We start from the raw sequence: 55,409 nt of genomic DNA, 5'->3' as shown, positions 1-55,409 counted from the left end.
CCCCGGCAAGAAACACGAGCGACCGATCATCCTCGACCCCTGGCAAGGGGCCATCGTCGATGCACACCCCTGGGAGTTCGTCCGGGGTCTCATCCACTCGGACGGTTGCCGCATCACCAACTGGACCGAGAAGACCGTCAGCGGTGAGCGCAAGCGCTACGAATACCCGCGCTACTTCTTCGCCAACAAGTCGGACGACATCCGGAAGCTCTTCACCGACACCCTCGACAAAGTCGAGGTCGAGTGGACGACTCTCGCTCGCGGTAGCGACCCGTTCAACATCTCCATCGCCCGCAAAGCCTCCGTCGCCCTACTCGACACCCACGTAGGCCCCAAGCACTGACCCAGCCACTCCCCTACTTGGGGCTGTCGTCCTCTCCGATGTGGTGGACGCGGACCAGGTTCGTCGCGCCCGAGATCCCGGGAGGTGAACCCGCGGTGATCACCACCACGTCACCCTTCTGGCAGCGGCCGTACCGCAGGAGCAGCTCGTCCACCTGGTCGACCATCGCGTCCGTGGAGTCCGCGTGCGGGCCGAGGAACGTCTCGACGCCCCAGGTCAGGTTCAGCTGGGAGCGGGTCGCAGGTTCGGGGGTGAAGGCGAGGAGGGGGATCGGGGAGCGGTAGCGGGAGAGGCGGCGGACGGTGTCGCCGCTCTGGGTGAAGGCGACGAGGAACTTCGCGTCGAGGAAGTCGCCGATCTCGGCGGCCGCGCGGGCGACGGCGCCGCCCTGGGTGCGGGGCTTGTTGCTTTCCGTCAGTTCGGGCAGGCCCTTGGCGAGGATGTCCTCTTCGGCCGCTTCGACGATCTTGGCCATGGTGCGGACGGTCTGGATGGCGTATTTGCCGACGCTTGTCTCGCCGGAGAGCATCACCGCGTCGGTGCCGTCGATGACCGCGTTGGCGACGTCGGAGGCTTCCGCGCGGGTGGGGCGGGAGTTCTCGATCATGGAGTCGAGCATCTGGGTGGCGACGATGACGGGTTTGGCGTTGCGCTTGGCCAGCTTGATCGCGCGCTTCTGGACGATCGGGACCTGTTCGAGGGGCATCTCGACGCCGAGGTCGCCGCGGGCCACCATGATGCCGTCGAAGGCGGCGACGATGTCGTCGATGTTCTCGACGGCCTGGGGCTTCTCGATCTTGGCGATGACGGGGAGGCGGCGGCCTTCGTCGTCCATGATGCGGTGGACGTCGAGGATGTCGCGGCCGCTGCGGACGAAGGAGAGGGCGAGGACGTCGAAGCCGGTGCGGAGCGCCCAGCGGAGGTCTTCTTCGTCCTTTTTGGAGAGGGCGGGGACGGAGACGGCGACGCCGGGGAGGTTGAGGCCCTTGTGGTCGGAGATCACGCCGCCTTCGATGACGCGGGTGTGGACGCGGGGGCCGTCGATCTCCGTTACTTCGAGGCAGACCTTGCCGTCGTCGACGAGGATGCGTTCGCCGGTGGTGACGTCGGTGGCGAGGCCGGCGTGGGTCGTGCCGCATTGCCGGCGGTCGCCCGGTACGCCTTCTTCGACGGTGATGGTGAAGGTGTCGCCGCGTTCAAGGAGTACGGGGCCTTCCGCGAAGTCGCCGAGGCGGATCTTCGGGCCTTGAAGGTCGGCGAGGAGGCCGACGCTGCGGCCGGTTTCGTCGGAGGCCTTGCGGACGCGCTGGTAGCGCTCCTCGTGCTCGGCGTGGCTGCCGTGGCTGAGGTTGAAGCGGGCTACGTCCATTCCGGCGTCGACCAGGGCTTTGATCTGGTCGTACGTGTCGGTTGCGGGGCCCAGGGTGCAGACGATTTTCGCTCGGCGCATGTTTCGAGCTTATGTCTTACCGGTGGGTAGGGAATTTGGAAGGCATGGCGGCTCAACAACCTTTGGGTGAAGGGTTGTTGTCAACTAATAAATTGTGCGGGCCGCCGCTCTGATGAGCACTTTTCCCTTTTCCTCGAATGGGTCAATTCAGAGGTGCGGTGGATTCATCGTGAACTGTGCGCTGACCTCGGCCCGGACCTGCATGCGCTGGGGTTCGAGGTCGAGGGGTTCGGGTGCCGCGGTCTCGGTGTCTGCGGCGGCCATGGAGAAGCGGACGGCGCGGCGGTCGAAGGCGGAGCGGGGGCGTCCGCTCGCTGTGCCGGTGTCGGTGAGTTCGAGGAGGGCGGCGACGGTGGTGCCGAGTGCTTCCGCGTATTCGTTGGCGCGTTGGACGGCTTCGTGTACGGCTTGCTGTCGGGCTTGGCGGTGGACGGGTGAGGTGGGGCGGAGTTCCCAGGAGGGGCCGTCGATCCTGGTGAGGTCGAGGTCGGCGAGGCGGGTGGTGAGTTCGCCGAGGGCGGTGAAGTCGTTGAGTTCGGTGGTGAGGTGAATGGTGCCGTGGTAGGTGCGGACGCGTTCGCCCCGGCCGCGGTGGGTGAGTTCGGGGGTGAGGGATACGGCGCCGGTGGAGAGGTTCTCGATGGCGTCGCCGTAGGACTTGACGAGGTCGAGGGCGGTGGTGTTGCGGCGGGTGAGGTCGTCGAGGGTGGTGCGGCGGTCGCGGCCTCGGGCGGTGATGGTGATGCCGATGCGGGCGATTTCGGGGTCGACTTCGAGTGTGGCCTCGCCGCGGACTGTGAGGAGGGGGGCCTCGGGTGTGCCGTATGGGGGATTCTGCGGGGAGGTCATACGTCCTACCTTGTCATGGCTTTCCCTGGTGCCCGGGGGGAGTTGACCGTGCTGGTCACCAGATCGCAACCTCCTGGACCTGTTGCCGTCGGTCATGCCCGGGTCAGAATCTACGCGCGTCGTTGACCTTTCCCCGAGGAGCATGAGACATGCCGTTGAATCGCCGGAAGTTCCTGAAGAAGTCCGCTGTGACCGGGGCGGGGGTGGCGATGGCGGGTGCTGCCGTGGCTCCGGCGCACGCCGCCGAGGCGAAGAAGCCGGGGAAGCCGGTCAAGCAGCCGAAGCGGTATGCGCTGACCGTGCTGGGGACGACGGACCTGCATGGTCACGTCTTCAACTGGGATTACTTCAAGGACGCGGAGTACAAGGACGCGGCCGGTAATGCGCAGGGGCTGGCGCGTATCTCGACGCTGGTGAACCAGATCCGTGCGGAGAAGGGGCGCGAGAACACGCTGCTGCTGGACGCGGGTGACACGATCCAGGGCACTCCGCTGACGTACTACTACGCGAAGGTGGACCCGATCACCGCCAAGGGTGGTCCGGTGCATCCGATGGCGCAGGCGATGAACGCGATCGGGTATGACGCGGCGGCGCTGGGCAATCACGAGTTCAACTACGGCATCGAGACGCTGCGGAAGTTCGAGTCGCAGTTGCGGTTCCCGCTGCTCGGGGCGAACGCGGTGGACGCGAAGACGCTGAAGCCGGCGTTCCAGCCGTACGTGATCAAGACGTTCTGTGTGAAGGGTGCGCCGCCGGTGAAGGTGGCCGTCCTGGGGCTGACGAACCCGGGTATCGCGATCTGGGACAAGGCGTATGTGCAGGGCAAGCTGGCGTTCCCGGGGCTGGAGGAGCAGGCGGCGAAGTGGGTGCCGAAGCTGAAGTCGCTGGGTGCGGACGTGGTGATCGTGTCGGCGCACTCGGGTTCGTCGGGTACGTCGTCGTACGGTGACCAGCTGCCGTATGTGGAGAACTCGGCGGCGTTGGTGGCGCAGCAGGTGCCGGACATCGACGCGGTTCTGGTGGGTCACGCGCATGTGGAGATCCCGGAGCTGAAGGTCGTCAACGCGAAGAGCGGGAAGACGGTGGTGTTGTCGGAGCCGTTGGCGTATGCGGAGCGGTTGTCGGTGTTCGATGTGGAGCTGGTGTTCGAGAAGGGGAAGTGGGTCGTCGAGTCCGTTTCCTCGAAGGTGTTGAACTCGAACGCGGTCGCGGACGATCCGAAGATCACGAAGTTGCTGGGTGACGAGCACGCGAAGGTCGTGGCGTATGTCAACCAGGTGGTCGGTTCGGCGACGGAGACGTTGACGACGGTGGAGGCGCGGTACAAGGACGCTCCGATCATCGACCTGATCACGAAGGTGCAGGAGGACGTCGTCAAGGCGGCGTTGGCCGGTACGTCGTATGCCTCGCTGCCGGTGATCGCGCAGGCGTCGCCGTTCTCGCGGACGTCGGAGATCCCGGCCGGTGCGGTGACGATCCGGGACCTGTCGAGCCTGTACGTGTACGACAACACGCTGGTGGCGAAGTTGATGACGGGTGCGCAGGTGCGGGCGTACCTGGAGTACTCGGCGCAGTACTTCGTGCAGACGGCGGCGGGTGCGGTGGTCGACACGGAGAAGCTGACGAACGCGGCGGGGCGTCCGGACTACAACTACGACTATGTGTCGGGTCTGGTGTACGAGATCGACATCGCGCAGGCGGCGGGTTCGCGGATCAAGAACCTGACGTTCAATGGGGCGGCGTTGGATGATGCGCAGCAGTTCGTGCTGGCGGTGAACAACTATCGGGCCAATGGTGGTGGCGCGTTCCCGCATGTGGCGTCGGCGCAGGAGTTGTGGGCGGAGTCGACGGAGATCCGTACGCGGATCTCGGAGTGGGTGACGGCGAAGGGTGTGCTGGATCCGAAGGACTTCGCGTCGGTGGACTGGAAGCTGACGCGTGACGGTACGCCGGTGTTCTAGGGGTTCTTGAGAGCTCTGTGGTTCTTGAGAGCTCTGTGGTTCTTGAGAGCTCTGTGGTTCCTGGGGCGGTGTGTGGTGCGGTGGCCTGGTCGGTCACCGTGTGCGCACCGCCCTTTTCGTGTGCTCGTGGTGTTCAGCGTCGGTCGACGAGGGGGGTGAGGGTGGGGGCTTGTCGGGCTTGGGGGACTCGGGGTTGTGGTGGTTCGAGTCCGAAGGTGGTGAAGGCGGTGCGGGTGGGGAGGGGATGGGTCTCTTTGCCGGTGAGGGTGTTGAGGATGGTGGCGCTGCGCCAGGCGGCGAGGCCGAGGTCGGGGGCGCCTACGCCGTGGGTGTGGCGTTCGGCGTTCTGGACGTAGACGTTGCAGCCGGTGGCGGTGACGGAGGGGTCGAGGACGAGGCGGAAGTGTTCGTCGACGCGGGGGCGTTCGCTGTTGTCGCGGCGGATATAGGGGTCGAGGCCGGCGAGGATGCGGTCGAGGGAGCGTTCGCGGTGGCCGGTGGCGAGGACGACGGCGTCGGTGGTGAGGCGGGTGCGGGTGTTCTGCTGGATGTGTTCGAGGTGGAGTTCGATTTTGGTGGTGGCGATGCGTCCTGCGGTGCGGACGCGGACGCCGGGGGTGAGGACGGTGTCGGGCCAGCCGCCGCCCAGGGTGCGGTCGTAGAGCTCGTCGTGGATGGCGGCGAGGGTGGTGGCGTCGATGCCTTTGTGGAGTTGCCATTGGGTGGCGGTGAGGCGGTCTCGGGTGCTTTCGGGGAGGGCGTGGAAGTAGCGGGTGTAGTCGGGGGTGAAGTGTTCGAGGCCGAGTTTGGAGTACTCCATGGGGGCGAAGGCGTGGGTGCGGCCGATCCAGTGGAGTTGTTCGTGGCCGACGGGGCGGTGGCGGAGGAGGTCGAGGAAGACTTCGGCGCCGGACTGTCCTGATCCGACGACGGTGATGTGGCCGGCGGCGAGGAGGGTGTCGCGGTGGGTGAGGTAGTCGGCGGCGTGGACGACGGGTACGGCGGGGGCGTCGGCGAGGGGGCGGAGGGCGTCGGGGATGTAGGGCTCGGTGCCGATGCCGAGGACGATGTTGCGGGTGTGGGTGCGGCCGAGGGCTTCGGCTTCGCCGTTGGTGTCGAGTTGGGTGTGGTCGACTTCGAAGACGTCGCGTTCGGGGTTCCAGCGGACGGCGTCGACCTGGTGGCGGAAGTGGAGTCCGGGGAGTTGGTCGGCGACCCAGCGGCAGTAGGTGTCGTATTCGGCGCGTGGGGTGTGGAGGCGCTCGGCGAAGTAGAAGGGGTAGAGGCGTTGGTGGGTTTTGAGGTAGTTGAGGAAGGTCCAGGGGCTGGTGGGGTCGGCGAGGGTGACGAGGTCGGCGAGGAAGGGGACTTGGACGCGGGCGCCGTCGATGAGGAGGCCGGGGTGCCAGTCGAAGCGGGGGCGTTGTTCGTAGAAGACGGCGTCGAGTTCGGCGAGGGGGTGGGCGAGGGCGGCGAGGGAGAGGTTGCAGGGGCCGATGCCGATGCCGACGAGGTCGCGGGGGGTGTCGGTGCCGGGTTGTGGGGGTGTGTTCATCGGGGGGTGTGTCCTTCCACCAGGTCGAGGAGGGCGGCCAGGTCGTGGGGGCGGGTGTGGGGGTTGAGGAGGGTGGCTTTGAGCCAGAGCCGGCCGTGGAGGCGGGCACGGCCGAGGACGGCGCGGCCTTGGGTGAGGAGGTGGCGGCGGGTGGTGGCGACGGCGGTGTCGGTGGCTCCTGTGGGGCGGAAGAGGACGGTGCTGATGGTGGGTGGGGCGTGGAGTTCGAAGCCGGGGTGTGCGGTGATGAGGTCGGCGAACTCGTGGGCGTGGGAGCAGACTTGGTCGACGAGGGCGCCGAGGCCGGTGCGGCCGAGGGTTTTGAGGGTGACGGCGATCTTGAGGGCGTCGGGGCGTCGGGTGGTGCGCAGGGAGCGGCCGAGGAGGTCGGGGAGGCCGGCTTGGGTGTCGTCGTCGGCGTTGAGGTAGTCGGCGTGGTGGTGGAGGGCGGTGAGGTCGTGTGCGTCGCGGGCGGCGAGGAGGCCGGCGGCTACGGGTTGCCAGCCGAGTTTGTGCAGGTCGAGGGTGATGGTGTGGGCGTTGTCGAGGCCGGTGAGTGCGGGGCGGTGGCGGTCGCTGAAGAGGAGGCCGCCTCCGTAGGCGGCGTCGATGTGGAGGCGGGCGCCGTGGGTGGTGGTGAGGGCGGCGATGGCGGGGAGGGGGTCGATGAGTCCGGCGTCGGTGGTGCCGGCGGTGGCGGCGACGATGAGGGGGCCGGGGAGGGTGGTGAGGGTGTGGGTGAGGGTGGTGGGGTCGAGGGTGCCGGTGGGGGTGGGGATGATCACGGGTTCGGGGAGGCCGAGGAGCCAGGCGGCGCGGGGCAGGGAGTGGTGGGCGTTGGCGCCGCAGACGAGTCGGAGGGTGGGGCCGTGGGTCTCGCGGGCGAGGAGGAGGGCGAGTTGGTTGGCTTCGGTGCCGCCGGTGGTGACGATGGCGTCGGCCATGCCGGCCTGGGCGGCGAGGGTCCGGGTGACGAGTGCCTCCAGTTCGGAGGCGGCCGGTGCCTGGTCCCAGGAGTCGAGGGAGGGGTTGAGGGTGGAGACGGCGAGGTCGGCGGCGGTGGCGACGGCGAGGGGTGGGCAGTGCAGGTGGGCGGCGCAGAGGGGGTCGGCGGGGTCGGCGGCGCCTTCGGCGAGGGCGTGGACGAGGGTGGCGAGGGCGTGGGGGTCGCCGTGTTCGGGGAGTATGTCGCCGACGGCGTGCCGTACTCGGGTGGCGACGGCTTGGGGTCCGCCCGCGGGCAGTGGTCCTCCGCGGGCCCGGGTGCCGGTGGTGAGGGCGTCGAGGACGGTGGTGAGCAACGGCCGTAGGGCGTCGGGGCCTTCGGGTCCTGAGGCGAGGGGCGGCATGCTCACGGGGGCTCCTCCGGGGCGCGGGGCGGATGGCCGCAGCGGGGAGTGTCAGCTTGTCGGGGATTGCGCGGGCGCGCCCGGAACATCCGGTGAGGGAACCCTTACGGGGGACGCGTGTGTTCCGTCCCGGTGCGGGAGATGGCACCGGGGCTGGTGTGGGCGCTGCCGGGGGCTGTGCCCCCGGGCCCCCGCTTCGGCCCTGGACGGGCCTCGTCCTCAAGCGCCGGACGGGCTGGATTTTGCCGACCGGCGCTGAGTGGCCCCGGCGGCCCGAGGCTCCCGGGCCGCCGGGGCTCTCGGGCCGGGGGCTCTCGGGCCGGGGGGCTTCCCGGGCCTCCGGGCCGACGGACCTCCGGGCCTGCGGAGCTCCGGGCCTGCGGAGCTCCCGGGCCGGCTGGGCTTCCCGGGCCGACGGGCCTGCGCCTCCGGACTCCCCGGCTCCCGGGCCGGCGGACTCCCGGACTCCCGGACTCCCGGGCTCCCGGCCGGGGCCCTACGCTCCCCTCACTCGCAGGGCGCGGGCCAGGTCGTCGAGTTGGTCGACGAGTTTGCGGCGTAGGGCCGGGATGGGGTCGGCGTCGGCGAGGCAGGCTTCGCCGAGGCGGAGGGTGTCGGGGGCGACGGCGTGGGCGGGGAAGGCCCAGCGGCCGGCGGCTTCGGCGATGGCGGGGCCCCGGCGGGCGGCGAGGGTGACGGCGTCCTGGTAGAAGCGTGGGACGTAGTCGGCGACGAGGTCGGTCTGTTCGGGCTGCCAGAAGCCCTGGGCGGTGGCGGTGAAGAGGTAGTTGGAGAGGGTGTCGTCGTCGAACATGGCGGCCCAGGCGGTGCGTTTGGCGTCCGCGTCGGGGAGGGCGGCGCGGCAGCGGGCGGCGCCTTCCTGGCCGGTGGCGGAGGGGTCGCGGTCGAGTTCGGCGGCGATGGCCCGCTCGTCGGTGGCGCCGAGGACGGCGAGGCGGGCGAGGACGCGCCAGCGCAGGTCGGGGTCGAGTTCGGGGCCGCCGGGGACGGTGCCGTCGGCGAGCCAGGCGGCGATGGTGTCGGGGTGGGCGGCGCCGTCGATGAAGTGGCGTACGGCGATGAGGCGCAGGCCGGGGTGGTCGCCGTCCTCGGTGCGGCGGATGAGGTCGCGGCAGAGGGCGGAGAGGGTGGCGACGGCGGCGGGGCGTTGTTCGGGGGTGACGTAGCGGTCGGCGACCTGTGCGGAGGCGAAGGAGAGGACGCCCTGGACGAGGGCGAGGTCGGTCTCCTTGGGGAGGTGGGCGCGGGCTGCGTCGAGGTAGGCGGTGGGGGCGAGGTCTCCGTCGCGGACGGCGTCGCGCAGGGCGTTCCAGACGACGGCGCGGGTGAGGGGGTCGGGCAGGCCGGACAGGCTGGTGCGGACGGTCTCGAAGGAGGTGGGGTCGAAGCGGACCTTGGTGTAGGTGAGGTCGCCGTCGTTGAGGAGCACCAGGGCGGGGCGTTTGCCGATGGGCTGGGGTGCGCTCTGCGGGATGTCGACTTCGAGGCGTTCGCGCAGGGTGAGGCTGCCTTCGTCGGCGAGGTCGAGGTCGTAGAGGCCGGCGGCGACGCGGTGGGGGCGGCTGCCGTGGTGGGCGACGGTGAGGGTGTGGTCGCCGTTGCTGCCGTCGAGGGTGGGGGTGAGGGTGTCGACGCCGGTGGTGCGCAGCCAGGCGTCGGCCCAGGCGTGGACGTCGCGGTCGGTGTGGGCGGCGAGGGAGTCGATGAAGTCGGCGAGGGTGGCGTTGGCGAAGCGGTGGCGGGCGAAGTGGGTGTTGATGCCGGCGAGGAAGTCCTTCTCGCCGAGCCAGGTGACGAGTTGTCGTAGGGCGGAGGCGCCCTTGGCGTAGGAGATGCCGTCGAAGTTGAGGAGGGCGGAGGCGGTGTCGTCGACGTTCTCGGGGGCGACGGGGTGGGTGGAGGGGCGTTGGTCTGCGTCGTAGCCCCAGGCTTTGCGGACGACGCCGAACTCGGTCCAGGTGTCGGTGAAGCGGGTGGCTTCGGTGAGGGTCTGGTAGCCCATGTATTCGGCGAAGGACTCGTTGAGCCAGATGTCGTCCCACCATTGGAGGGTGACGAGGTCGCCGAACCACATGTGGGCCATCTCGTGGGCGATGACCATGGCGCGGGTCTGGCGTTCGGTGTCGGTGACGGCGGAGCGGTAGACGAATTCGTCGCGGAAGGTGACGAGGCCGGGGTTCTCCATGGCGCCGGCGTTGAACTCGGGGACGAACGCCTGGTCGTAGGAGTCGAAGGGGTAGGGCTCTTCGAACTTCTCGTGGTAGCGGTCGTAGCACTGCTGGGTGATCTCGAGGAGTTCGTCGGCGTCGGCGTCGAGGTGGGGGGCGAGGGAGCGGCGGCAGTGGAGGCCGAAGGGGAGTCCGTGGTGTTCGGTGCGCACGGAGTGCCAGGGGCCGGCGGCGACGGCGACGAGGTAGGTGGAGATGAGGGGGGTGGGGGCGGCCTGCCAGCGGCCTTCGCCGAGGTGTTCGGTGATGCCGTTGGCGAGGACGGTCCAGGTTTCGGGGGCCTTGACGGTCAGCTCGAAGACGGACTTGAGGTCGGGCTGGTCGAAGGCGGCGAAGACGCGTTGGACGTCTTCCATGAACAGCTGGGTGTAGAGGTAGGTCTCGCCGTCGGTGGGGTCGGTGAAGCGGTGCATGCCTTCGCCGGTGCGGGAGTAGCGCATGCTCGCCCGGACGCGCAGTTCGTGGTCGCCGGCGGTGAGGTTCTCGAGGGAGAGCCGGTTGTCGTCGAGCGTCTCGGGGTCGAGGGGCTCGCCGTCGAGGGTGACGGAGTGCAGGGTTGCGGGCCTGAGCTCGACGAAGGTGTCCCCGTTGGCGCGCGCGGCGAACCGGATGACGGTGCTGGACTCGAAGGTCTCGTCGCCGGTCGTCAGGTCGAGCTCGATGGTGTAGCGGTGGACGTCGAGGAGCTGGGCACGGCTCTGCGCTTCGTCGCGCGTCAGTACGGACATGAACGACATGCTGCCTGATGCCGCTGGCCGGGCACAGGGGCGGATCGGTATGTACCCGATGTCCCTTCTCGCGCCGGAGCGCCGTTCCGGTGGCGTGGCGGGGCGGGCGCGGCGGGTGGTGCTGACCTGCCGCGTCCGTCCGGTTACCGGCAGTAGCGCGGCCCGCGGGTCAGTTGGTTGTGGGGGCGGGGCCGTTGACGGTGTCCTCGGCGATGCGCTCGTGGTGGCGGATCACTTCGGCGATGATGAAGTTGAGGAACTTCTCGGCGAACGCGGGGTCGAGTTTGGCGTTCTCGGCGAGGGTGCGCAGCCGGGCGATCTGGCGGGCTTCGCGGGCCTGGTCGGCGGGCGGCAGCTGGTGGCGGGCCTTGAGGTGGCCGACCTGCTGGGTGGCTTTGAAGCGCTCGGCGAGCATGTGGACGACGGCCGCGTCGATGTTGTCGATGCTGTTGCGCAGCCGGTCGAGCTCCTCGCGGACGGCGGGGTCGACGTCTCCGGGTCCGGGGGTGTTGCTGGTGGTCATGGGCGTTCACCCTAGTGCGTCCGCGGGGCCCGCCTCGGGGGTGGCCTGCCCTTACAGTGGAATGGGGTGCTCGGCGTCTTGGGGGTAGCGGGCGTGGCGAACGGCGGGCCGGTCGAGCACGGGTATCCGCACCTGGAGACGGTGCGGGGGGCTGTCACGGCGTTGTACAGGCGGTTGTCGTACGACACCATTCATCAGTTCACGTCGAGTGTGGTTCCGGCGGATGTGGCGTTCTGTGACACGGACGATCTGCATCTGGGGGTGCAGCGGGTGGCGCGTGAGCTGGTGCGGCATTTCCGGTTGCCTCAGGCGCGGATGATCGTGGCGTTCCGTGCGATGGAGCATGCGGCGAACGTCGAACTCACGGCGGGTCCGGAGTACTTCGTGGAGTTGAACGACCGGTTCCGTACGCATCGGCGGGACATCGGCGCGGCGCTGGCGCACGAGATCATGCATGTCTATCTGCATCGTGTGGGGCTGTCGTTCCCGGGGACGCGGGACAACGAGATCCTGACGGACACGGCGACGACGTATCTGGGGGCGGGCTGGCTGCTGCTGGACGCGTACCGGGAGGACGCGGCGTCCTCGCAGAAGCTGGGGTATCTGACTCCGGAGGAGTTCGGGTATGTGCTGGCGAAGCGGTCGCTGGTGTTCGGTGAGGATCCGTCGGTGTGGTTCACGAGTGCGCAGGCGTACACGGCGTACGGGCGGGGTCTTGAGCGGGCCCGGCACGACGAGCGGCAGCCTCCGTTGACGGCGGCGGGCTGGGTGGGGCGGCGGCGTTACGCGCGTGATCGTCGGCATGCGCAGGAGGACCGGTCGGCGGCGTCCTCGGACGGCGCGTACAGCTTCGTTCCGGATGCGCCGGGGGCGCTGCGGGTGACGTTCCCTTGTCCGACCTGTCACCAGCGGATCAGGGTGCCGGTGCGGGGGCGGGTCCGGGCGCGGTGCGCGTTGTGCCGGACGGTGCTGGAGTGCGACACGTAGGGGGTCTTTCGGGGAGGGCTCCACCGGGGGGCTTCCCAGGGGGCTCTACCCGGGGGACTTCCCGGGGGGCTCCACCCGGGGGAGGCTTCCCGGGGGGGGGCTCTTCCCGGGGGGGGCTCTTCCCGGGGGGGCTCTTCCCGGGGGGGCTCTTCCCGGGGGAGGCTTCCCGGGGGAGGCTTCCCGGGGGAGGCTTCCCGGGGGAGGCTTCCCGGGAGGGGGCTTGGGGGTGGGCTCGGGTGTTCATGCTCCGTAGACGGTGCCCGGTGTCGTCGTGTGCGTCAGGAGTTTCCGCACGGCCTCTCCCGCTTCGGCGGGGGTCCATCGTGCTTCCTTGTCGGTGGTGGGCCCCGGCCGCCAGCCCTCCATGACGGTGATGCGTCCGCCGTCGGCCTCGAAGACGCGTCCGGTGACGCCCTGGCTCGCGGCGGAGCCGAGCCAGACGACCAGCGGGGAGACGTTCTCGGGGGCCATCGTGTCGAAGCCGTTCTCGGGGGCGGCCATGGTCGTGGCGAAGGTGCGTTCGGTCATGCGGGTGCGGGCGGCGGGTGCGATCGCGTTGACCTGGACGCCGTAGCGGGCGAGTTCGGCGGCGGCGACGAGTGTCAGGGCGACGATCCCGGCTTTCGCGGCGCTGTAGTTGCCCTGTCCGACGGAGCCGAGCAGTCCCGCGCCGCTGCTGGTGTTGATGATGCGGGCGGTGGGCGGGCGGCCGGCCTTGGTCTCGGCGCGCCAGTGTGCGGCGGCGTGTTTGAGGGTGAGGAAGTGGCCTGTGAGGTGGACGCGCAGGACGGCGTCCCAGTCGTCGTCGGCCAGGTTGACGAGCATGCGGTCGCGCAGGAAGCCGGCGTTGTTGACGAGGGTGTCGAGGCGGCCGTACGTGTCCAGGGCGGCGTCGACGAGGGTCGCGGCGCCTTCGGGGGTGGCGATGTCCGCGCCGTGTGCGATCGCTTCGCCCCCGGCCGCGCGGATCTCGTCCACGACCTGTCCGGCGGGGCTGTGGGGGCCGGGTGTGCCGTCGAGGCCGACGCCGAGGTCGTTGACGACGACCCGGGCGCCCTCGGCGGCGAACGCGAGGGCGTGGGCGCGTCCGAGGCCGCGTCCCGCGCCGGTGACGACGACGACGCGCCGGTGGCAGATTCCGCTCATCTCACGTCTCCTTGTTGGCGGTCGCGGCGTCGAGGAAGGCGGGCCGTTCGCCGCCTCCGTGCAGGAGCAGGCTCGCCCCGCTGATGTAGCGGGCGGCGTCGGAGGCGAGGAAGACGGCTGCCGCGCCCACGTCGGCGGGGAGGGCGAGCCGGCCGAGCGGGACGGTGCGGGCGACGGCTTCGACGCCGTCCTCGGCGCCGTAGTGGAGGTGGCTCAGTTCGGTGCGGACCATGCCGACGACGAGGGTGTTCACGCGTACCTCCGGCGCCCATTCGACGGCCATGGAGCGGGCGAGGTTCTCCAGGCCGGCCTTGGCCGCGCCGTAGGCGGCCGAGCCGGGTGAGGGGCGGCTGCCGCTGACGCTGCCGATCATCACGATGGAGCCGTTCGCGTGCTTGAGGTGGTCGTAGGCGGCGAGGGACACGGTCAGTGGTGCGAGGAGGTTGAGTTCGATCACGCGCGCGTGCCGTTGGGCGTCGGCGTGTGCGAGGGGACGGTAGGGGGCGCCGCCCGCGTTGTTGACGAGGATGTCGAGCCGGGGCAGGTCGGTGAAGAAGCGTTGTACGGCGTCGGCGTCCCGGACGTCGAGCGGGGTGAACTCGGCGGTGTCGAGGGGGTGTTCCGGTGGTCTGCGGGCGCAGACCACGACGTGGGCGCCCGCGCGTGCGAGGGAGCGTGCGATGCCGGCGCCCACTCCGCGGGTGCCGCCGGTGACGACGGCGACCTTCCCGTCCAGCTCCATTCGCTGCTACCTTCCACCTAACAAACGTTTGGTGGAAAGGTAGCTGATGCTTCCATGGGTGTCTCCACCTCGTCCCCCGAAAAGGGGATTTCCGAGACGACCGTCGACGTCCCGCCCGTCAACGCGCTGACGGTGGACGACTGGTTCGCGCTGGCCGACGCGGTGCGCACGGCCGGCCGCGACCCGCAGACCCGGTGCGTGGTGCTGACCGCCGGAGGCCGTGGGTTCAACGCGGGCGTGGACATCAAGGAGATACGGGCGCGGGGGCGGTCGGCGCTGGTCGGCGCCAACCGCGGCTGCTTCGAGGCGTTCGCGGCGGTGTACGAGTGCGAGGTCCCGGTGGTCGCGGCGGTGCACGGTTTCTGTCTGGGCGGCGGCATCGGTCTGGTCGGGAACGCGGACGTGATCGTGGCGAGCGAGGACGCCGTGTTCGGGCTGCCCGAGCTGGACCGGGGCGCGCTCGGGGCGGCCACCCATCTTGCCCGGCTGGTCCCCCAGCACCTGATGCGGGCCCTGTACTACACCTCACGCACCGTCACCGCGGCCGAGCTGCACGCGCACGGATCGGTGTGGCGGGTGGTCCCACGCGACGGGCTGCGCGCCGCGGCGCTGGAACTGGCGCGCGAGATAGCCGCCAAGGACGGCGAGCTGCTGCGGCTCGCCAAGGCGGCGATCAACGGCATCGACCCGGTCGACGTGCGCCGCAGCTACCGCTTCGAGCAGGGCTTCACCTTCGAGGCGAACGTCTCCGGGGTGGCCGACCGGGTCCGGGACGCCTTCGGCGGGGAGAGGGACGGGGGCAGGCGTGGGTGACAAGACGATGACCGCCGAGGAGGCGGTCGCCCGGCTGCGCAGCGGCATGACCCTCGGCATCGGCGGCTGGGGCTCCCGCCGTAAGCCGATGGCGCTGGTCAGGGCGCTGCTCCGGTCGGAGATCACCGACCTCACCGTCGTGTCGTACGGCGGTCCGGACGTCGGGATGCTCGCCGCGGCCGGCCGGATCCGGAAGCTGGTGGCCGCGTTCGTCACCCTCGACTCGATCCCGCTGGAGCCGCACTACCGCGCGGCCCGCGAGCGCGGGGCCTTCGAGCTGACGGAGGTCGACGAGGCGATGTTCATGTGGGGTCTGCGCGCGGCCGCGAACCGGCTGCCCTTCCTGCCGGTGCGGGCGGGGATCGGCTCGGACGTGATGCGGGTCAACCCCGGTCTGCGGACGGTGACTTCGCCGTACGAGGACCAGGAGACGTTCGTGGCGATGCCGGCCCTGCGGCTGGACGCGGCCCTGGTGCACGTCAACCGGGCCGACCGGCTGGGCAACGGGCAGTACCTGGGCCCGGACCCGTACTTCGACGACCTCTTCTGCGAGGCGGCGGACACGGCGTACGTCAGCTGCGAACAGGTTGTCGACACCGCCGAGTTGACGAAGGCGGCGGCGCCGCAGTCGCTGCTGATCAAGCGGCACACGGTGACGGGTGTGATCGAGGCCCCGAACGGGGCGCACTTCACGTCCTGCGCCCCCGACTACGGCCGGGACGAGGCGTTCCAGAAACGGTACGCGACGACGCCCTGGCCCGAGTTCGCGGCGCGGTTCCTCGCCGGGGACGAGCAGGCGTACCGGTCGGCGGCCGGGGAGGAGTCATGAGCGGGGTGACGCGCGCCGAGTACTGCGTGATCGCCTGTGCGGAGGCGTGGCGCGGCGCGGGCGAGATCCTGGCCAGTCCCATGGGCCTGATCCCCTCCGTCGGCGCCCGTCTCGCCCGGCGCACCTTCGCGCCGGACCTGCTGCTGACCGACGGCGAGGCGCTGCTCGTCGGTCTCGACGGCGCCGTCGAGGGCTGGCTGCCGTACCGGCAGCACCTGGCGCTGGTCACCGGGGGCCGGCGGCACGTGATGATGGGCGCGAGCCAGATCGACCGGTACGGCAACCAGAACATCTCCTGCATCGGCGACTGGGCGAAGCCCACGCGGCAGTTGCTCGGGGTGCGGGGCGCGCCGGTCAACACCCTGAACAACCCGACGAGTTACTGGGTGCCGAGGCACTCCCGGCGGGTCTTCGTCGAGCGGGTCGACATGGTGTGCGGGGTCGGGTACGACCGTGCGGCCGGCGCGCGCCACCACCGCATCCCGCGGGTCGTCTCCGACCTCGGGGTCTTCGACTTCGCCACCCCGGACCGGTCGATGCGGCTGGCCTCGCTGCATCCCGGGGTGAGTGTCGGACAGGTCCGGGAGGCGACGGGGTTCGAGCTCGTGGTCCCGGACGAGGTGTCGCGCACCCGTGAACCGACGGCGGAGGAACTGCGTCTGATCCGCGAGGTGATCGACCCGGAGAGCACCCGGGCCCGGGAGGTCTCCCTCTGATGGAGACGGCGCTCACCCGGCTGGTCGGGGTCCGTCACCCGATCGTGCAGACCGGGATGGGATGGGTGGCGGGCCCGCGCCTGGTGTCGGCGGCGGCGGACGCGGGGGCGCTGGGCGTCCTGGCCTCGGCGACCATGACCGTCGACGGGTTGCGGGCGGCGGTGCGCGAGGTGCGCTCGCGCACGCGGGCGCCGTTCGGGGTCAATCTGCGGGCCGACGCGGCGGACGCCGGCGACCGGGTGCGGATCATCCTGGACGAGGGCGTGCGGGTCGCGTCCTTCGCGCTCGCGCCCTCCCCGGAGCTGATCGCCGAGCTCAAGGAGGGGGGTGTCGTCGTCATCCCGTCCGTCGGGGCCCGCCGGCATGCCGAGAAGGTCGCCGCGTGGGGTGCGGACGCGGTGATCGTGCAGGGCGGGGAGGGGGGCGGACACACCGGGGACGTGGCGACGACGGTACTGCTGCCGCAGGTGGTGGACGCCGTGGACATCCCGGTCGTGGCGGCGGGCGGCTTCTTCGACGGGCGGGGGCTGGTGGCGGCGCTGGCGTACGGGGCGGCCGGGGTCGCGATGGGCACCCGGTTCCTGCTCACCTCGGACTCGCCGGTCCCGGACGCGGTGAAGGCGCGGTACCTGGCGGCGACGGTCCGGGACGTCACCGTCACCCGGGCGGTGGACGGCCTCCCGCACCGCATGCTGCGCACCGCGCTGGTCGACGCCCTGGAGGACGCCGGCCGGGCCAGGGCCCTGGTGCGGGCGGTGCGTCACGCGGCCGGCTTCCGGAAGCTGTCCGGTCTGACCTGGCGGGAGATGGTCCGCGACGGCCTGGCGCTGCGCCACGGCAAGGACCTCGCCTGGAGTCAGGTACTGCTCGCCGCGAACACGCCGATGATGCTCAGGTCCGCGATGGTGGAGGGGCGCACGGACGCGGGGGTGATGGCCGCCGGGCAGGTCGCCGGGGTGATCGACGACCTGCCGTCGTGCGCGGAGCTGGTGGCGAGGATCATGCGGGAGGCGGACGAGGCGTTCAGCTCCCTGGACCGGCTCAGAGCCTCTCGGTGAGCATCACCCGCACCGTCGTCACAGCCTCTCGGTGAGCGTCGCCCGCGCGGTCCTCACAGCCTTTCGATGATCGTCACGTTGGCCTGGCCGCCGCCCTCGCACATCGTTTGCAGGCCGAACCGGCCGCCGGTGCGTTCCAGTTCGTGCAGCAGGGTGGTCATCAGCTTGGCGCCGGTCGCGCCGAGCGGGTGACCGAGGGCGATCGCGCCGCCGTTGACGTTGACCCTCTCGGGGTCCGCGCCGGTCTCCTTCAGCCAGGCCAGGACGACAGGCGCGAACGCCTCGTTGATCTCGACGAGGTCGATGTCGTGGATCGACAGCCCGGTCTTCTTCAGGGCGTGCGCGGTGGCCGGGATCGGAGCCGTCAGCATGCGGATCGGGTCCTCGCCGCGGACGGAGAGGTGGTGCACGCGCGCGCGTGGCGTCAGGCCGTGCTCGCGCACCGCCCGTTCCGAGGCCAGCAGCAGGGCCGCCGCGCCGTCGGAGACCTGCGAGGAGCAGGCGGCGGTGACGGTCCCGCCGTCGATGACGGGCTTCAGCGCGGCCATCTTCTCCAGGGAGGTGTCCCGGCGCGGCCCCTCGTCGGCGGTGACCTGCCCGTGGGCGACGGTCTCGCGCGCGAAGCGGCCCTCGTCGATCGCGCGCGCGGCCCGGCGGTGCGAGCGCAGGGCGAACTCCTCCTGGTCCTGGCGGCTGATGCCCCATTTCGCGGCGATCATCTCGGCGCCGGCGAACTGGTTCACCGGCCGGTCCCCGTACCGGGCCCGCCAGCCCTCGCTGCCCGCGAAGGGGCCCTGAGTGAAGCCGAGGGGCTCGGCGGCCTGCCGGGTGGCGTAGGCGATCGGGATCTGCGACATGTTCTGCACGCCGCCCGCGACCACCAGGTCCTGGGTGCCGGACAGCACGCCCTGCGCGGCGAAGTGCACGGCCTGCTGCGAGGAGCCGCACTGCCGGTCCACGGTCACGCCCGGCACCTCCTCGGGCAGCCCGGCGGCCAGCCAGCAGGTGCGCGCGATGTCCCCGGCCTGCGGTCCGACCGCGTCCAGGCAGCCGAAGACGACGTCCTCGACGGCGGCCGGGTCGATTCCGGCCCGCGCGACGAGTTCCTTGAGCACATGCGCGCCCAGGTCGGCCGGATGGACCGTGCTCAGTCCTCCTCCGCGCCGCCCGACGGGCGTACGGACCGCTTCGACGATATAGGCCTCGGCCATGGCAACTCCCTCACAGGAAAGGGCTATTCACGTACGGCGATCCCGTCCAGCACCATCGACAGGTACTGCCGGGCGATCTCCTCCGGGCTGTGCTGTCCGCCGGGCCGGTACCAGGACGCGGCGACCCACACGGTGTCGCGGACGAACCGGTAGGCGAGGCGGATGTCGAGGTCGGTGCGGAAGTCCCGGTCCGTGACGCCGCGCTCCAGCGTGGACAGCCACGCCTTCTCGAACCGGCGCTGCGACTCGGCGAGGAACGCGAACCGTTCCTGCGTCACGAGCTGCTTGCTCTCCTTCTGGTAGATCGCGACGGCTGCGCGGTGCCGGTCGATCTCCCGGAAGGACTCGGTGACGAGGGCCGCGAGTGTCTCCCGGGGTCCGAGCTCGGCGCCCAGGACGGTGTCGTAGCCGTCCCAGAGCTCGTCGAGGAAGGTCCGCAGGATCTCCTCGAGCATCGACTCCTTGGAGTCGAAGTGGTAGTAGAGGCTGCCCGCGAGCATGCCCGCGTGGTCGGCGATCTTCCGGACGGTGGTGGCGTTGTAGCCCTGTTCGGCGAAGACCTCGGCGGCGGTGTCGAGGAGTTCGCGGCGACGCGCGGGCGCCGCGGTCACCTGGGGCTTCTTCTTGGTCGGCACGGACACATTGTGGTCTGCTCCGGCCGTCAGGCGTGCTGGCCGCTGACGGAGACGACCTCGCCCGTCATGTACGAGGAGTAGTCCGACGCCAGGAACACGATCACGTTGGCCACCTCCCAGGGTTCGGCGTACCGACCGAAGGCCTCCCGGGCGGTGAGTTCCTCCAGGAGTTCGGCCGAGGTCACCTTCACCAGGTGCGGGTGCATGGCGAGGCTGGGCGAGACGGCGTTGACGCGTACGCCGTATTCGGCCGCCTCGATCGCCGCGCACCGGGTCAGCGCCATCACGCCCGCCTTCGCGGCGGCGTAGTGGGCCTGTCCGGCCTGGGCGCGCCAGCCGACGACGGAGGCGTTGTTGACGACGACTCCCCCGCCGGACTCCCGCATGAGCCGCAGGGCGGCGCGGGTGCAGCGGAAGGTGCCGTTGAGCGTGACGTCCAGGACGCGTGACCACTGCTCGTCGGTCATGTCGACGAGTTCCGCGGTCCCGCCGAGGCCCGCGTTGTTGACGACGACGTCCAGCCGCCCGTGTTCTCGTACGGCCGTGTCGAACAGGGCCCGCACCTGGCTGTCGTCGGTGACGTCGCACGGCAGGGCGGCGACCGACGCCGCGCCGAACTCCTCGGCCAGTTCGGCCTGGTACGCCTTGAGGCGCCGCGCGTGGGCGTCGCTGATCAGCACGCGCGCGCCCTCCTCCAGGAAGCGGCGCGCGGTCGCTCCGCCGATGCCCGCGCCGGCCGCCGCGGTGATCACGGCGCTGCGGCCGTCGAGCAGCGCGTGCCCGGGAACGTACGGCGGACCCTCGACGTTCGTCATGACGGCACGCTAACCTACCAAACACTTGTTAGGGAAGAACGCGCGCGCAAGAACGCACACGTGACGACGCACGCATGACGACACACGCGTGACGACACACGCCCAAGGACCCGCACCGAGGACGCAGACGAAGGTCGCGCACGAAGGTCGCGCAGCCGAGGAGGGCACCCGTGGACCTCGCACACTCCCCCGCCGACGAGGCGTTCCGTGCCGAGGCCCGGGCCTGGCTGCGCGCGCGGGTGCCGTCCGAGCCGCTGCCTTCGTTGGAGACCGCCGAGGGCTTCGCCGCGCACCGCGCGTGGGAGGCCGAACTGGCCGCGGGCGGCTGGTCGGTGGTGAACTGGCCGACGCGCTACGGCGGGCGGGACTGCGGGCTGATGCGCTGGCTGGTCTTCGAGGAGGAGTACTACGCGGCGGGCGCCCCGGGCCGCGTCAACCAGAACGGGGTGAGTCTGCTCGCCCCCACCCTGCTCGACCACGGCACCGAGGAACAGCGGGCCCGGGTCCTGCCCGCGATGGCCACCGGCGAGGTCGTCTGGGCGCAGGCCTGGTCGGAGCCCGAGGCCGGCTCGGACCTGGCGGCGCTGCGCGCCCGAGCGGTCCGGGTGGCCGGCGGCTGGCGGCTGAGCGGCCAGAAGACCTGGTCCTCGCGCGCGGCCTTCGCCGACCGCGCCTTCGGCCTGTTCCGCACCGACCCCGACGCCCCGAAACCCCATCAGGGGCTCACCTACCTCATGTTCGACCTGCGGGCCCCCGGCGTCACCGTCCGCCCCATCGGCCGCCTGGACGGGAAGCCGGCGTTCGCCGAGCTCTTCCTGGACGAGGTGTTCGTGCCGGACGCGGACGTGATCGGGGAGCCGGGCCAGGGCTGGCGGATCGCGATGTCGACAGCGGCCAACGAACGCGGGCTCACCCTGCGCTCCCCCGGCCGTTTCCTCGCCTCGGCGGACCGCCTGCACGCCCTCTGGGTGGACCGGGGCAGCCCGCAGGCCGCCGCGGCCCGCGTCGCCGACGCGCTGATCGGCGCCCGCGCGTACCAGCTGTTCACGTACGCGGCCGCCTCCCGCTTCCTCGCCGGGGAGCGGCTCGGCCCGGAGTCGAGCCTGAACAAGGTGTTCTGGTCGGAGTACGACATCGCGCTGCACGAGACGGCGCTGGATCTCCTCGGCGCGGCGGGAGCGGACGGGGAGGCGGCCGACACCGACTGGTCGGAGGGGTACGTCTTCTCGCTGGCCGGCCCGATCTACGCGGGCACCAACGAGATCCAGCGCGACATCGTCGCCGAGCGGCTGCTCGGCCTGCCGAGGGGACGCCGTCGATGACTTCGCCCAGGCCGGCTCAGCCGGCGATGCGCTTCCTCCTGGACGGCGAACAGCGGGCGTTCGCCCGGTCGTTGGACGCGATGCTGAGCGCGGCCGACACTCCCGCCGTGATCCGCGACTGGAGCCGGGGGGAGCGGGCGGGCGGCCTCGCACTGTGGTCGCGGATCGCCGAGGCCGGCGTGTTCGCCCTGGCGGTCCCGGAGGCGTACGACGGGCTGGGGCCCCGGCCGGTGGACCTGGCCGTCGCGTTCGTGGAGCTGGGGCGGCACGCGGTGCCGGGCCCGCTGGTGGAGACGGTCGCCGCGGCGGCCCTGCTGCTCGATCCGGGTCCCGCCGAGCGGTTCCTCCCCGCTCTCGCCGCGGGCGGGGCGATGGCCACGCTGGCGCCCGAGGGCGCGTACGCCGTGGACGGTGACGCGGCGACGTTACGGCTGGCGCTGGCCGCCGACGGGCTCCGGCTGGCCCCCGGGCACGGCCCGGTGCGCCCCTCCCTCGACCCCGCCCGTCGCCTCACCCGCCTGCTGCCGGGCGGTGAGCTGCTCACCCCGGACCCGCGCGCGGACCGCGCCCTGCGCTGGGCCCGCCTGGCCACCGCCGCGCAGGCGCTCGGGGTGGGTCTGGCGCTGCTGGAGCGGACGGTGGCGTACGTCGGGCAGCGCGTCCAGTTCGGGGTCCCGGTCGGCTCGTTCCAGGCGGTCAAGCACCGGCTGGCGGACGCGAGGATCGCGTTGGAGTTCGCCCGCCCCCTGGTCCTGGGCGCCGCCGTGACGATGGGCTCGGCGGATGTCGCGGCGGCGAAGGTGAGCGCTTGCGAGGCGGCGTACACGACCGCGCGCACCGCGCTCCAGCTGCACGGCGCGATCGGCTACACGGCGGAGTACGACCTGTCGCTCTGGCTCACCAAGGCCCGCGCCCTGCGCACGGCCTGGGGCACCCCGGACGACTGCCGGGCGGCGGTCCTGCGCGGTCGCGCGTAGCCTCAGCCGGTCACCCTGGCGACGAACGCGGCGAGGTTCGCCACGGTCCGCCCGATCTTCTCCTCCAGCGTGATCGTCTCGGGCAGCCGGGCCCCGACTCCCGCGTCCCGCTTGCCCCGCACGTACAGCGAGCAGGCGAGGTCGCTGCAGATGTAGGCCCCCACCGAGTTGCCCTGCTGGCCGGCCCTGCCCGCCTTGGGCGCGACCATCAGCGAGACACCGCCGGAGTGGGTGGTCAGGCACATCGTGCACATGCTGCGCCGCGCCTGCCAGGAGCCGGAGGTGGAGGAGCGCAGGGCGAGGGCCTTCGGCCGGCCGTCCAGCTCGACGGCGAGGTAGGCCCGGTCGGGGGCCTGGGGATCCCGCCAGCCGAGGTAGTCCAGGTCCTCCCAGGGCCGGTCGGCCAGGTCGCGCGGGACCGCCAGGCGCTTGGCCTCGCCCTTGGTGCAGTTGACGAACGCGGCACGGATCTCTTGCTCGGTGAGCGGCTTCATATAACGCAGGCTAATTTGCCTAAAGCTTTTAGGCAAACGCATAATAGCTATCGGCTGCCAGGCAGCTGAGCGACACGGGGAGCGACAACAGGAGGACGAGCATGGGGCGTGTGGGGCTGAGCACGGATCGTCTGGTCCGGGCGGGCGCGGAACTGGCCGACGAGGTCGGCTTCGACCAGGTGACCGTCTCGGCGCTCGCCCGGCGCTTCGACGTGGCGGTCGCGAGCCTGTACTCGCACGTGAAGAACTCCGACGACCTCAGAACCCGGATCGCCCTGCTCGCCCTGGAGGAGCTCGCCGACCGGGGCGACCTCGCGCTGGCCGGGCGGGCCGGCAAGGACGCCCTGACCGCCTTGGCCGACGTCTACCGCGACTACGCCCGCGAACACCCCGGCCGCTACGCCGCGGCCCAGCTACGACTCGACCCGGAGGCGGCGGCCGCGAGCGCCGGCCCGCGGCACGCCCGGATGACCCGGGCGATCCTGCGCGGCTACGACCTCACCGAGCCGGACCAGACCCACGCCGTCCGGCTCCTGGGCAGCGTCTTCCACGGCTACGTCAGCCTGGAGCTCGGCGGCGGATTCAGCCACAGCGCCCCCGACACCCAGGAGACCTGGACCCGGATCCTCGACGCCCTCGACACCCTGCTGCGCGCCTGGCCGCCCGCCGAGAACTGACCGGCCCCTCAGCGCCCGACGGGGGCACGGGGCTACGGGGCCGCCGTCACGGGGCGAGGCCGATGACCGCCGTCGGGCCGTGCGCGTGGAGCAGTGCGTCCTCCCCGGTCAGCAGGAGGGCGTCGTGGCGGGCGAGCCGTACCCCGTCGACGTCGGTGGACCCGCCGTCGTCGAGGGCGACGATCAGGGCGTGCGCCGCCCGCAGGCCGAGCCGGCCGCGTACGACCGCGACGGTCGGGGCCGAAGCGCCTCTGCGCCACATCACGTTGAGGTTGACGACGGGCCCGTCCAGCAGCCGGCAGTCGGTGGGCTCGTCGCCGGGGAGGTCCTGGGGCACGTAGCGTGCGTCGACGAGCCGTCGCCGCCCTGCGACGGTCAGGTCCATGCCCGCGCCCTCGACCAGGGTCAGGGTCCGCTTTACTTCGGGGAACACGGAGAACGGGCCGTCCGCCGCGACCTCGGCGAGGCTGACCCGCCAGGTGAAGGCGGCCATGCCCGCGCCCGCCGGGTCGCAGGCGATCTCACGGGTCACCCCGCCGCCGTTCTTCCAGGCCACGGCCGCGCGCCCGGCCGCGGGCAGCAGGACGGTCACCGGAGGATCCCCCGCGCCCTGGCCGCACCGAGCCATGTCGGGAACTCCCCGACCAGCCGGTCGTACAGCTCCGCGTCCGACACCTTCCGCGGATCCGAACCGGCGTGGAAGAAACCGGCGTTGTCGACCGTCCGCTTCGCCGGTACGGGCAGTTCGTCGAGCTTGCGCAGGAAGTCGAACTGCTTGCTGCCCCGGTCGCCGAAGCCGATGAACTGCCAGAACAGGGGCAGCTTCGACGCCTTGCAGAGGTAGCGTTCGGCGGCGAGCTTGTTGATCGGGCCGCCGTCTGTCTGGAAGACGACCAGCGCGGGGTCCTTCGATCCGCTGTCGAGGTAGTGGTCGATGACGGCGTCCATGGCGAGGTGGTAGCTGGTCTTGCCCATGTGCCCGAGCCCGGCCACGATCCGGTCCACCCGCCCCTGATGGTCGGCGAGGGCGATGTCGGTGACGGCGTCGACGTCGGTGGAGAAGAAGACGACCGGCACCCGGCCGTCGTCGTCGAGGTGCGCGGACAGGCCCAACACCCGGTCGGCGAGCGCCTGCACACTGCCGTCCTGGTAGTACGGCTTCATCGACCCCGAATAGTCGACGACGAGATAGACGGCCGCCCGCTGCCCGTCGAGACCGTGCTTGCTGAGGGACACCCCGGCGCTCTTGTAGAGGCTGACCAGCGCGGGTGCGGTCTCCTGGACCTTGGTGAGACTGATCGCGACCATGGCGCACAGCCTCCCACACCCACCGGCCTTCGCCCTTTTGTTCGTTCACCTACTAATGAGGATGAAATGACAAGGAACACGACATTCCCGCTCTAGGGTGTGCGGCATGAAACGTGCCGCCGCCCTGGTCTGCGCCGCCGTAGCGTCGACGGTGTACCTGTTCGCTCCCGCCCAGCCCGCTCGGCACACCCAGCCGACGACCGGCGTCCGGGCGGTCTCGCCGGGTCTCACCGCCCCGCCGCAGAAGGAGCTGGCGCAGAAGATCGTGGCGAGCGCCGAGAACGGGACCCTGAACTGGCGCACCGCGTACGGCTATGTCGAGGACATCGGTGACGGACAGGGCTACACGGCGGGTCTGATCGGCTTCTGCACCGGCACCCACGACCTGCTCACCCTCGTCGAGCGCTACACGCGCGACCACCCGGGCAACGGCCTCGCCCCTTATCTCCCCGCCCTGCGCCGGGTCGACGGCACCGCCTCGCACGCCGGTCTGGACCCCGGCTTCCCGGCCGCCTGGCGGGCCGAGTCCAGGGTGCCCGCCTTCCGGGCCGCCCAGGACGTCGAGCGCGACCGCATCTACTTCGACCCGGCGGTCCACCGGGGCCGCGTCGACGGCCTGGGCGCGCTGGGCCAGTTCATCTACTACGACGCCCTGGTCTTCCACGGTCCCGGCGCGGGCCCGACCAGCTTCGACGGCATCCGCGCCCGCGCGATGCGGCAGGCCCGCACCCCCGCGCAGGGCGGCAAGGAGGCCGACTATCTCGACGCCTTCCTCGACGCCCGCCGCCGGGCCATGCTGACCCGGCACCCCGGCGTCGACACCTCGCGCGTCGACACGACCCAGCGCCGTTTCCTGCGCGAGGGCAACCTCGGCCTGCGCCCGCCGCTGCGCTGGCAGGTGTACGGGGAGACGTACCTGGTGCCGTAGAGCGGTCGTGCGGACCTGGGGTCGTGCGGACATGCGGCGGCGCCTGCCCAGTCGTCCGGTCGGGGACTGTGGGGCAGGCGCCGTCTGTGTTCCGTACGCCTTTGTACGGGACGTGTGGGGGCCCCTCGGGGCCGGGCCGTCAGACCAGCAGCGAGCGGTCCGTCGGGCGGATCGGGGCCGGCAGCTCACTCTCGCCGGTCAGGAACCGGTCGACGCCGCGGGCGGCCGAGCGGCCCTCCGCGATCGCCCACACGATGAGCGACTGGCCGCGGCCGGCGTCACCGGCGACGTACACGCCGGGGACGTTGGTGCGGAAGTCGGCGTCGCGGGCGATGTTGCCGCGCTCGTCGAGCTCCAGGCCGAACTGCTCGATCACGCCGTTCTCACGGTCGGTGCCGGTGAAGCCCATCGCGAGGGTGACCAGCTGGGCGGGGATCTTGCGCTCCGTGCCCGGCTTCGGGGTCAGCCTGCCGTCGATGAACTCGACCTCGCTGAGGTGCAGCCACTGGACGTTGCCGTCCTCGTCGCCCTCGAAGTGGGTGGTGGAGACGGAGTAGACCCGCTCGCCGCCCTCCTCGTGCGCGCTCGTGACCTTGTAGAGCATCGGGAAGGTCGGCCACGGCTGACCCGGGTTCCGCTCCTCGCCGGGCTTCGGCATGATCTCCAGCTGGGTGACCGAGGCCGCGCCCTGACGGTGGGCGGTGCCCACGCAGTCCGCGCCGGTGTCGCCGCCGCCGATGACCACGACGTGCTTGCCCTCGGCCGAGATCGGGGGCGCCACGAAGTCGCCCTCCTGGACCTTGTTGGCCAGCGGCAGGTACTCCATCGCCTGGTAGACGCCCTTGAGTTCACGGCCGGGGACCGGAAGGTCACGAGCGGTCGTGGCGCCGGCGGCGATGACGATGGCGTCGTAGCGCTTCTTCAGGTCGGTCGCCTTGAGGTCGCGGCCGATCTCGATCCCGGTACGGAAGCGGGTGCCCTCCGCGCGCATCTGCTCGATACGGCGGTTGATGTGCCGCTTCTCCATCTTGAACTCGGGGATGCCGTACCGGAGGAGGCCTCCGATGCGGTCCGCGCGCTCGTAGACGGCGACGGTGTGGCCGGCCCGGGTGAGCTGCTGGGCGGCGGCCAGGCCCGCCGGGCCCGAGCCGATGACCGCGACGGTCTTGCCGGACAGGCGCTCGGGCGCCTGCGGGGCGACGTCACCGGTCTCCCACGCCTTGTCGATGATCGAGACCTCGACGTTCTTGATGGTGACGGCCGGCTGGTTGATGCCCAGCACACACGCCGACTCGCACGGAGCGGGGCACAGCCGGCCCGTGAACTCCGGGAAGTTGTTCGTGGCGTGCAGCCGCTCGGAGGCCGCCGTCCAGTCCTCGCGGTAGGCGAAGTCGTTCCACTCGGGGATCAGGTTCCCCAGCGGACAGCCGTTGTGACAGAACGGGATGCCGCAGTCCATGCACCGGCCGGCCTGCTTGCTGATGATCGGCAGCAGGGAGCCGGGGACGTAGACCTCGTTCCAGTCCTTCAGACGCACGTCGACGGGACGGGACTTGGCGACCTCACGGCCGTGGTTCAGGAAGCCCTTCGGGTCAGCCATTGGTCGCCGCCTCCATCATCTTCTCGGTGATCTCGGACTCGGAGAGTCCCGCCTGCTCGGCGGCGTCCTTGGCGGCGAGCACTGCCTTGTACGTGCTGGGGATGATCTTGCTGAAGCGCTCCGCGGCGGCGTCCCAGTCGACGAGCAGCTTCGCGGCGACCGTCGATCCGGTCTCCTCGGCGTGGCGGCGCACCACGTCGTGCAGCCACCGCTTGTCGGCCTCGTCCAGCGCCTCGACGGCGCCGAGGTTGCCGGAGTTGACGTTGTCGCGGTTCAGGTCGATCACATACGCGACGCCGCCCGACATACCGGCCGCGAAGTTGCGGCCCGTCTCGCCGAGGACCACCGCGTGACCGCCGGTCATGTACTCGCAGCCGTGGTCGCCCACGCCCTCGGAGACGACCGTCGCGCCGGAGTTGCGGACGCAGAACCGCTCACCGCTGCGGCCGCGCAGGAACAGTTCGCCGCCGGTCGCGCCGTAGGCGATGGTGTTGCCCGCGATCGTCGAGAACTCGGCGAGGTGGTCGGCGCGGCGGTCGGGGCGGACGATGACGCGGCCGCCCGACAGGCCCTTGCCGACGTAGTCGTTGGCGTCGCCCTCCAGGCGCAGCGTGACACCGCGCGGGAGGAAGGCGCCGAAGGACTGGCCGGCGGAGCCGGTGAAGGTGATGTCGATGGTGTCCTCGGGCAGGCCCGCGCCACCGAACTTCTTCGTCACCTCGTGGCCGAGCATGGTGCCGACCGTGCGGTTGATGTTGCGGATGGCGACCTGGGCGCGCACCGGCTGGGCGTCGGTCGCGGAGTCCGCGGCCAGGGCGTCGGCGGCGAGCTTGATCAGCTGGTTGTCGAGCGCCTTCTCCAGGCCGTGGTCCTGCGTGATGACCTGGTGCAGCGCCGCACCCTCGGGCAGGGCGGGCACGTGGAAGAGCGGGGCCAGGTTCAGGCCCTGTGCCTTCCAGTGGTCGACGGCGCGTTCGACGTCCAGGACCTCGGCGTGGCCGACGGCCTCCTCGATGGTGCGGAAGCCCAGCTCGGCGAGGATCTCGCGGACCTCCTCGGCGATGAACTTGAAGAAGTTCACCACGTACTCCGCCTTGCCGGCGAAGCGGTCGCGGAGCACCGGGTTCTGGGTGGCGATGCCGACGGGGCAGGTGTCCAGGTGGCAGACGCGCATCATGACGCAGCCGGAGACGACGAGCGGCGCGGTCGCGAAACCGAACTCCTCGGCGCCGAGCAGCGCGGCGATGATCACGTCACGGCCGGTCTTCAGCTGGCCGTCGGTCTGCACCACGATCCGGTCGCGCAGGCCGTTGAGCAGCAGCGTCTGCTGGGTCTCGGCCAGGCCGAGCTCCCAGGGGCCGCCCGCGTGCTTGAGCGAGGTGAGCGGGGAGGCGCCGGTTCCGCCGTCGTGGCCGGAGATGAGGACGACGTCCGCGTGCGCCTTGGACACACCGGCCGCGACCGTGCCGACGCCGACCTCGGAGACCAGCTTCACGTGGATCCGCGCCTGCGGGTTCGCGTTCTTCAGGTCGTGGATCAGCTGGGCCAGGTCTTCGATCGAGTAGATGTCGTGGTGCGGCGGCGGGGAGATCAGACCGACACCGGGGGTGCTGTGCCGGGTCTTGGCGACCCACGGGTAGACCTTGTGGCCGGGCAGCTGGCCGCCCTCGCCGGGCTTGGCGCCCTGCGCCATCTTGATCTGGATGTCGTCCGCGTTGACCAGGTACTCGGACGTGACGCCGAAGCGGCCGGAGGCGACCTGCTTGATCGCCGAACGGCGCGTCGGGTCGTACAGCCGGTCCGCGTCCTCGCCGCCCTCACCGGTGTTGGACTTGCCGCCCAACTGGTTCATGGCGATGGCGAGGGTCTCGTGCGCCTCCTTGGAGATGGAGCCGTACGACATGGCGCCGGTGGAGAAGCGCTTGACGATCTCGTCGACCGACTCGACCTCGTCGATGGAGATCGGCTGACGGCCGTCGACACCGGTCTTGAAGCCGAACAGGCCGCGCAGCGTCATGAGGCGCTCGGACTGCTCGTTCACGCGGTCCGTGTACTTCTTGAAGATGTCGTAGCGAGCGGTGCGCGTCGAGTGCTGGAGGCGGAAGACCGTCTCCGGGTCGAACAGGTGCGGCTCGCCCTCGCGGCGCCACTGGTACTCGCCGCCTATGTCCAGGGCGCGGTGGGCCGGCGCGATGCCGCTGGCCGGGTACGCCTTGGCGTGGCGGGCGGCGACCTCCTTGGCGATGACGTCGATGCCGACGCCGCCGATCTTGGTGGCGGTGCCGTTGAAGTACTTCTCGACGAAGGCGTCGTCGAGACCGACGGCCTCGAAGACCTGGGCGCCGCGGTAGGAGGCGACGGTGGAGATGCCCATCTTGGACATGACCTTCAGGACGCCCTTGCCCAGCGCGTAGATGAGGTTGCGGATCGCCTGCTCGGGCTCCAGGCCGTTGAGGAAGGTGCCCGCGCGCAGCAGGTCCTCTGCGGACTCCATCGCCAGGTACGGGTTGACGGCGGCGGCGCCGAAGCCGATCAGCAGGGCGACGTGGTGGACCTCGCGGACGTCGCCGGCCTCGACGAGGAGGCCCACCTCGGTGCGCTGCTTGGTGCGGATGAGGTGGTGGTGGACGGCCGCGGTGAGCAGCAGCGACGGGATCGGGGCGTGCTCGGCGTCCGAGTGGCGGTCCGACAGGACGATGAGGCGGGCGCCGTTGTCGATGGCGGCGTCGGCCTCGGCGCAGATCTCGTCGATGCGCGCGGCCAGCGCGTCACCGCCGCCGTGCACCCGGTACAGGCCGGAGAGCGTCGCGGCCTTGAAGCCGGGCATGTCGCCGTCGGCGTTGATGTGGATGAGCTTGGCCAGCTCGTCGTTGTCGATGACGGGGAAGGGCAGGGTGACCGTCCGGCACGACGCGGCGCTCGGCTCGAGCAGGTTGCCCTGCGGGCCCAGTGACGAGCGCAGCGAGGTCACGAGCTCTTCGCGGATCGCGTCCAGCGGCGGGTTGGTGACCTGGGCGAACAGCTGGGTGAAGTAGTCGAAGAGCAGCCGCGGGCGCGCGGAGAGCGCGGCGATCGGCGAGTCCGTGCCCATGGAGCCGAGCGGTTCGCCGGCGGTCTTGGCCATCGGCGCGAGGATGACGCGCAGCTCTTCCTCGGTGTAGCCGAAGGTCTGCTGGCGGCGGGTGACCGAGGCGTGGGTGTGCACGATGTGCTCGCGCTCGGGCAGGTCGACCAGCTCGATCTCGCCGGCCTCCAGCCACTCGGCGTAGGGCTTCTCGGCGGCGAGCTGGGCCTTGATCTCGTCGTCTTCGATGATGCGGTGCTCGGCGGTGTCGATGAGGAACATCCGGCCGGGCTGGAGGCGGCCCTTGCGGACGACCTTGGCGGGGTCGATGTCGAGGACGCCGACCTCGGAGCCGAGGACGACGAGGCCGTCGTCGGTGACCCAGTAGCGGCCGGGGCGCAGACCGTTGCGGTCGAGCACGGCGCCGACCTGGGTGCCGTCGGTGAAGGTGACGCAGGCCGGGCCGTCCCAGGGCTCCATCATCGTGGAGTGGAACTCGTAGAAGGCGCGCCGGGCCGGGTCCATGGAGTCGTGGTTCTCCCACGCCTCCGGGATCATCATCAGCACGGAGTGCGGCAGCGAGCGGCCGCCGAGGTGGAGCAGTTCGAGCACCTCGTCGAAGGACGCCGAGTCGGAGGCGTCCGGCGTACACACCGGGAAGATCCGCTCGATGGACTTCTCGTCCTTGCCGAAGAGGTCGGAGACGAGCTGCGACTCGCGGGCGCGCATCCAGTTGCGGTTGCCCTTGACGGTGTTGATCTCACCGTTGTGCGCGACGAAGCGGTACGGGTGCGCGAGCGGCCACGACGGGAAGGTGTTCGTCGAGAACCGCGAGTGGACGAGCGACACGGCCGAGGCGAAGCGGCGGTCGGACAGGTCCGGGAAGAAGGGCTCGAGCTGGCCGGTGGTCAGCATGCCCTTGTAGACGATGGTCCGCGCGGACAGCGACGGGAAGTAGACGCCGGCCTCGCGTTCGGCGCGCTTGCGCAGCACGAACGCCTTGCGGTCGAGGTCGATGCCCGTGCTGGCGTGGTCCGTGACGAAGATCTGGCGGAAGGCCGGCATCGTCGAGCGGGCGGTGGCGCCGAGCAGTCCGGGGGCGACCGGGACGTCGCGCCAGCCGAGGACGGTGAGGCCCTCGTCGACGGCGATCGTCTCGATCTGTGAGACGGCGTCCTGGATGCCTTCCTCGGGGAGGAAGGCGATACCGACGGCGTAGCCGCCGGCCTCGGGGAGCTCAAGTCCGGCCACCTCGCGGAAGAAGGCGTCCGGGACCTGGGTCAGGATGCCCGCGCCGTCGCCGGAGTCCGGCTCGGAGCCGGTGGCGCCGCGGTGCTCGAGGTTGCGCAGAACGGTGAGCGCCTGCTCGACCAGCGTGTGGCTCGCCTCGCCGGTGAGGTTGGCCACGAAGCCGACGCCACAGGCGTCGTGCTCGTTGCGGGGGTCGTACATACCCTGCGCAGCAGGGCGAGCATCCATGAAGGACCAGTTCTGGCCATTCGCGGAATGCTGGGACGGCTGGCGCGGCGTACGCATCGGCTCTCCCGTCGTCGTCTCAAGTGGCATATCTGCTGAGCGAAGGGACGACGTTGGCCCTCTGCGTAACGCAAAATTTCGTGCAGGTTACATGATGGAGCGGTTCTCGGGAACCGGATACTCCGTTCCAGCATGCGGACGCCACGGAGTCGCGACAGGGGTATCTCGCACGTGGCTGAAAGTATGGGGGGACCGAACGGGACGAGATCGATCAGATCGGTGTCCGCCGGTCCGGAAGGCGAGGGGAGCGGCTTCGTTCACCTCGCGAGTGCGCCGGAGGCGTCTTTGCCCACAGCGCTTACGGCTCATGCCCGCTGGTTAAGCACTCGAAACCAGTCAGTAACGACTACTTATGCGGCCCATCGCATAAGTAGCATCCGCACTATCCTACGGCCGTTCCGAACCAACTGCCCAGGGCGTACGTCACACCGGCCGCCGCGCCACCGAGGGCGAGCTGCCGCAGCCCGCTGTACCACCAGGTGCGCGCGGTCACCCGGGCCACCACGGCCCCGCAGCCGAACAGTCCGACCAAGGCGAGCAGCACGGCCGGCCAGAGCGAAGCGGCCCCCAGCAGATAGGGGAGTACGGGCAGCAGCGCGCCCAGCGCGAACGCGCCGAAGCTCGACCCGGCGGCGATCAGCGGCGAGGGCAGATCGGAGGGATCGATGCCCAGTTCCTCGCGGGCGTGTATCTCCAGGGCCTGCTCGGGATCGCGCGACAGCTGGTGGGCGACCCGCCGGGCCAGCTCGGGGTCGACCCCCCGAGACTCGTACAGCGCGGCGAGCTCGGCCTCCTCGTCCTGCGGGTGCTTTCTCAACTCCCGTCGCTCGACGTCGAGTTCTGCCTCGACGAGCTCGCGCTGCGAGGCGACGGAGGTGTACTCCCCGGCGGCCATGGAGAAGGCGCCCGCGGCGAGACCGGCGAGTCCGGTGATGACGACGGTCTGGTGACCCACCGACCCGCCGGCGACACCGGTCATCAGGGCGAGGTTGGAGACCAGACCGTCCATCGCGCCGAAGACGGCGGGCCGCAGCCAGCCCCCGTTGACGTCCCGGTGGGTGTGGTTGTCGCGATGCGCCTCGTGCAGCGCGGCTTCGGTTTCGATGATGGCCACGAGATCCCCCAGGGTGTTCCGGACGGCCCCAGTAAGCTGAGGCAAAGCTAAGTCTGGACTGATTCCACTTTTCGACGACACCAAAGATACGCCGGGAGATCCGCACCCGCCAGGAAGGAAAGGCTGGGCTAACCTGCGGCTTTACCCTCGAATGCTCATACGATCGGGAGGCTGCACAGATGTCGACCGGGTGACATGGAAGCCTCCGAGGCTGAGGTCAACCGCCGATGGTGGGACACATCCGCAAAGCGCTCCGCGCCCCGTGCGGAGCCTCTTGAGGAGAGGCCTCGTATGGCATCGATCGCCTGCATCCCCTCGGTCCCGGTGCCGGGGGACGCCGCCGCACTGCGCGAACGGGCCCGCGGCGCCCTGCTCGGCCTGGCCGTCGGAGACGCCCTGGGAGCCCCCGCGGAGAACATGAAGCCCTCCGAGATCCGCGCCCGCTGGGGCCGCATCACGGGGTACGTCGCCGACCGGCCGGCCGGCACCGACGACACCGAGTACGCGATCTTCTCGGGCCTGCTGCTGGCCCGCCACGGCTCCGCGCTCACCCCGGCCCATGTCGAGGCGGCCTGGCACCAGTGGATCGCCGACCTCGACGAGGGCCCCTTCCGCGGCGCCGGCTTCAGCGAACGCGGCACCCTGGAGAACCTCCGCCGAGGCCTGGCGGCGCCGATCTCGGCGCAGCACCGGCACGCCTGGAGCGACGGCCTGGCCATGCGCGCGGCCCCCTTCGGCGTCTTCGCCGCCGGCCGCCCGGCGGAAGCGGCCCGTCTGGTCGCGATCGACGGCGCGGTGAGTCACGACGGCGAGGGCATCTACGGCGGCCAGGCGGTCGCGGCGGGAGTGGCCGCGGCCATGGCGGGAGCGTCGCCGATCTCGGTGGTCGCCTCCGCCCTGGCCGTGGTCCCCGAGGACTCCTGGACGGCGCGTTCCCTGCGCCGGGCGGTGGCGGTGGCCCACCGGGGCGAACGGGCGGTCCGCTCCGCCGTCGTCATCGGCGGCTACCCCTGGACCGACCTCGCCCCCGAGGCCGTCGCCCTCGCCTTCGGCGCCTACGCGGCCGCCGACGGCGACTTCCGCGACGCCGTCCTGACGGCGGTGAACATGGGCCGCGACGCGGACACGACGGCCGCGGTGGCGGGCGCCCTGGCCGGTGCGACACAGGGCGTGTCGGCGATCCCGGCGCAGTGGGCGGCGGCGATCGGCCCGGCACGCGGAAGCTGCCTGCCGTCCATGGCGGGCCACCATGTGCTGGACGTGGCGGAGTTGCTGGTGCCGGGCGAGGGCGGCAAGTGGGGCGAGGGCATGGTCGCGGAGGACCTCGTGCCGAACCTGATGGGCCTCGCCCGGTCCCCCCTGCCGGACCCGACCGCCTTCACCCTGGCGGCGAACGACGGCGCGGAGGTACGACCGTGAGGCCACCCGGACCGCTGGACGAGGGCATGACGGCCGGAACGCTCACGGCGGCCCCCGACGAACTCGCGGCCGCCGACGGCGAGGACACCCGCCAGGGGCCACCCGCACCCGACGACGCAAGCCGCGAGCGTCGCGCGGGCGGGAACAGCGGGGCCGAAGGCGAAGCCGGGGCCGTCGAGACCGCCCGCCCGGTGAGGGCGCGCCGCATCGAGGGCCTTCTGCTCGGCCTCGCGGCGGGCGACGCCGCCGGCTGGCCCGCCGCCCGCCACCGAGCCGCCCGTATGCCGGAGTGGACCCGTCGGCTGACCCGCGAACTCGACACCTTCGCCGAGCAGAACGCGACGACGACCCTCCCCGTCCCCATCGCCCTCAATCAACCCCCCGAGCCGCTCCGCCTCGGCCCCTCCGACGACGCCGAGTGGGCGGCCTTCGCGGCCGAGGCGGTCCTGCGGGCCGGGGACGACGCCGCCCTCGGCGACCTCGGTCGCGAACGCCGGATGCGCGCCGCCATCGACCTCACCTGGAACGCCGTCGCCTGCGAGGTCGCGGCGGCCGCCGACCGCGCGCCCGAGATCGAGTCCGCCGTCCTCCCCCTGCGCGCCCGGATCTCCGTCCGCGCCGGCCTCGGCAACCTCGCCGCCGGTCTGCGGCCGCCCGCCACCGGCCACGACAACCCCCACTACTTCGACGACGCGGCCTGCGTGCGCGCCTGTGTCCTGGCCGTGGCCCACCCCGGCGACCCCCGACTCGCCGCCGAACTCGCCGAGTTCGACGCCCGCTACACCCAGGACGGCGACGGCGTGCACGGCGCGCGCGCGATGGCGGCGGCCCTCGCGCTGGCCCTCGTCGGCGCGAGACCCGAGGCCTGCGTGGCGGCGGCGCTCGCCGAACTCCCCGAGCACACCGAGATCGGCCGCAACGCCCGGCACGCCCTCGCGCTGGCCCATGGCGCCGACAGCGCCTTCGCGCTCATCCCCCTCCTGGAGCACCAGATCGTCGACCACGTCTACAGCTACGGCATCGCGGCGGCGGAGACGGTCCCGGTGGCCCTCGCCCTGGTGACGGCGTCCGGCGGCCGTATCGGCGAAGCGGTACCGGCGGCGGCCTGTCTCTCCCGGGTCGCGGACTCGGCCCCGGCCCTGGCGGGCGCGCTGACCGGCGCGTTGGGCGGCGGCGCCGCGATCCCCCTCTCCTGGCGGGACAGCTGCCGTGTCCTCTCCGGCTGTGTACTGCCCCGGCTCACCGGCACCGACCTGGTGGAACTCGCCGAACTCCTGGAAAACACGCAACCGGCCCCTCCAGGAGGATGATTCGGGGCATGACGCCCAAAGCGCAAGAAAGCAGTAGCAGAAGCGGCGGCGGAACCCTGGAAGACCGCATCACCGCCGCCCTCGTCGGCGCGGCCGTCGGCGACGCGCTCGGCGGCCCCGTCGAGGGCTACTCCCCCGAGCAGATCCTCCAGCGGCACGGCAGCCGGGTCCACGGCATCGTCGGTCCCTGGAACGGCGACGACTGGCGCACCGCCCGCCCCATCGCCCCGTACCACAAGGGCGACGGCCACGTCACCGACGACACCTTGATGACCCACGCGCTGATCAGGGTCTACGCCACGGTCCGCGATCACCTGGACGCCTACGCGATCGCCGACCACCTGGTCCCGGACCTGTTGACGACCCCCCGCTGGATCCCGGAGCTGGAGGCGGAGGCACTCCCCCTCCAGCGGATCTTCCTGGCGGAGAAATGGCTGGTGGCAAGGCTCCACTACGGGCATGTGGACCCTCGTGAGGCAGGCGTCGGCAACATCGTCAACTGCGGTGCGGCGATGTACATGGCCCCGGTGGGACTGGTCAACGCGGCCAACCCGGCGGGCGCGTACGCCGAAGCGCTGGACATCGCCGGCGCCCACCAGTCGTCGTACGGCCGTGAGGCGGCGGGAGTCTTCGCGGCGGCGGTGGCGGCCGCGTGCGCGCCGGGCGCGACGGCGGACTCCGTCGTCGCGGCCTGTCTGGCCCTGGCGCAGGACGGGACCCGCACCGCGATCGAGAAGGTCTGCGAAGCGGCGGCCCGGCACACCGACTTCGAGTCGGCGCTGGCGCCGCTCCGGGAGGCGGTGACGCCGTACGACACCGTCGGCCCCGACTACCGCCGGCCCTCCCTGGCCGCCCGCCGCCCGTCCCGCCTGCACGCGATCGAGGAACTCCCCGTCGCCCTGGGCATGTTGCTGGTGGCCGACGGCGACTACCGGCAGACGGTCCTGGGCGCGGTCAACTACGGCCGCGACTGCGATTCGATCGCGACGATGGCGGGAGCGGTGGCCGGCGCCCTCGGCTCGCCGGTCCCCGACGAGTGGTCGAAGCAGGTCGCCGAGGCCAGCCGTCTCGACCTCTGGCAGCCCGCGGCGGCGCTCACCGAGGTCACCCGGGAGATCTTCGACCGCGACGTCCAGCACCGCCGCACGCACGAGCGGGCGTTCTCCGCGATCGGAGGCCCGCGATGCTCCGACTGACCTGGGTCCAGCCCGAGGACCTCCTCGGCCACGAACTGCGCCAGGCGGCGCAGGACGGCCGGGAGCCGTGGGCGATCGCCGCACGCTGGAAGGCGGCCGGCGGCTGCGAGGCCCCGCCGCGGGCCGGCGCGTCCCCCCAGCGGGCCTCGCGCTATCTGCGCCTCCTCGCGGACGACCTCCTGGACGAACTGGCCGACCTGCCCAGCAGGTTGACGGAACACGAGCCGACCGGACTGGAGAGGATCAGGGCCCTGTGCCCGCAGTGGCCGAGCCGGCCGGCCGGCGCGCGCACGCAGGCCCCCACCCCGGCCGGCCTGGAAGCGGCCTGGCTGGGCCGGGCCGTCGGCTGCCTCCTGGGCAAACCGGTGGAGAAACTCCCCCTGGACGCCGTCCGCCAACTCGCCCGGTCCACCGGCAACTGGCCCCTCACCGGCTACTTCACCGCCCGTGGAGTCCCCGAGCCCCTCCTCGAGGCGCACCCCTGGAACCGCCGCTCGGCGACCACCTCCCTCGCCGAGAACATCGACGGCATGCCCGAGGACGACGACCTCAACTACCCGCTCCTCAACCTCCTCCTGCTCCAACGCCACGGCAGGGACTTCACCACCACGGACGTGGCCCGGCTCTGGCTGGACGAACTCCCGGCGGGCCGCACCTTCACCGCCGAACGCCTCGCCCTGCGCAACCTCCTCGCCGGCATCGAGCCCCCTCACACCGCCCGCCACCGCAACCCCTTCCGCGAATGGATCGGCGCCCTCATCCGCGCCGACGTCCACGGCTGGACCAACCCCGGGGACCCGGCCGCCGCGGCCGAGCAGGCCCACCGCGACGCCACCCTCACGCACACCGCCAACGGCGTCTACGCGGCGATGTTCACGGCGGCCACCATCGCCGCCGCCGCGACCGGCGCCCATGACGTCCACGCCTGTCTGCGCACCGGTCTGACCGTCGTCCCGCCCCGCTCCCGCCTCGCGCAGGCCGTCACCCACGCCGTCCGGCACGCCGAAGAACACCCCGACTTCGACACCGTGGTCGACGAACTGCACGCCGCCCACAAGGCGCACCACTGGGTCCACGCCATCCCCAACACCGCCCTGATCGCCGCCGCCCTCACCCACGCGGACGGCGACTTCACCGGCTCCGTAGGCCGTGCCGTGTCCGGCGGCCTGGACACCGATTCGGCCGGCGCCACGGCCGGCGGGATCGCCGCCCTGCTCGTCGGCGACCCGACCGCCCTGCCCGACCACTGGACGGCCCCCCTCAAGAACCGCCTGGCCACCTCCGTCGCCGACCTCAACGGCGTCGGCTTCGACACCCTGGCCCACCTCACCTGGTCCCTCATCCCCCGGGAGGCTTCCCAGCCATGACCGACATCGTCGTGCTCGGCAGCACGAACATGGACCTCGTCGCCTACGTCGAGAAGCCCCCACAGCGCGGGGAGACCGTGACGGGACGGGAGTTCCGTACGATCCCCGGCGGCAAGGGCGCCAACCAGGCGGTCGCCGCCGCCCGCGCGGGCGCCACCGTGTCGATGATCGGCGCCGTCGGCAACGACGCCTTCGGCACCCGGCTGCGCTCCACCCTGGAGCACTCCGGCGTGAACACCGACCATCTGCGCACCGTCGAGAGCCCCTCCGGCACCGCGCACATCGTCGTCGACGACGAGGGCGGCAACGCGATCGTGGTCGTCCCCGGCGCGAACGGCACCGTCGACCACCTCGTCCCCGGCGACGAGGTCCTCATCTCCTCCGCCGACGCCCTCCTGCTCCAGCTCGAAGTCCCCCTCGCCGCGGTCGTCGCGGGCGCCCGGGCGGCCCGCGCCCACGGCGTCCGGACGATCCTCACCCCGGCCCCCGCCCAGCCGCTTCCACCCGAACTCCTCACGGTCATCGACCTGTTGGTCCCCAACGAGCACGAGGCGGCCACGCTCACCGGCCGCACCGACCCGCGCGAGGCGGCCACCGCCCTGCTGGACAGCGTGCCGGAGGTGGTCATCACGCTCGGCTCGTCCGGCAGCCTGTACGCGACCCGGGGAGAGCGGCCGCTGACCGTGCCCGCCCCGCGCGTCACCGCCGTCGACTCGACCGGCGCGGGCGACACCTTCGTCGGCGCCCTCGCGGTCGCGCTCGGCGAGGGGCGGCCCATGCGGGAGGCACTGGCCTGGGCGTCCGCGGCGGCGGCCCTGTCGGTCCAACGGCCGGGCGCCTCCGCCTCCATGCCCTACCGCTCCGAGATCGAGACGCAGTACGCGTCATGAGCGAGAAGACCACCCCCCTGCACGGTGTCCGCGTCCTCGACCTGGCCACCCTCTTCGCCGGCCCCCTCGCCGCCACCATGCTCGGCGACTTCGGCGCGGAGGTCATCAAGGTCGAGCACCCCACCCAGCCGGACCCCTCCCGGGGCCACGGCCCGTCGAAGGACGGCGTGGGCCTGTGGTGGAAGCTCCTCGGCCGCAACAAGCGCACCATCACCCTCGACCTCTCCCGGCCCGGCGGCCGCGCCACCCTGCTGCGCCTCGCCGCCACCGCCGACGTGATCATCGAGAACTTCCGCCCCGGCACCCTGGAGAAGTGGGACCTCGGCTGGGACGCGCTGTCGGCGGCCAACCCCCGCCTGGTCCTCACCCGGGTCACCGCCTTCGGCCAGTTCGGCCCGTACGCGCACCGCCCCGGCTTCGGCACCCTCGCCGAGGCGATGAGCGGGTTCGCGGCGATCACCGGCGAACCTGACGCGTCCCCGACCCTCCCGCCCTTCGGCCTGGCCGACTCGATCGCCGGTCTGGCCACCGCCTACGCCGTCATGACGGCCCTCGCCGCCCGCAGCCGCACGGGCGAGGGACAGGTCGTCGACATGGCGATCATCGAACCCATCCTCACCGTCCTCGGCCCCCAGCCGCTCTGGTACGACCAGCTGGGATACGTCCAGGCCCGCACCGGCAACCGGTCCGCCAACAACGCACCGCGCAACACCTACCGCACGGCCGACGGGAACTGGGTCGCCGTCTCGACGTCGGCCCAGTCGATCGCGGAGCGGGTGATGCGCCTGGTCGGCCGCCCCGATCTGATCGACGAGCCCTGGTTCGCGACCGGCGCCGACCGGGCCGCCCACGCCGACCTGCTCGACGACGCGGTCGGCAGCTGGATCGCCGCCCGCAGCCGCACCGACGTCCTCGCCGCCTTCGAGAAGGCGGAGGCGGCGATCGCCCCGATCCAGGACGTACGGGACGTGATGGAGGACCCTCAGTACCAGGCCCTCGACACGATCACCGCGGTCGACGACCCGGAACTGGGCCGGATCCGCATGCAGAACGTCCTCTTCCGGCTCTCCTCGACCCCCGGCGCGATCCGCTGGACCGGCCGCCCGCACGGCGCCGACACGGAGGAGGTCCTGACCGAACTGGGCCTGACCACGGCCGAGCTGGCATCCCTCCGCGAGGCGGGCGCCCTATGAAGAAGACCCCTCTGACCTGGCTCTATGTCCCAGGTGACCGCCCGGAGACCGTCACCAAGGCCCTCGCCTGCGGCGCCGACGTCGTCATCGTCGACCTCGAGGACGCGGTCGCCCCGGACCGCAAGGAGTACGCCCGCACGGCCACCGCCGAACGCCTGCGCGAGCCCCAGCCGGTCCCGGTCCACGTCCGGGTGAACGCCCTGGACAGCCCCTTCGCCGCGGCGGACCTGCGCACGATGGCCGCCCTGCCCGGGGTCGCCGCCCTGCGCCTGCCGAAAGTGACGTCCCCGCACCAGATCACCCGGGTCGCCGAGACCGTGCCGCCCGCGGACCATGGAGCCACCCCTCTCCACGCCCTCCTGGAAACAGCCCTCGGCGTCGAACACGCCTACGCCATCGCCTGCGCCCACCCCTCGCTGCGCGGCATCGCCCTCGGCGAGGCGGACCTACGCGCCGACCTGGGCATCCGTGACGACGCGGGCCTCGACTGGTCCCGCGCCCGGGTCGTGGTCGCCGCCCGGGCCGCGGGTCTGGCGCCGCCACCCCAGTCGGTGCACCCCGACATCCGCGACCTGGAGGGCCTGGCCACCAGCTGCGCCCACGGCCGCCGCCTCGGTTTCCTCGGCCGCGCCGCCATCCACCCCCGCCAGCTCCCGATCATCGAACGGGCCTACCTGCCCACCCAGCACGAGCTGGAGGAAGCCGAGACGATCGTGAAGGCGGCGGCCGCCGAGCAGGGCGCCCAGGCCCTGCCGGACGGCCGCTTCATCGACGCGGCCGTGGTGGCGATGGCACAACGCACCCTGTCCCTGGCGGCCCGCGGGGACTGACCCCGCCACGCCACGCACACAGACGACGAGGGCGCCCGGCAGACCCCGGGCGCCCTCGTCGTCGTACGAACGACCAGCCGTCAGCTCTTCTTGCCGGCCGACTCGGCCCCGTCCTTGACCTCGTCCTTCACCCCGGTCGCGTCCTCGGCCTTCGCGGCCGACTTCCCGGCCTCGCCCTTCACGCCCGCATCGGCCTTGACGTCGGCGGAGGCCTTGGCATCGGCTGAGACCTTGGCGCCGGCGGAGGTCTTGGTGCCGGCGTCGGTCTTGGCGTCGGTTTTCGCGCCAGCCTCGCCCTTCGCTTCGGCGTCGGTTCCGGCCTTGGCTTCGCCGTCACCCTTGGCGTCGGTCTTCGCGTCGGCGTCGGCGCCGGCCGCAGCCTCGGCCTCGGTCGCGTCCTTCGACTCGCCCTCGCCGTCGGCTTCCGTCCCACCGCCGGAGGCATCCGCACCCGGCTCGACCACCGCTTCGCGCCCCGGCCGCTTCTTCGCCGAGATCACGATGTAGATCACCGCGAGCAGGAACACGACCATCGCGGTCCAGTCGTTCAGCCGCAGGCCCAGGATGTGGTGGGCGTCGTCGACCCGCATGTACTCGATCCACGCGCGGCCCACGCAGTACGCGGCGACGTACAGCGCGAAGGCCCGTCCGTGCCCGAGCTTGAAGCGGCGGTCGGCCCAGATGACCAGGAGCGCGACGCCGACGCACCACAGCGACTCGTACAGGAACGTCGGGTGGTAGTAGCCGGGCACCCGGCCGTCCGCCGAGGACGTGATGTGCAGCGCCCAGGGGAGGTCGGTCTGCTTGCCGTACAGCTCCTGGTTGAACCAGTTGCCCCAGCGGCCGATCGCCTGGGCGAGAGCGATACCGGGCGCGATGGCGTCGGCGTACGCGGGCAGGGCGATGCCCCGGCGGCGACAGCCGATCCACGCGCCCACCGCGCCGAGTGCGATAGCGCCCCAGATACCGAGGCCGCCCTCCCAGACCTTGAAGGCGTCCACCCAGTCACGGCCCTCGCTGAAGTACAGCTCGTAGTCCGTGATCACGTGGTAGAGCCGGCCGCCGACCAGGCCGAAGGGCACCGCCCAGACGGAGATGTCGGCCACCGTGCCGGCCTGCCCGCCGCGGGCGACCCAGCGCCTGTTGCCGAGCCAGACCGCGACGAAGACGCCGATGATGATGCAGAACGCGTAGCCGCGCAGCGGAACGGGGCCGAGATACAGCACCCCGTGCGACGGGCTGGGAATGTAGGCAAGTTCCATGGCAGGGTCGACGCTACCGTGCCGGACCGGGCCGACGACGGGCAGCCCGGCTACGGCTCCATAACGGGCGGGTGTGCAGGGGCCTCACCCCCGGTCACCCTTTGTCGGCATCCTCCACCATCTGCTTCAGCTTCGCCGGCGTCATCGACTGGTCGGCGTAGATGTTCTTGCCGTTGAAGAGCACGGTCGGAGTGCCGCCGAAATGGCCGTTCTGGAAGGCCTGGTTGGACTTCGCGACCCAGCTGTTGTGCGTGCCGTCCTCGACACAGGTACGGAACGCGGGCGTGTCGAGGCCGTCGACCTTGGCCGCGAGCCCGATGAGCTTGCTGTTCTCCGCGAAGGCGTCGTCCGTCTCCACCGGCTGGTTCTCGTACAGCACGTCGTGGTACGCGGGGAACTTCCCGGCGTCCTGTGCGCAGGCCGCCGCGTTGGCCGCGTTACGGGAGCCGCTGCCGCCCATGTTGCCGTCGATGAGCGTGGCCAGGTGGTACTCGACCCTGAGCTTCCCGGCGTCCGTCAGCTCGTGGATCGTGGGGCGGTACGCCGTCTCGAAGGCCTTGCAGGCCGGGCAGCGGAAGTCCTCCCACACGGTGAGCGTGGACTTGGCGCCGTCCTTGCCGACAGGGATCGCGAGCGCGTCCTCGCCCTGCGCCCCCGAGGGCGCCACGACCGGGCCCGCCTTGTCGCTGCTGTCGTCCTTGCCGGAGTTCGCCGCGACGACCCCGATCACCGCCGCCAGACCCAGGACGCAGACGACGCTCGACGCGACGATCAGCGTCCGCCGTCGCCGCTCCACGGCCTTCTGTTTCTCTCGCTCGTCCGCCAGCCGCTCCCTGGCAGTGCGCTTTCCCGCACGATTCTTCTCGCTCACACCCCCAGAACGAACCGGGGAGGCGCATTGCGCCTCCCCGACCCCAGGTCCACCCGTTCGAGTGACCCGGAGAATTATCACGCTCTGTTACGCCGGTCCCCGGTCACGCCTGTCGGCGCACGCCCTTCGCCAGCTCGCCCGCGAGCTCGCGCACCGCCTCGACGCCGGCCGCGTCGTCCGGCGCGTCCAGCATCCGCTTGACGAAGGCCGAGCCCACGATCACGCCGTCGGCGAAGCCGGCCACCTCGGCGGCCTGCGCGGCGTCGGAGACGCCGAGGCCGACGCAGACGGGCAGGCCGGTGCCGGTGGCCCGGGTCCGCTCGACCAGGTCCTGGGCCTGCGCGCCCACCGACGCACGGGTGCCGGTGACCCCCATCAGCGAGGCGGCGTAGACGAAGCCGCTGCCCGCCTCGGTGATCTGCGCGAGCCGCGCGTCCTGGCTGCTCGGCGCCACGACGAAGATCGTCGCGAGGCCGTGCTTGTGGGCGTGCTCCCTCCACAGCGCCGACTCCTGGACCGGCAGATCGGGCAGGATGCAGCCCGCGCCGCCCGCCTCGGCCAGCTCGGCGGTGAAGCGCTCGACGCCGTAGCGGTCGATCGGGTTCCAGTAGGTCATGACGAGGATCGGCTTCCCGGTGGCCTCGAAGGCCTCCCGGACCGTCCGCATGACGTCCGCGATCCGCACCCCGCCGCGCAGGGCGATGTCGTCGGCGGTCTGGATGACCGGGCCGTCGAGGACGGGGTCGCTGTGCGGCAGACCGACCTCGACGACGTCCGCGCCACCGTCGATGACGGCCTTGATCGCCTCGATGCCGCCGTCCACGGTCGGGAACCCGGCCGGGAGGTAGGCGATGAGCGCGGCGCGGCCCTCGGCCTTGGCGTCGGCGAGGGTGTCCGCCAGCAGCCCGCTCTTCCCACCGGTGAATTCGGCCCCGCTCACTTGGCGTCCCCCTCGATCTCGGCGGTGTCGGCCGTGTTGGCGGCGACCTCGGCGTCGGTTTCGTACAGGCCGAAGTAGCGGGCGGCCGTGTCCATGTCCTTGTCGCCGCGGCCGGAGAGGTTGACGACGATCAGCCCGTCCTTGCCGAGCTCCTTGCCGACCTCCAGGGCCCCGGCCAGCGCGTGCGCGCTCTCGATGGCCGGAATGATGCCCTCGGTGCGCGACAGCAGACGCAGCGCCTGCATGGCCGCGTCGTCGGTGACCGCGCGGTACTCGGCGCGGCCGCTGTCCTTGAGGTAGGAGTGCTCGGGGCCGATGCCCGGGTAGTCCAGGCCGGCCGAGATGGAGTACGGCTCGGTGATCTGGCCCTCGTCGTCCTGGAGGACGTAGGAGCGCGAGCCGTGCAGGATGCCGGGTTCGCCCGCGGTGAGGGTCGCCGCGTGCTCGCCGGTCTCGATGCCGTGACCGGCCGGCTCGCAGCCGATGAGCCGGACGCCTGCGTCCGGGATGAAGGCGTGGAAGAGGCCGATGGCGTTGGAGCCGCCGCCGACGCAGGCGACCGCCGCGTCGGGGAGGCGTCCGGCGCGCTCCAGGATCTGGCGGCGGGCCTCGACGCCGATGACGCGGTGGAAGTCGCGCACCATCGCCGGGAAGGGGTGCGGTCCGGCGACCGTGCCGAAGAGGTAGTGGGTGCGGTCGACGTTGGCGACCCAGTCGCGGAAGGCCTCGTTGATGGCGTCCTTCAGCGTGCGGCTGCCGGACTTCACGGCCACGACCTCGGCGCCCAGCATGCGCATGCGCGCCACGTTGAGGGCCTGGCGCCGGGTGTCGATCTCGCCCATGTAGATCGTGCACTCGAGCCCGAAGAGGGCGCAGGCGGTGGCCGTCGCCACGCCGTGCTGGCCGGCGCCGGTCTCGGCGATCACGCGGGTCTTGCCCATGCGCCGGGTGAGCAGCGCCTGCCCGAGCACGTTGTTGATCTTGTGGGAGCCGGTGTGGTTGAGGTCCTCGCGCTTGAGGAACACCCGGGCGCCGCCGGCGTGTTCGGCGAACCTCGGCACCTCGGTGAGGGAGCTGGGCCGGCCGGTGTAGTGCACGAGCAGGTCGTCGAGCTCGCGGGCGAACTCGGGGTCGTGCTTGGCCTTGTCGTACTCGACGGCGACCTCGTCCACGGCGGCGACGAGGGCCTCCGGGATGAACTTGCCGCCGAACGCGCCGAAGTAGCCCTCGGCGCTGGGGATCTGACCCTCGGGGTCGGGAATGAAGAACTCGCTGGGCATGCGGAAACCTCACGGTGAGTGTGTGTCGGGCACTGTCGCCGTGGGGGCAGGGACGGTCAGTCGGCTGCGGGACCGTCGTGGCCGGTCGCGCCCGCGCGGCGGTGGCCGCACATCCGAAGGAGCCCCGCGCCCCTGACGGGGCGCTGCCATCGCATGCCGTTCACCTGGCCGGGTTCGTCTCCGATGACGTACCGCACGCGCCGGCCGTGCACCCGGCGGGCGGGCGCGCGGCAGCCACGGGGGCGGCAGCCGCGCGCGAGGCGGGCGTACCTGTCCATGGCCGTCGTCGTGGGTGTCATCGGCGCCGATCCTACCGGCTGATCAGCCGCGGCCGTGTCGGAGCGCGGGGTGCTCGCCCGCCGCCACCAGGTCGGCCACCGCCGTCTTCGGGTCGCGTCCCGTCACCAGGGACTCGCCGACCAGGACCGCGTCGGCGCCGGCGTTGGCGTACGCGATGAGGTCGTGCGGGCCCCGGACGCCGGACTCGGCGACGCTGACGACGTGGGACGGGATCTCGGGCGCGATGCGCTCGAAGGTGCCTCGGTCGACCTCGAGGGTCTTCAGGTTGCGCGCGTTGACGCCGATCACCTTGGCGCCCGCGTCGACCGCGCGCTCCACCTCGTCCTCGTCGTGGACCTCGACGAGCGGGGTGAGGCCGATGGAGACGGCTCGCTCGATCAGCGACTCGAGGGCCGGCTGCTCGAGGGCGGCCACGATCAGCAGCGCGAGGTCGGCGCCGTACGCGCGGGCCTCCCACAGCTGGTACGAGGTGACGATGAAGTCCTTGCGCAGCACGGGGATGTCGACCCGCGCGCGGACCGCCTCGAGGTCGGCGAGGGAGCCGCCGAAGCGGCGCTGTTCGGTGAGGACGGAGATGACGGCCGCGCCGCCCGCCTCGTAGTCCGCGGCCAGTCCGGCCGGGTCGGCGATCGCGGCCAGCGCGCCCTTGGACGGGCTGGAGCGCTTGACCTCGCAGATGACCTTGACGCCGTCGCCCCGGAGCGCGGCCACGCCGTCCTTGGCGGCGGGGGCCTTCGCCGCGCGCTCCTTGAGCTCGTCGAGGCTGACGCGCGCCTGCCGCTCCGCGAGGTCGGCACGGACTCCGTCGATGATCTCGTCGAGCACACTCACGCGAGCGGCCCCCTTCCAGACGGTGGAGAGACGGTGGACAGTTCCAGCGACCAGTGAGAAAAGGTGGTCACTGCGATGGTATCCGGAGGAAGGCGAAGGCCTCACATCCGGTTGACGGCGGTCCCTCCCCCGCCCTCGAACAAGCTTCGCACGCTCGGCCGGGAGGTGCCCCCATACTGGACATTCGCCCGTTGATCAAGGATGCAGCCAGCCACCGAACGGCAGGTTCCGGACAACCGTGAAGACCAGCAGGAACGCGCCCAGCGTCCACAGCTGCACCGTGCTGGGCTCCACGCGCGCGGGACGTCCGCGCACCGCACGGACCACCCAGACGGTCCACACCACCGCGAAGCCGAGATAGCCGACGACGGCCAGTGCGTTGTCGTGCAGGGCGGCGGCGAAGTCCCCGTGCACGAAGGCGTGCGCGCTGCGCAGACCGCCGCAGCCCGGGCAGTACAGGCCCGTGATGCGCAGGAGGGGGCAGACCGGGTAGTGGCCGGGCTCGTTGGGGTCGACGGTCCCGACGTACGCGAAGGCGCCGGCGACGGCCGTGAGGATCCCGGCGGGCACCGCGAGTCGTCCGAGCACGGTTCCCGGGGGTGTCCGGGGCGTCCGGGGTGTCACCCGCTGGCTGTCGGCGTTCACGCCTCGCATTGTGCCCCGCCGGGGCGCCACGCGCGCGTGAGGGGCGGCCGGTGTGCACCGGGGCCGCCCCTCACGAGGTCCCGCGGACGTCCTGCCGAGGTCGGACGGGTCTCAGACCTCGACGCCCGCCGGCTCACGGGTCGCCGTGACCTGGTGCACCGGGTGGGCTTCCTTCGGCATGCCGAGGCCCATCGCGCGCATGATGCCGCCGACGACACCGCCGAGGGCCACGATCACCATGCCGGCCCAGAAGCCGAGCGGCTCGGCCATCACCATGAACGCGCCCGCGACGGTGAACCCGATGAAGACGATGGTGACGCCGGTCCAGGCGGCCGGGGTGTGTCCGTGGCTGCTGCCCGCCATGACTTGCTCCTCATTGCTGTCTCTGTGTCCGTCCGAGCCGGACGCTCGTCGTCCATTGTCCCGTACCCATGGGCGTCGCGGACGCGGGGGTGGGCTCCGATCGCGTCTGATTCACCACATCGGGAACCGGGCGACCGGACGCGGACCGGGCTGCCCGCGCGCTCGTGTCAGGCGGGATCCGCGCCCGTCGGGTCCTCGCCCCGGTCCAGGGCCTTCCACAGGTCCTCGGGCCGGTCCGGGTCGACGGGCTTGGCGGCGCGTCGGGGCCGCGGGGTGCCGTCGCGTTCGTAGCGGCCGGACATCGTGGGCCACAGGCGGCCGTAGCGCAGGGCGAGCAGGCCGGCCAGGAGGATCAGGGCGCCGCCCACGGCCGCGGCGTAGGGCCAGGCGGTGTGGCTGAAGGAGGCGACGGTCGCCGAGGTGTCGCCGGAGGCGCGGGCGGCCTGCTCGTCGAGCGCGGAGCCGTCGGACGCGCCGAGCAGGGCGGCGGCCGTGATGCCGGCGCCGGAGAGCGCGAGCAACGCGGAGACCGCGAAGCGGCCGGTCCTGCGGACGGCGAAGACGGCGACGAGCGCGGCGAGGGCCGCTATGGCGAGCGCCGCGGGCACGCCCGTGACGTCGCTGCCCCTGGCGGTCAGCGGGAAGGCGCCGCCGGCCACCGTGGCCGTGCCCTCCGACCAGCGCTGCCGGGTGGACAGCAGGGTCACTGCCGAGCCCAGCGCGCCGAACAGCAGGGCGAGCGCGAGGCTCCGGCGGCCGGCCCCGGCGGGGGCGGCGGCTTCGGATCGGGGGTGCGGAACGGCAGTCACGTACTCCACTATCGCCTGAACCCCGGGCGAACCGTCACCCGGGGTTCACGTGAGACGCGTCCTATCTTCGGCATGCGCCCCGGCCGTCTGCCCGGAAGCGCCCTATTTCGCCAGTCGGTTGGCGGTGTGGACGGCGCGCAGGACCGCCGCCGCCTTGTTGCGGCACTCCTGGTCCTCGGCGACCGGGTCGGAGTCGGCGACGATGCCCGCGCCGGCCTGGACGTAGGCGGTGCCGTCGCGCAGGAGGGCCGTGCGGATGGCGATGGCGGTGTCGGAGTCGCCCGCGAAGTCCAGGTAGCCCACGCAGCCGCCGTACAGGCCGCGTCGGGACGGCTCCAGTTCGTCGATGATCTGCATGGCACGCGGCTTGGGGGCGCCGGAGAGGGTGCCGGCGGGGAAGCAGGCGGTGAGGACGTCGAAGGCGGTGCGGCCCGCCGCGACCTTCCCGGTGACCGTCGAGACGATGTGCATCACGTGCGAGTACCGCTCGACGGACATGAAGTCGACGACCTCGACCGAGCCCGGTTCGCAGACCCGGCCCAGGTCGTTGCGGCCGAGGTCGACCAGCATGAGGTGCTCGGCGCGCTCCTTGGGGTCGGCGAGCAGTTCGTCGGCGAGGGCCTGGTCCTCCTGCGGGGTGGCCCCGCGGTGCCGGGTGCCGGCGATGGGGTGGACCATGGCGTGCCCGTCCTCGACCTTGACGAGGGCTTCCGGGGAGGAGCCCACGACGTCGAAGGCCGCTCCGTCCCCGTGGGGGAAGCGGAACAGGTACATGTACGGGGAGGGGTTCGTCGCCCGCAGCACCCGGTAGACGTCCAGCGCGCTCGCGGTGCACGCCGTCTCGAAGCGCTGGGAGGGGACGACCTGGAAGGCCTCGCCCGCGCGGATGCGCTCCTTGATGTCCTCGACGGCCTCCTGGAAGTCGGGGCCGCCCCACAGGGCGCTGTACTCGGGGAGTTCGGAGGGCGGGAGGACGGCCGGGGGCTGGGCGACCGGGCGGGAGAGGTCGGCCTCCATGGCGTCCAGCCGGGCCACCGCGTCCGTGTAGGCCTCGTCGACGCCGGTGTCGAGGTCGTTGTGGTTGATCGCGTTGGCGATCAGCAGGACGGAGCCCTCCCAGTGGTCCATGACGGCGAGGTCGCTGGTCAGGAGCATGGTCAGCTCGGGCAGCCGCAGGTCGTCGCGGTCGCCGGGGCCGATCTTCTCCAGGCGGCGCACGATGTCGTAGCCGAGGTAGCCGACCATGCCGCCGGTGAAGGGCGGCAGGCCCTCCTCGTGGGGGGTGTGGAGGGTCTCGATGGTGGCGCGCAGGGCGGCGAGCGGGTCGCCGTCCCGGGGGACGCCCACGGGCGGGGTGCCGAGCCAGTGGGCCTGGCCGTCGAGCGAGGTGAGCGTGGCGGCGCTGCGGACGCCCACGAAGGAGTACCGGGACCAGGAGCGGCCGTTCTCCGCGGACTCCAGCAGGAAGGTGCCGGTGCGCTCGGCGGCGAGCTTGCGGTAGAGCGCGACCGGGGTGTCGCCGTCGGCGAGGAGCTTGCGGGTGACCGGAATGACGCGGCGGTCGGTGGCCAGCTTGCGGAACGTCTCGAGGTCCATGGCGGCTGACCTTACTGATCCGTGGCGGGTACGCCGGAATCGGCGTTCTCGATCAGGACATCGGCGTCGAAGCAGGTGCGCGCGCCGGTGTGGCAGGCGGCGCCCACCTGGTCGACCTTGACGAGCACGGTGTCGGCGTCGCAGTCGAGGGCCACGGACCTGACCCACTGGAAGTGGCCGGAGGTGTCGCCCTTGACCCAGTACTCCCGGCGGCTGCGCGACCAGTAGGTGCAGCGGCCGGTGGTGAGCGTGCGATGCAGCGCCTCGTCGTCCATCCAGCCGAGCATGAGCACCTCACCGGTGTCGTACTGCTGGGCGATGGCGGGAACGAGTCCGTCGGCGCTGCGCTTGAGGCGGGCGGCGATCTCGGGGGCGAGGCTGCTGGGCGGGGGCGTGCTGGTCATGTCCGCCATTGTGCCGCGCGCCACTGACAGTGACGGGGTCGTGTCCACTGGGCGGACCTTCTCCTCGGTCGTAGGCTGACGGCATGTCGACCTTCGCCAAGCGTGAACGACTCCTTCTCGCCGACCTCTTGGAAACGGCGGGCCCCGAGGCTCCGACCCTGTGCGAGGGCTGGCAGACCCGGGATCTGGCCGCGCACGTGGTGGTGCGCGAGCGCCGCCCGGACGCCGCCGGGGGCATCCTGATCAAGCAGCTCGCGTCCCGTCTGGACAAGGTGATGGAGGAGTTCGCCGCCAAGCCGTACGAGGAGCTGATCCAGCTGATCCGCACGGGTCCGCCGCGCTTCTCGCCCTTCCAGCTCAAGCAGCTCGACGAGGCGTCCAACACGATCGAGTTCTACGTCCACACCGAGGACGTCCGTCGCGCCCGGCCCGAGTGGACACCGCGCGCGCTCGACCCGGTCTTCCAGGACGCCCTGTGGTCCCGCCTGGAGCGCACCGCCCGTCTGATGGGCCGCGGCACCCCGACCGGTCTGGTGCTGCGGCGCCCGGACGGCCGTACGGCGGTCGCCAACCGGGGCACGCCGGTCGTGACGGCCACCGGGGAGCCGTCGGAGCTGCTGCTCTTCCTGTACGGCCGGCAGAGCGCCGCCGAGGTGGAGCTGGACGGCGAGAAGGAGGCGATCACCAGGCTGCACGGCGGCAAACAGCTCGGGATCTGAGAGGACCGCACATGATCAAGGTCGCCATGACGAGCGTGTACGTCGACGACGTCACGAAGGCCCACGCGTTCTACACCGAGGTCCTGGGGTTCGAGACGCGTCTGCACATGGATCTCGGGGAGGGCACGCTGTTCGTCACCGTGGGCGCGGCGGAAGGGGCCCAGCGGGATCTCCAGCTGCTGCTGGAGCCCGGCCAGGGCCCCATCGCGGAGCCGTACCGGGCGGCCCTGCGGGAGGCGGGGCTGCCGTGCATCGTCTTCTCGGTCGACGACCTCGACGCGGAGTACGCGCGGCTGCGGGGGCTGGGCGTGCGCTTCACCCATCCCCCGCAGGATCAGGGGCCGGTCGTCGCGGCCGTCCTGGACGACACGGTGGGCAACCTGGTGCAGCTGGCCCAGCCGAAGGGGTGAGGGGGGTCAGCGGGGCAGCTCGGCGCGGCGCAGGTGCCCGAAGCACAGGATCACCACGCCTCCGAGCCCGCAGACCGCCGCGCTGACGACGAAGACCGGGCCGGTGCCCCAGACGCCGATGGCCGCGGCGGACAACGGCATGCCGAGCGGAGCGAGTCCGAGGCTGACGAGACTCGCGACGGCGGTGACGCGGCCCAGGTAGGCGGGGTCCGACTGGGTCTGCAGCAGGGCCGCGCACAGGGCGCCGCTGAGTCCGGCGAGCAGCCCGACGAGTACGGCGGTGCCGACGGCCGCGAAGACGCCCGGCGCGAAGGCGAGGGCGCCGATCGCGACGGAGCCCGCGAGGATCGCGTGGGCCGCGACCTGCCCGGCGTGCGGCACGCGCCCGCGCACGGCCAGCAGCAGAGAGGCTGCCCCCGCGCCGGCGCCGAACCCGGCGAGCGTCCAGCCCATCCCGGCGGCGCCCCAGCCGCGTTCGTCGGCGAGCAGGGCCAGTCCCACGTTGAGCGGCCCGACGAAGCCGAGGTCACCGAGCGCGATGACCAGCATCAGCGGGGCGAGAACACGGTGACCGCGGACGTAGCGCAGACCCCCCACCAGATCCCGCCAGGCGGTACCGCCGCGGGCCGCGGCCGGCTCGCCGGACGGCTCGCGAGGCCCGACGGCCCCGGACTGCTCCTCGGCACTCCCGCGGGCCCCCGCCGCGTCGCCGACGGCCGGCTCCGACGGGCCGACAGCGTCCACCGCGTCGACGCCGGGCCGCTCCCCCGTCCCGAGGAGTCCCGTCCCGACGGCCCCCGTCCTGTCGTCGTCCGTCGGCAGTTCCCGTATGCGTACGGACACCAGCAGGGGTATCGACACGGCGATCAGCAGCGCGGCCAGTCCGAAGGCGGTGGCCGCACCGCCCAGGGCCACCGCGAGACCGCCGACCGGGCCGCCGACGACGCTCGCCAACCGGGCCCCGAGGCCCCGCATGCCCTGCACGCGCGCGAGTTGGCCCCGGGCGGTCACGCGCGCGGGGAGGGCCCCCACGGCCGGCAGGAACATGGCGTCGACCGTGCCGAAGGCCACGGCGAGCGCCGCCAGCGGCCACAGCCCGGGGTCGGTGGAGAAGAACAGGACGGCCATGGTGAGGACGGCCGCGCAGCGCACGGCGTCACTGCCGATGACCACCCGGCGCGGCCCGAACCGGTCGGCGATCACTCCCCCGCCGAGCATCAGCAGCGCCCGCGGCACGGCGCTCACCGTCATCACCAGGCCCGCCTGCGCGGGGGAACCGGCGCGGACGGCCGCCCAGGACAGCGCGAGGTAGTAGACGTTGTCGCCGATCATCGAGGCCGTGTAGGCGGCGAGCCAGCGCAGGACGTTGCCGTCGCGGTGGGCGGGGCGCTCGGCGTCGGCCCGTGCGGAGGTGACGGGCGCGGTGACGGTCACGGAGGTGGCCTCTCTCAGGTGCGGAACGGGAATCCGTACACGTGCAGCGCGACGTTCTCCCGCCCCTCGGTGTCGCCTGCTGCGTCGGCGGCCCGGCCCTTCTCGTCGTACTTCTTGGCGAGAGCCAGCAGTTCCTCGCCCAGTTCGGCCAGTTCGGCCGCGGTCAGGCGCAGGAGGGACTCGTTGTCGGGGGCCGCGGCGTTCCACTCGGGTCGCCAGGTGGGCCGCTCGTCGAGGTACCGGCGGTACATGTCGGCCCGCTGCTCGTGGAAGAGCCGGGTGGCCGCCAGGTGCGCCGCCGCACGCTCCGGCGCGTCCCGGAAGTCCTTGTCGCGGATGCTCACGCCGTCCGAGGAAGGCTGCCACCAGCGTTCGCGGCCGTCGGCGCTCTGCGTCCCGGCCTCCTCGATGAGGCCGTGCTCGGCGAGTTTGCGCAGGTGGTAGCTGACCAGGGACACGGCCTCGTCCACCTGGTCGGCCAGCTGCGAGGCGGTGGCCTTGCGGGCCACGCACAGTCCCCGGTACAGCTGCATGCGCAACGGGTGGGCCAGGGCCTTCAGCGTGCCCAGGTCCGTGATGGGCCGGTTCTCTTCGCGAGCCATAACCCCACCGTAGATACGAAAGAAAAGTTGCGCAATAAGTTTTGCGCAATTTCTCTTTCGCATCTACGGAAGCGAGAGCCCCGGCAGCCCTGGGGCGACCGGGGCCCGCTCCGCGGCCGGCGGTGTCACCTCACCGGGTGACCCGCCCCCCGCAGCGCGTCCTTGACCTGGCCGATCCGCAGATCGCCGAAGTGGAACACCGACGCGGCGAGCACCGCGTCCGCGCCCGCCTCGACGGCCGGCGGGAAGTCGGCGAGCTTGCCGGCGCCGCCGGAGGCGATCACCGGGACCGTCACGTGCCTCCGCACGGCGGCGATCATCTCCAGGTCGTAGCCGTCCTTCGTGCCGTCCGCGTCCATCGAGTTGAGCAGGATCTCGCCCGCGCCCAGCTCGGCCGCCCGGTGCGCCCACTCGATCGCGTCGATGCCGGTGCCCGTGCGGCCGCCGTGGGTCGTCACCTCGAAGGTCCCCGCGGGGGTCCGCCGGGCGTCCACCGAGAGCACCAGCACCTGGCTGCCGAACCGCTCGGCGATCTCCTTGATCAGCTCCGGGCGGGCGATGGCGGCCGTGTTGACGCCCACCTTGTCCGCCCCGGCCCGCAGCAGCTTGTCGACGTCCTCGGGGGTGCGCACCCCGCCGCCGACGGTCAGCGGGATGAAGACCTGCTCGGCGGTGCGGCGCACCACGTCGTAGGTCGTCTCGCGGTTGCCCGACGAGGCGGTGATGTCCAGGAACGTCAGCTCGTCGGCGCCTTCGGCGTCGTACACCTTGGCCATCTCGACGGGGTCGCCCGCGTCACGCAGGTTCTGGAAGTTGACGCCCTTGACGACCCGGCCGTTGTCCACGTCCAGGCAGGGGATGACTCGTACGGCGAGGGTCATGCCGAGGACCCTCCTCGATAGGCCTCCACCTCGACCTCGACGACCAGGCTGGGGTCCACGAGGCCGGAGACGATGAGCATGGACGCGGCGGGCCGGACGGACTCGAACAGCTCCTTGTGGGCGCGTCCGACGTCGTCCACGTCCCGCGCGTGGGTGAGGTACAGGCGCGTGCGCACGACGTCGTCGCGCCCGAGGCCCAGCTGCTCCAGCGCCGCGAACGCGACGTTGAAGGCGTTGACCGTCTGCTCGTAGGGACCGCCTCCGGCGATCTCGCCGTCCACGATCGAGGTGCAGCCGGAGACCAGCACCAGGCCGTTCGGCAGCTCCACCGCGCGGGAGTACCCGAAGGTCTCCTCCCAGGGCGCGCCGGTCGTGATGCGTCGGACCTCGCTCACTTGGCGACCGCCTCCAGAGCCTCTTCCAGGGTGAACGCCTTGGCGTACAGGGCCTTGCCGACGATGGAGCCCTCGACGCCGAGGGGCACCAGCTCGGCGATGGCCCGCAGGTCGTCGAGGGAGGACACGCCGCCCGACGCCACGACCGGCCGGTCCGTCACGGCGCACACGTTCTTCAAGAGCTCCAGGTTCGGGCCCTGGAGCGTGCCGTCCTTGGCGATGTCGGTGACGACGTAACGCGCGCAGCCCTCCTTGTCGAGACGCGCCAGCGTCTCGTAGAGGTCGCCGCCGTCGCGGGTCCAGCCGCGGCCGCGCAGGGTCGTGCCCCGTACGTCCAGGCCGACCGCGATCTTGTCGCCGTGCTCGGCGATGACCTTGGCGACCCACTCGGGGGTCTCCAGGGCGGCCGTGCCCAGGTTCACCCGGGTGCAGCCGGTGGCCAGGGCGGCGGCGAGGGTGTCGTCGTCGCGGATGCCGCCGGAC

The 55,409-nt window shown here is 71.8% G+C and carries 53 protein-coding genes (2 of these 53 running past the window's edge); 20 read left to right on the top strand and 33 right to left on the bottom strand.

Annotated elements, in window-relative coordinates:
• Nucleotides 1-343: the end of a helix-turn-helix domain-containing protein gene (locus tag ACIRPU_RS32835; RefSeq protein WP_403873886.1), read on the top strand. Its footprint begins 446 nt before the window's first position; the window shows 343 of its 789 coding nt (coding positions 447-789); the start codon falls outside the window, past its left edge; the stop codon is at nt 341-343.
• A 13-nt stretch (nt 344-356) separates the two neighbouring features.
• On the opposite strand, the gene pyk is transcribed toward ACIRPU_RS32835, so the two are convergent.
• Both pyk and ACIRPU_RS32825 read right to left on the bottom strand, forming a co-directional pair.
• Nucleotides 357-1,793, bottom strand: a complete 1,437-nt coding sequence (pyk, locus tag ACIRPU_RS32830) for a pyruvate kinase (protein WP_403873884.1) — start codon at nt 1,791-1,793, stop codon at nt 357-359.
• Between the two features lie 147 nt (nt 1,794-1,940).
• The gene (locus tag ACIRPU_RS32825; RefSeq protein ID WP_403873882.1) at nt 1,941-2,642 is read right to left on the bottom strand and encodes an SIMPL domain-containing protein; all 702 of its coding nucleotides are present in this window, start codon (nt 2,640-2,642) and stop codon (nt 1,941-1,943) included.
• A gap of 149 nt (nt 2,643-2,791) precedes the next feature.
• On the opposite strand from ACIRPU_RS32825, the gene ACIRPU_RS32820 reads away from it, so the two are divergent.
• The gene (locus ACIRPU_RS32820) at nt 2,792-4,603 is read left to right on the top strand and encodes a bifunctional metallophosphatase/5'-nucleotidase (RefSeq protein ID WP_403873880.1); all 1,812 of its coding nucleotides are present in this window, start codon (nt 2,792-2,794) and stop codon (nt 4,601-4,603) included.
• A gap of 133 nt (nt 4,604-4,736) precedes the next feature.
• Here ACIRPU_RS32820 and ACIRPU_RS32815 read toward each other — a convergent pair whose 3' ends face one another.
• From ACIRPU_RS32815 to ACIRPU_RS32800, 4 genes are all read right to left on the bottom strand, one after another.
• The gene (locus tag ACIRPU_RS32815) at nt 4,737-6,158 is read right to left on the bottom strand and encodes a lysine N(6)-hydroxylase/L-ornithine N(5)-oxygenase family protein (protein ID WP_403873878.1); all 1,422 of its coding nucleotides are present in this window, start codon (nt 6,156-6,158) and stop codon (nt 4,737-4,739) included.
• Nucleotides 6,155-7,513: a pyridoxal phosphate-dependent decarboxylase family protein gene (locus ACIRPU_RS32810; RefSeq protein WP_403873876.1), complete on the bottom strand. Its 1,359-nt coding sequence runs from the start codon at nt 7,511-7,513 to the stop codon at nt 6,155-6,157. Before ACIRPU_RS32810 ends, ACIRPU_RS32815 begins: the two co-directional genes overlap by 4 nt.
• A 490-nt stretch (nt 7,514-8,003) precedes the next feature.
• Nucleotides 8,004-10,493, bottom strand: coding sequence for an aminopeptidase N (gene pepN / locus ACIRPU_RS32805; RefSeq protein WP_403873874.1), 2,490 nt, complete (start codon nt 10,491-10,493; stop codon nt 8,004-8,006).
• 160 nt (nt 10,494-10,653) lie between these two features.
• Complete coding sequence (locus ACIRPU_RS32800) at nt 10,654-11,007, bottom strand: chorismate mutase (RefSeq protein ID WP_355707167.1); 354 nt, start codon at nt 11,005-11,007, stop codon at nt 10,654-10,656.
• A gap of 93 nt (nt 11,008-11,100) precedes the next feature.
• Here ACIRPU_RS32800 and ACIRPU_RS32795 point away from each other — a divergent pair, with 93 nt between their 5' ends.
• Entirely contained in the window at nt 11,101-11,994 is an 894-nt protein-coding gene (locus ACIRPU_RS32795; RefSeq protein ID WP_403873916.1) for a hypothetical protein, read from the top strand.
• 240 nt (nt 11,995-12,234) lie between these two features.
• On the opposite strand, the gene ACIRPU_RS32790 is transcribed toward ACIRPU_RS32795, so the two are convergent.
• Both ACIRPU_RS32790 and ACIRPU_RS32785 read right to left on the bottom strand, forming a co-directional pair.
• Nucleotides 12,235-13,140 carry an SDR family oxidoreductase gene (locus ACIRPU_RS32790; protein ID WP_403873871.1) on the bottom strand — a complete coding sequence of 302 codons (906 nt, stop codon included), beginning with the start codon at nt 13,138-13,140 and terminating at the stop codon, nt 12,235-12,237.
• Nucleotide 13,141: 1 nt separating this feature from the next.
• On the bottom strand, nt 13,142-13,882 hold the full coding sequence (locus ACIRPU_RS32785) for an SDR family oxidoreductase (RefSeq protein ID WP_403873868.1): 741 nt from the start codon (nt 13,880-13,882) through the stop codon (nt 13,142-13,144).
• Nucleotides 13,883-13,936: 54 nt separating this feature from the next.
• Here ACIRPU_RS32785 and ACIRPU_RS32780 point away from each other — a divergent pair, with 54 nt between their 5' ends.
• The 4 genes from ACIRPU_RS32780 to ACIRPU_RS32765 are packed head-to-tail and all read left to right on the top strand — an operon-like array spanning nt 13,937 to nt 17,298.
• Nucleotides 13,937-14,695, top strand: a complete 759-nt coding sequence (locus ACIRPU_RS32780) for an enoyl-CoA hydratase family protein (RefSeq protein ID WP_355707163.1) — start codon at nt 13,937-13,939, stop codon at nt 14,693-14,695.
• Nucleotides 14,688-15,524: a CoA transferase subunit A gene (locus tag ACIRPU_RS32775; protein WP_403873865.1), complete on the top strand. Its 837-nt coding sequence runs from the start codon at nt 14,688-14,690 to the stop codon at nt 15,522-15,524. Before ACIRPU_RS32780 ends, ACIRPU_RS32775 begins: the two co-directional genes overlap by 8 nt.
• Entirely contained in the window at nt 15,521-16,240 is a 720-nt protein-coding gene (locus ACIRPU_RS32770; protein WP_384121100.1) for a CoA-transferase subunit beta, read from the top strand. Before ACIRPU_RS32775 ends, ACIRPU_RS32770 begins: the two co-directional genes overlap by 4 nt.
• Nucleotides 16,240-17,298 carry an NAD(P)H-dependent flavin oxidoreductase gene (locus ACIRPU_RS32765; protein WP_403873862.1) on the top strand — a complete coding sequence of 353 codons (1,059 nt, stop codon included), beginning with the start codon at nt 16,240-16,242 and terminating at the stop codon, nt 17,296-17,298. The genes ACIRPU_RS32770 and ACIRPU_RS32765 overlap by 1 nt, the downstream gene beginning before the upstream one ends.
• 53 nt (nt 17,299-17,351) lie before the next feature.
• Here ACIRPU_RS32765 and ACIRPU_RS32760 read toward each other — a convergent pair whose 3' ends face one another.
• Genes ACIRPU_RS32760 through ACIRPU_RS32750 form a run of 3 tightly spaced genes read right to left on the bottom strand, consistent with a single transcriptional unit; the run spans nt 17,352 to nt 19,959 of the window.
• The gene (locus tag ACIRPU_RS32760; protein ID WP_384121104.1) at nt 17,352-18,509 is read right to left on the bottom strand and encodes an acetyl-CoA C-acetyltransferase; all 1,158 of its coding nucleotides are present in this window, start codon (nt 18,507-18,509) and stop codon (nt 17,352-17,354) included.
• 23 nt (nt 18,510-18,532) lie between these two features.
• On the bottom strand, nt 18,533-19,144 hold the full coding sequence (locus tag ACIRPU_RS32755) for a TetR/AcrR family transcriptional regulator (RefSeq protein WP_355707158.1): 612 nt from the start codon (nt 19,142-19,144) through the stop codon (nt 18,533-18,535).
• Nucleotides 19,145-19,170: 26 nt separating this feature from the next.
• A complete protein-coding gene (locus tag ACIRPU_RS32750; RefSeq protein WP_403873858.1) occupies nt 19,171-19,959 on the bottom strand; it encodes an SDR family oxidoreductase in 789 nt (262 codons plus the stop codon).
• Between the two features lie 170 nt (nt 19,960-20,129).
• On the opposite strand from ACIRPU_RS32750, the gene ACIRPU_RS32745 reads away from it, so the two are divergent.
• Nucleotides 20,130-21,281: an acyl-CoA dehydrogenase family protein gene (locus ACIRPU_RS32745; RefSeq protein ID WP_403873855.1), complete on the top strand. Its 1,152-nt coding sequence runs from the start codon at nt 20,130-20,132 to the stop codon at nt 21,279-21,281.
• 26 nt (nt 21,282-21,307) lie between these two features.
• Nucleotides 21,308-22,258: an acyl-CoA dehydrogenase family protein gene (locus ACIRPU_RS32740; protein ID WP_385554795.1), complete on the top strand. Its 951-nt coding sequence runs from the start codon at nt 21,308-21,310 to the stop codon at nt 22,256-22,258.
• 2 nt (nt 22,259-22,260) lie between these two features.
• On the opposite strand, the gene ACIRPU_RS32735 is transcribed toward ACIRPU_RS32740, so the two are convergent.
• Entirely contained in the window at nt 22,261-22,752 is a 492-nt protein-coding gene (locus ACIRPU_RS32735) for an FBP domain-containing protein (protein ID WP_389053287.1), read from the bottom strand.
• A 101-nt stretch (nt 22,753-22,853) separates the two neighbouring features.
• Here ACIRPU_RS32735 and ACIRPU_RS32730 point away from each other — a divergent pair, with 101 nt between their 5' ends.
• Nucleotides 22,854-23,429: a TetR/AcrR family transcriptional regulator gene (locus tag ACIRPU_RS32730; protein WP_355707154.1), complete on the top strand. Its 576-nt coding sequence runs from the start codon at nt 22,854-22,856 to the stop codon at nt 23,427-23,429.
• 46 nt (nt 23,430-23,475) lie between these two features.
• Here ACIRPU_RS32730 and ACIRPU_RS32725 read toward each other — a convergent pair whose 3' ends face one another.
• Nucleotides 23,476-24,021 carry a HutD family protein gene (locus ACIRPU_RS32725; protein ID WP_403873851.1) on the bottom strand — a complete coding sequence of 182 codons (546 nt, stop codon included), beginning with the start codon at nt 24,019-24,021 and terminating at the stop codon, nt 23,476-23,478.
• Nucleotides 24,018-24,737 (bottom strand): vWA domain-containing protein, encoded by a 720-nt coding sequence (locus tag ACIRPU_RS32720; protein ID WP_403873848.1) that lies wholly within the window; start codon nt 24,735-24,737, stop codon nt 24,018-24,020. The genes ACIRPU_RS32725 and ACIRPU_RS32720 overlap by 4 nt, the downstream gene beginning before the upstream one ends.
• Nucleotides 24,738-24,843: 106 nt before the next feature.
• On the opposite strand from ACIRPU_RS32720, the gene ACIRPU_RS32715 reads away from it, so the two are divergent.
• A complete protein-coding gene (locus ACIRPU_RS32715) occupies nt 24,844-25,665 on the top strand; it encodes a chitosanase (RefSeq protein ID WP_403873845.1) in 822 nt (273 codons plus the stop codon).
• Nucleotides 25,666-25,804: 139 nt separating this feature from the next.
• Here ACIRPU_RS32715 and ACIRPU_RS32710 read toward each other — a convergent pair whose 3' ends face one another.
• From ACIRPU_RS32710 to ACIRPU_RS32700, 3 genes are all read right to left on the bottom strand, one after another.
• On the bottom strand, nt 25,805-27,265 hold the full coding sequence (locus ACIRPU_RS32710; RefSeq protein ID WP_403873842.1) for a glutamate synthase subunit beta: 1,461 nt from the start codon (nt 27,263-27,265) through the stop codon (nt 25,805-25,807).
• The gene (gltB, locus tag ACIRPU_RS32705; RefSeq protein ID WP_403873839.1) at nt 27,258-31,865 is read right to left on the bottom strand and encodes a glutamate synthase large subunit; all 4,608 of its coding nucleotides are present in this window, start codon (nt 31,863-31,865) and stop codon (nt 27,258-27,260) included. The genes ACIRPU_RS32710 and gltB overlap by 8 nt, the downstream gene beginning before the upstream one ends.
• 382 nt (nt 31,866-32,247) lie before the next feature.
• Nucleotides 32,248-32,979, bottom strand: a complete 732-nt coding sequence (locus tag ACIRPU_RS32700; protein ID WP_355707148.1) for a VIT1/CCC1 transporter family protein — start codon at nt 32,977-32,979, stop codon at nt 32,248-32,250.
• A gap of 291 nt (nt 32,980-33,270) precedes the next feature.
• On the opposite strand from ACIRPU_RS32700, the gene ACIRPU_RS32695 reads away from it, so the two are divergent.
• From ACIRPU_RS32695 to ACIRPU_RS32665, 7 genes are read left to right on the top strand one after another with little or no spacing between them, the layout of a single operon-like run.
• Nucleotides 33,271-34,398 (top strand): ADP-ribosylglycohydrolase family protein, encoded by a 1,128-nt coding sequence (locus ACIRPU_RS32695; protein ID WP_403873836.1) that lies wholly within the window; start codon nt 33,271-33,273, stop codon nt 34,396-34,398.
• Between the two features lie 26 nt (nt 34,399-34,424).
• On the top strand, nt 34,425-35,708 hold the full coding sequence (locus ACIRPU_RS32690; RefSeq protein WP_403873913.1) for an ADP-ribosylglycohydrolase family protein: 1,284 nt from the start codon (nt 34,425-34,427) through the stop codon (nt 35,706-35,708).
• A gap of 8 nt (nt 35,709-35,716) precedes the next feature.
• A complete protein-coding gene (locus ACIRPU_RS32685; RefSeq protein ID WP_403873833.1) occupies nt 35,717-36,904 on the top strand; it encodes an ADP-ribosylglycohydrolase family protein in 1,188 nt (395 codons plus the stop codon).
• Complete coding sequence (locus ACIRPU_RS32680) at nt 36,892-38,271, top strand: ADP-ribosylglycohydrolase family protein (RefSeq protein WP_403873830.1); 1,380 nt, start codon at nt 36,892-36,894, stop codon at nt 38,269-38,271. The genes ACIRPU_RS32685 and ACIRPU_RS32680 overlap by 13 nt, the downstream gene beginning before the upstream one ends.
• On the top strand, nt 38,268-39,161 hold the full coding sequence (gene rbsK / locus ACIRPU_RS32675; protein WP_403873827.1) for a ribokinase: 894 nt from the start codon (nt 38,268-38,270) through the stop codon (nt 39,159-39,161). The genes ACIRPU_RS32680 and rbsK overlap by 4 nt, the downstream gene beginning before the upstream one ends.
• Nucleotides 39,158-40,354, top strand: coding sequence for a CaiB/BaiF CoA transferase family protein (locus ACIRPU_RS32670; RefSeq protein WP_403873823.1), 1,197 nt, complete (start codon nt 39,158-39,160; stop codon nt 40,352-40,354). The genes rbsK and ACIRPU_RS32670 overlap by 4 nt, the downstream gene beginning before the upstream one ends.
• Nucleotides 40,351-41,184 carry an HpcH/HpaI aldolase/citrate lyase family protein gene (locus tag ACIRPU_RS32665; RefSeq protein ID WP_403873820.1) on the top strand — a complete coding sequence of 278 codons (834 nt, stop codon included), beginning with the start codon at nt 40,351-40,353 and terminating at the stop codon, nt 41,182-41,184. The genes ACIRPU_RS32670 and ACIRPU_RS32665 overlap by 4 nt, the downstream gene beginning before the upstream one ends.
• Before the next feature lie 80 nt (nt 41,185-41,264).
• Here ACIRPU_RS32665 and lgt read toward each other — a convergent pair whose 3' ends face one another.
• The 11 genes from lgt to hisI form a co-directional block, all read right to left on the bottom strand.
• Nucleotides 41,265-42,446: a prolipoprotein diacylglyceryl transferase gene (gene lgt / locus ACIRPU_RS32660; protein ID WP_403873817.1), complete on the bottom strand. Its 1,182-nt coding sequence runs from the start codon at nt 42,444-42,446 to the stop codon at nt 41,265-41,267.
• A gap of 94 nt (nt 42,447-42,540) precedes the next feature.
• Nucleotides 42,541-43,317 (bottom strand): thioredoxin domain-containing protein, encoded by a 777-nt coding sequence (locus tag ACIRPU_RS32655; RefSeq protein WP_355707139.1) that lies wholly within the window; start codon nt 43,315-43,317, stop codon nt 42,541-42,543.
• Between the two features lie 103 nt (nt 43,318-43,420).
• Nucleotides 43,421-44,257: a tryptophan synthase subunit alpha gene (gene trpA / locus ACIRPU_RS32650; RefSeq protein WP_403873814.1), complete on the bottom strand. Its 837-nt coding sequence runs from the start codon at nt 44,255-44,257 to the stop codon at nt 43,421-43,423.
• Entirely contained in the window at nt 44,254-45,537 is a 1,284-nt protein-coding gene (trpB, locus tag ACIRPU_RS32645; RefSeq protein ID WP_403873811.1) for a tryptophan synthase subunit beta, read from the bottom strand. Before trpB ends, trpA begins: the two co-directional genes overlap by 4 nt.
• 56 nt (nt 45,538-45,593) lie before the next feature.
• Nucleotides 45,594-45,836 carry a tryptophan biosynthesis modulator TrpM gene (gene trpM, locus ACIRPU_RS32640; protein WP_384118711.1) on the bottom strand — a complete coding sequence of 81 codons (243 nt, stop codon included), beginning with the start codon at nt 45,834-45,836 and terminating at the stop codon, nt 45,594-45,596.
• 22 nt (nt 45,837-45,858) lie between these two features.
• Nucleotides 45,859-46,668, bottom strand: coding sequence for an indole-3-glycerol phosphate synthase TrpC (trpC, locus tag ACIRPU_RS32635; protein WP_351752472.1), 810 nt, complete (start codon nt 46,666-46,668; stop codon nt 45,859-45,861).
• Nucleotides 46,669-46,863: 195 nt separating this feature from the next.
• Nucleotides 46,864-47,322: a DUF2752 domain-containing protein gene (locus tag ACIRPU_RS32630; RefSeq protein ID WP_403873807.1), complete on the bottom strand. Its 459-nt coding sequence runs from the start codon at nt 47,320-47,322 to the stop codon at nt 46,864-46,866.
• A gap of 102 nt (nt 47,323-47,424) precedes the next feature.
• Complete coding sequence (locus ACIRPU_RS32625) at nt 47,425-47,676, bottom strand: HGxxPAAW family protein (protein WP_384118708.1); 252 nt, start codon at nt 47,674-47,676, stop codon at nt 47,425-47,427.
• A 167-nt stretch (nt 47,677-47,843) separates the two neighbouring features.
• Nucleotides 47,844-48,494 carry a TIGR02234 family membrane protein gene (locus ACIRPU_RS32620; RefSeq protein ID WP_403873804.1) on the bottom strand — a complete coding sequence of 217 codons (651 nt, stop codon included), beginning with the start codon at nt 48,492-48,494 and terminating at the stop codon, nt 47,844-47,846.
• Nucleotides 48,495-48,587: 93 nt separating this feature from the next.
• Nucleotides 48,588-50,081: an anthranilate synthase component I gene (locus ACIRPU_RS32615; RefSeq protein ID WP_403873801.1), complete on the bottom strand. Its 1,494-nt coding sequence runs from the start codon at nt 50,079-50,081 to the stop codon at nt 48,588-48,590.
• Between the two features lie 11 nt (nt 50,082-50,092).
• Complete coding sequence (hisI, locus tag ACIRPU_RS32610; RefSeq protein ID WP_385554699.1) at nt 50,093-50,485, bottom strand: phosphoribosyl-AMP cyclohydrolase; 393 nt, start codon at nt 50,483-50,485, stop codon at nt 50,093-50,095.
• Between the two features lie 83 nt (nt 50,486-50,568).
• Between hisI and ACIRPU_RS32605 the strand changes: the two genes are divergently transcribed.
• Both ACIRPU_RS32605 and ACIRPU_RS32600 read left to right on the top strand, forming a co-directional pair.
• Nucleotides 50,569-51,204 carry a TIGR03085 family metal-binding protein gene (locus ACIRPU_RS32605; protein WP_403873798.1) on the top strand — a complete coding sequence of 212 codons (636 nt, stop codon included), beginning with the start codon at nt 50,569-50,571 and terminating at the stop codon, nt 51,202-51,204.
• Nucleotides 51,205-51,215: 11 nt separating this feature from the next.
• Nucleotides 51,216-51,614, top strand: a complete 399-nt coding sequence (locus tag ACIRPU_RS32600) for a VOC family protein (protein WP_403873795.1) — start codon at nt 51,216-51,218, stop codon at nt 51,612-51,614.
• 6 nt (nt 51,615-51,620) lie between these two features.
• Here ACIRPU_RS32600 and ACIRPU_RS32595 read toward each other — a convergent pair whose 3' ends face one another.
• The 5 genes from ACIRPU_RS32595 to priA all read right to left on the bottom strand — a co-directional run.
• Nucleotides 51,621-52,946 (bottom strand): MFS transporter, encoded by a 1,326-nt coding sequence (locus tag ACIRPU_RS32595; RefSeq protein ID WP_403873911.1) that lies wholly within the window; start codon nt 52,944-52,946, stop codon nt 51,621-51,623.
• 116 nt (nt 52,947-53,062) lie between these two features.
• Nucleotides 53,063-53,650 (bottom strand): transcriptional regulator, encoded by a 588-nt coding sequence (locus ACIRPU_RS32590; protein WP_171396694.1) that lies wholly within the window; start codon nt 53,648-53,650, stop codon nt 53,063-53,065.
• A gap of 125 nt (nt 53,651-53,775) precedes the next feature.
• Complete coding sequence (gene hisF, locus ACIRPU_RS32585; protein WP_385554705.1) at nt 53,776-54,531, bottom strand: imidazole glycerol phosphate synthase subunit HisF; 756 nt, start codon at nt 54,529-54,531, stop codon at nt 53,776-53,778.
• Nucleotides 54,528-54,926 (bottom strand): RidA family protein, encoded by a 399-nt coding sequence (locus ACIRPU_RS32580; protein ID WP_355707127.1) that lies wholly within the window; start codon nt 54,924-54,926, stop codon nt 54,528-54,530. The genes hisF and ACIRPU_RS32580 overlap by 4 nt, the downstream gene beginning before the upstream one ends.
• On the bottom strand, nt 54,923-55,409 hold the 3' portion of the coding sequence (gene priA, locus ACIRPU_RS32575) for a bifunctional 1-(5-phosphoribosyl)-5-((5-phosphoribosylamino)methylideneamino)imidazole-4-carboxamide isomerase/phosphoribosylanthranilate isomerase PriA (protein WP_384118699.1). 239 nt of this gene lie beyond the right edge of the window; only the last 487 of its 726 coding nucleotides appear in the window; its start codon lies off the right edge, out of view; the stop codon is at nt 54,923-54,925. The genes ACIRPU_RS32580 and priA overlap by 4 nt, the downstream gene beginning before the upstream one ends.

This window comes from Streptomyces sp. NPDC102259, from assembly GCF_044766465.1.
Taxonomy (GTDB): domain Bacteria; phylum Actinomycetota; class Actinomycetes; order Streptomycetales; family Streptomycetaceae; genus Streptomyces.
This window is presented reverse-complemented; position numbering and strand designations above follow the sequence as displayed.

Coding starts and splice junctions, on each gene's coding strand:
- pyk (WP_403873884.1), bottom strand. CDS start 1,793: ATGCGCCGAGCGAAAATCGTCTGCACCCTGGGCCCCGCAACCGACACG.
- ACIRPU_RS32740 (WP_385554795.1), top strand. CDS start 21,308: ATGCGCTTCCTCCTGGACGGCGAACAGCGGGCGTTCGCCCGGTCGTTG.
- ACIRPU_RS32630 (WP_403873807.1), bottom strand. CDS start 47,322: ATGCGAGGCGTGAACGCCGACAGCCAGCGGGTGACACCCCGGACGCCC.
- ACIRPU_RS32785 (WP_403873868.1), bottom strand. CDS start 13,882: ATGGAGCTGGACGGGAAGGTCGCCGTCGTCACCGGCGGCACCCGCGGA.
- hisF (WP_385554705.1), bottom strand. CDS start 54,531: ATGACCCTCGCCGTACGAGTCATCCCCTGCCTGGACGTGGACAACGGC.
- ACIRPU_RS32605 (WP_403873798.1), top strand. CDS start 50,569: ATGTCGACCTTCGCCAAGCGTGAACGACTCCTTCTCGCCGACCTCTTG.
- ACIRPU_RS32690 (WP_403873913.1), top strand. CDS start 34,425: ATGACGGCCGGAACGCTCACGGCGGCCCCCGACGAACTCGCGGCCGCC.
- ACIRPU_RS32590 (WP_171396694.1), bottom strand. CDS start 53,650: ATGGCTCGCGAAGAGAACCGGCCCATCACGGACCTGGGCACGCTGAAG.
- ACIRPU_RS32715 (WP_403873845.1), top strand. CDS start 24,844: ATGAAACGTGCCGCCGCCCTGGTCTGCGCCGCCGTAGCGTCGACGGTG.
- ACIRPU_RS32665 (WP_403873820.1), top strand. CDS start 40,351: ATGAAGAAGACCCCTCTGACCTGGCTCTATGTCCCAGGTGACCGCCCG.
- ACIRPU_RS32730 (WP_355707154.1), top strand. CDS start 22,854: ATGGGGCGTGTGGGGCTGAGCACGGATCGTCTGGTCCGGGCGGGCGCG.
- ACIRPU_RS32685 (WP_403873833.1), top strand. CDS start 35,717: ATGACGCCCAAAGCGCAAGAAAGCAGTAGCAGAAGCGGCGGCGGAACC.
- ACIRPU_RS32815 (WP_403873878.1), bottom strand. CDS start 6,158: ATGAACACACCCCCACAACCCGGCACCGACACCCCCCGCGACCTCGTC.
- ACIRPU_RS32800 (WP_355707167.1), bottom strand. CDS start 11,007: ATGACCACCAGCAACACCCCCGGACCCGGAGACGTCGACCCCGCCGTC.
- ACIRPU_RS32790 (WP_403873871.1), bottom strand. CDS start 13,140: ATGAGCGGAATCTGCCACCGGCGCGTCGTCGTCGTCACCGGCGCGGGA.
- ACIRPU_RS32750 (WP_403873858.1), bottom strand. CDS start 19,959: ATGACGAACGTCGAGGGTCCGCCGTACGTTCCCGGGCACGCGCTGCTC.
- ACIRPU_RS32695 (WP_403873836.1), top strand. CDS start 33,271: ATGGCATCGATCGCCTGCATCCCCTCGGTCCCGGTGCCGGGGGACGCC.
- ACIRPU_RS32595 (WP_403873911.1), bottom strand. CDS start 52,946: ATGATCGGCGACAACGTCTACTACCTCGCGCTGTCCTGGGCGGCCGTC.
- ACIRPU_RS32710 (WP_403873842.1), bottom strand. CDS start 27,265: ATGGCTGACCCGAAGGGCTTCCTGAACCACGGCCGTGAGGTCGCCAAG.
- hisI (WP_385554699.1), bottom strand. CDS start 50,485: ATGACCAGCACGCCCCCGCCCAGCAGCCTCGCCCCCGAGATCGCCGCC.
- ACIRPU_RS32820 (WP_403873880.1), top strand. CDS start 2,792: ATGCCGTTGAATCGCCGGAAGTTCCTGAAGAAGTCCGCTGTGACCGGG.
- ACIRPU_RS32625 (WP_384118708.1), bottom strand. CDS start 47,676: ATGGCGGGCAGCAGCCACGGACACACCCCGGCCGCCTGGACCGGCGTC.
- ACIRPU_RS32765 (WP_403873862.1), top strand. CDS start 16,240: ATGGAGACGGCGCTCACCCGGCTGGTCGGGGTCCGTCACCCGATCGTG.
- ACIRPU_RS32735 (WP_389053287.1), bottom strand. CDS start 22,752: ATGAAGCCGCTCACCGAGCAAGAGATCCGTGCCGCGTTCGTCAACTGC.
- pepN (WP_403873874.1), bottom strand. CDS start 10,493: ATGTCGTTCATGTCCGTACTGACGCGCGACGAAGCGCAGAGCCGTGCC.
- trpB (WP_403873811.1), bottom strand. CDS start 45,537: ATGCCCAGCGAGTTCTTCATTCCCGACCCCGAGGGTCAGATCCCCAGC.
- ACIRPU_RS32720 (WP_403873848.1), bottom strand. CDS start 24,737: ATGGTCGCGATCAGTCTCACCAAGGTCCAGGAGACCGCACCCGCGCTG.
- ACIRPU_RS32760 (WP_384121104.1), bottom strand. CDS start 18,509: ATGGCCGAGGCCTATATCGTCGAAGCGGTCCGTACGCCCGTCGGGCGG.
- ACIRPU_RS32825 (WP_403873882.1), bottom strand. CDS start 2,642: ATGACCTCCCCGCAGAATCCCCCATACGGCACACCCGAGGCCCCCCTC.
- ACIRPU_RS32600 (WP_403873795.1), top strand. CDS start 51,216: ATGATCAAGGTCGCCATGACGAGCGTGTACGTCGACGACGTCACGAAG.
- rbsK (WP_403873827.1), top strand. CDS start 38,268: ATGACCGACATCGTCGTGCTCGGCAGCACGAACATGGACCTCGTCGCC.
- gltB (WP_403873839.1), bottom strand. CDS start 31,865: ATGCGTACGCCGCGCCAGCCGTCCCAGCATTCCGCGAATGGCCAGAAC.
- ACIRPU_RS32780 (WP_355707163.1), top strand. CDS start 13,937: ATGGGTGTCTCCACCTCGTCCCCCGAAAAGGGGATTTCCGAGACGACC.
- ACIRPU_RS32680 (WP_403873830.1), top strand. CDS start 36,892: ATGCTCCGACTGACCTGGGTCCAGCCCGAGGACCTCCTCGGCCACGAA.
- ACIRPU_RS32770 (WP_384121100.1), top strand. CDS start 15,521: ATGAGCGGGGTGACGCGCGCCGAGTACTGCGTGATCGCCTGTGCGGAG.
- ACIRPU_RS32615 (WP_403873801.1), bottom strand. CDS start 50,081: ATGGACCTCGAGACGTTCCGCAAGCTGGCCACCGACCGCCGCGTCATT.
- trpM (WP_384118711.1), bottom strand. CDS start 45,836: ATGACACCCACGACGACGGCCATGGACAGGTACGCCCGCCTCGCGCGC.
- ACIRPU_RS32670 (WP_403873823.1), top strand. CDS start 39,158: ATGAGCGAGAAGACCACCCCCCTGCACGGTGTCCGCGTCCTCGACCTG.
- lgt (WP_403873817.1), bottom strand. CDS start 42,446: ATGGAACTTGCCTACATTCCCAGCCCGTCGCACGGGGTGCTGTATCTC.